Here is a 55,304-nt window from a genome sequence, read left to right as displayed (position 1 = left end):
GTGGGGGCGCCGAGTGGCTCCGGCGTGAATGACCCGCTGGCCCTGCCCCGGCTGGCGGCCGAGTTGGGAATCGCTGACCGGGTCCGTTTCGAGCCGCCGGCCTCCCGGTCGGCGCTGGCCGACTTCTACACCGCGGCGGACCTGACCGTGGTGCCCAGTCACAACGAGTCCTTCGGCCTGGTTGCCTTGGAGTCCCAGGCCTGCGGAGTGCCGGTGGTCGCCGCGGCGGTGGGTGGCCTGCGGACCGCGGTGCTCGATGACCGGACCGGCGCCCTGGTGGGCAGCCACCGCACCGAGGACTGGGCCGGCGCGCTGGGCTCGCTGCTGCTGGCGCCGCGGCGACGGGCCGCTTTCGGTGCGGCGGCGCGGCTTCATGCCGAGCAGTTCTCCTGGCGCCACACCGCAGACGGCCTGTTGGTCGCCTACCGGGACGCGGTGGCCGACTTCGGCGCGCTGGCGTTGACAGGCTCGGCCGCGCGGTGACCGCTGACCGGCCAGCCGGTCCGGACGAGCAGGCCGAAGCCGCCGCTGTGATCAGGCAGACGCTGACCGAGGCCGAGGTGGAGTTCCAAGAGCCCCAGCCCGGAGCCTTCGTCGCCAACCTCCCCGGCCAGAAGCGGCTCAAGACCGCCTGCTGGCTGGTCGTCGGCGGGCAGGGGCTGGCGGTCGAGGCGTTCGTGGTGCGCAAGCCGGAGGAGAACCACGAGCAGGTCCACGGCTGGCTGCTGTCGCACAACGCCCGGATGTTCGGGGTGTACTGGTCGATCGATGACTGCGGTGACATCTACCTGACCGGTCGCTGGCCGCTGACCGCGGTGAACCCGCAGTCGCTGGACCGGCTGCTCGGGGTGGTGCTCGACTACGCCGACTCGGCGTTCAACACGCTGCTGGAACTCGGCTTCGGCTCGTCGATCAAACGTGAGTGGGCTTGGCGCGAGAGCCGGGGCGAGTCGATGGCCAACCTCGCCGCCTTCGAGAGCTTCGTCAAGCGCGCTCGCTGAGCGGGTGCGTCGACCCGGCGCTCGCTGAGCGGCTCGCGGCGACCTGGCAGGATTGGCCGCATGACTGCCGCCACCACGACGCTAGTGCTGCTTCGCCACGGCGAGAGCGACTGGAACCGCAAGAACCTGTTCACCGGCTGGGTCGACGTTGACCTGACCGCGAAGGGCGAGGACGAGGCCCGGCGCGGGGGCCAGTTGCTGCGCGAGCACGGCCTGGCGCCGCAGGTGGTGCACACGTCCCTGCTGCGCCGGGCGATCCGCACCGCCCAGCTCTCGCTGGACGCCGCCGACCGGCACTGGATCCCGGTGCGGCGCAGCTGGCGGCTCAACGAGCGCCACTACGGCGCGCTGCAGGGCAAGGACAAGGCCGCCGTGCGCGCCGAGTTCGGCGACGAGCAGTTCATGCTGTGGCGCCGCTCCTATGACGTGCCGCCGCCACCGCTGGCCGAGGACGACCAGTTCAGCCAGGTGGGCGATGACCGCTATGCCGATTTGCTGACCACCGTGCCGCGCACCGAGTGCCTGGCCGATGTGGTGGACCGGATGCTGCCGTACTTCTACGACGCCATCGTGCCCGACCTGCGCAACGGCGCCGTGCTGATCGCCGCGCACGGCAACTCGCTACGCGCGATGATCAAGCACCTGGACGGCCTCAGCGACGAGGCCGTCGTGTCGCTGAACGTCCCCACCGGAATTCCGCTGCGCTACGAGCTCGACGCCACGACCATGCTGCCGGTGCGGCCGGCGGAGTACCTGGACCCCGAAGCCGCCGAGGCGGCCATCCAAGGGGTAGCTAACCAGGGCAAGTAGCCGCCTGCCGGGTTTTTCGGCGGGACTGCCCTGTCTCGGCGGGCCGGCCCCGGTCTCGGCGGGTGGCTCAGCGCTCGACGGCGGCTCAATCCCGGCGGGTCAGGCCGGAGTCCGTCGCGGGCTCGGAATGCCGGCTGCCCCCGCCGAACCGGCGCCACTGCGCATCGTCGGGAGGCGGGCTCTCGAACAGCGTCCCCTCTCCGCAGCCGAGCGCCGTCTCGATCGCGCGCGCGGTCGCGGGCGAGCATCGGGTTCGGCGTCCGGTGACCAGGTGGTTGACCGTGGCGTGCCCGAGGCCGGCTACCCGCGCGAGCTGCCGCTCGGACATGCCGGTCGCCTCCAGGCAGATGATCAACGCGTCGCGGCTTCGGAGCTGCATGAGGGAGTCACCTCCGGCAACGGTGAGGTCGCGTGTGCGCAGTGCCCGACGAGCGCGCCAGGCAGGCGGCGGTGGAGTGAGCCCGAAAGCCACTCCACCGCCTTCCCCCTGTCCCCCGACAGGACCCGCTGCGGTACCCAGCCGCAGCGGGGAGCACGGCGAGCCTTGCGGCCGGTGACCCTGGGACGGGCAGATCGAGGGCCGGGCCGGCCTTGTGGTAGACCCGACCCGAGTGCGCTCGGAAGGTCAGGAGCCGCCGGCGGCAGCGAGGCATGGCCAGACTGTCTATCAGTGATTGACTTGGAGGGCGCGAAAAGGACCCGGGTGGGAACGTCGAGCGCCTCCGCGATGCGGTCGGCCAGAGCACTGGTGCAGGTGTTGCGTCGGCCCGACAGCAGGTGCGAGACGAAGCTCTTGGAGCATTGGGCCGCAGCCGCCAACCCGCCGAGGGAGAGGTTTTGCTGGTGCATCAGAGCCCTCAGCGTCTCGGCACTTCTCAACCTCATCCAGCGTCTCCCTCAGGGGCTCAACTTCCACGTGTGCACGACAAATCGTCGCCTGACAGCTAGTGATCTGTCAAGTATTGATTGACAACGGCGTGGCGTTGGTAGACACTCATGATCACATTCACGGACGTGTAGTTCCGAGAACCGGGACATGGGATGGTTCGCCTACCTCTACCTTTGGTAGACGCCAAGCCGCCGTTCGGCCACCGCAGTCCTGCGGTAGCCGCTCACCACCGAGAGGGGTCGATAGCGCAGTGGTTGACCCAGCCTCCGGACATGTGACCATCGAAGAGCTCGTGCGGCAGAAGCTCGCCACCGGTTTGACGCTGCGCCAGCTCGAGCAGCGCTCTGGCGGTTCGGTGCCTTATCAGACGTTCGGCAAGATCAGTAAGGGCGAGGTGCGGGGTTGGCCGAAGTCGCGCGAGGTCATCGAGGGCACGGCGAGCGCTTTGGGTGTGGACGCTCGTGAGGTGGTGTTGAGCTATGCCACCCAGTTTCAGATCGACGTCTCAGAGGACCGGTCGTTGCTGGCCTCGATGCTGCCGGCCTCGACCGGGACGCTCACGATCGAGCAGGCGCAGGCCGTAGCAGAACTGATCAAGGCGTTCACGACGCCTGCTGCCACGACGCCTGCTGCCACGACGCCTGCTGCGGCGTCACCGGTGGATGTCTCGGTGTTGACCACCGTCGAGCGGCGGCACGCCACCGACCTCCTCCTTGAGATGGGGGACCGAAGGAGGGCAGCCAGCGGAGAGGGGCTTTCCGCTTTCGCGGCGGTTCTGTCGTCTCTTGAAAGAGCACTGGCCGGTGTCGTCCAAGGACCGGACAGTCAAGCATCGGAAGGCAGCTAGCCGCGGGAGGTTCCCGCCCGGGCCGGAAAAGACAGTCGGTCCGGCTACCAGTTTCGGGTGATGCCGGCCGCGTCGCGTCGGCCCATCAGGTCAGACATCGCCTCGATCAGCAGGCCTTCCAGTTCGGTGTCGCCGGTGGTCGCGCAGCCCAGCGCCGCGCGCACCCCGGCGGCGGCCAGGTCCTTGCGGAACCCGGTGGCCAGGAACGGCCCGCCTTCAGGCAGGCCGACCGGGATCAGCACCAGAATCTGCCGGCTGCCGTAACGGCCCAACAGATCTGAGGGTTGCAGGCCCGACTCGATGGTCTGCAGAATGCGCACCTCCTGACCGGCCTCATCCGGGTCGATCATGTACAGCGCGACGTGGCCGTGCACGTCATGCAGCTTCTGCTGCGCCTGCACCATCCACGCAGCCTCCGACCACAACCCAGTGACCGGGTCAAAGGCCTCCTCGACCGTGACCGTCTCCCGCAGCGACCAATGGTGAACGAGAAGCAGTGCCGGCACCACGAGTACGCCCAGAGCAACGTGCCAACTGAGAAGCCCGGCGAGCGCTATGCCCAGACATTGCGTTGCGGCCTCGGCCGCATGTGCTCGTGGGTTGGCGAACATCCGTAGCTCATGCTTCTGCCGAGCCAGCACCAGTGCCGTGGCGATTGCTGCGATGTCAACGATGGAGAGAGTCAGCATGGCGAGCGCTACTCCGGCAACTCCGCCGATTGCGTGCAGAACGATTGAAGCGGCGAGGCAGGAGCCGCCAGCAGCAGCGCCGGTATAAATGTACTTAAGTGGATTGGCACGTCTAACAATTTTGCGAGACGGCCACTCGGCTAGATAAGTGACTGTAACTACTGCGGCGATGTACATCGGTGGCAGGGTCAGTACGGCAGCGAACGTCCAGGTACTTATGAGGTCGGGCATTCTCTCTTCGGCAAGGGCGCGCCGAAGGCGCTCTAACCGCCGAACCGAGACGGAATAGGCGACACTGATCGTTGCCAAGATCAGGAAGGTGACGTCGTCGGGTCCGATCATTCCAGGAACCGCCGGCACTTAGGCACTTCCAGCGGTCTGTGCGCGCAATTCACGAAAGTGCTGGCACGGACCACGATGGTCGAAGGGGGTGTAGTCAATGTCGCGTCACTGGGGCTGGCCGTAAACACGCGCGTCTGATCATCAGGGCTAAGGCGCGGTCGGGCAGGCCGCGCCTTGCCACTGATCAGGCCGGCTGTCATCCGCAATCTCCCTGTATTGACCGTTACAGACCGTACACGCAAGGTTCGGATCTGGCACCACTGGTTGACGATTAGACCAGATGGTCGCTGCGGAACGTACACGCCGGTGTGAGGGCTCCCGCTATGTGAGTGGCTCACGTAAGGAGGGACAGTTATGCACCACTGGGAGTGGTGGACGACGATACGGGTCTCAGGCTGGCAAGGTAGACACTTTGTCTATGACAGTTTAGCCGTCTATTATGCAGCCATTAATAATGGCTAGGCAGTATCTAGCCTGTTGAGATTAATTAGACAAGTCATCTAGTTGTATAAGCAGGCACGAAACTGGATGCGCGGAATGTCTATCTTACTAAGCGGATGCCCACCCACTGCGCATCAGGCCATCCTGGGGAACCTGTAGTTCTAGCTTGCTAGAACGGTAGTTCCGTCACAGCTGGGTAGTCAGCTTGCACCGCGCGACCTGCAGAAGTGCCGGCGTGACTTCGTCCGCGTGGTCGGTGCAGCACTGTCATCAGCCTGGAAGGGGGTTCGTCATGAACAACTGGCACTGGCCGGTCGCTTAAGCGCACCGAAGAATCACTGCGTTTTCAGAATCACTGCGTTTTCCAGCCGCGGACTGGGCGGCCGGACCGTCACAGGGTCGATGAGCCCGCTGGTGGCTGCTTGACCGCGGCCGAGCCGGCCGGCATGGCGCCGGTCGCGATGAAGACGACCCGGCGCGCGACCCCGACGGCGTGGTCGGCGTAGCGCTCGTAGTAGCGCCCCAGCAAGGTCATGTCGATCGCGGCTTCGGTGCCATGGGACCACGTGTCGGCCAGCAGCTGGGTGAACAGCTTGCGGTGCAGGGCGTCCATCGAGTCGTCCTCGGCCTCGATCGCCTGCGCCAGCTCGACGTCGCGGCCCTTGATCACCTCGGCGACCTTGTCCACCAGCGACAGCGCCACCGTGCCCATCTGCGAGATCACGTCACGCAGCTCGACCGGCACCGCGAGGTCGGGGTGCCGCATCCGGGCGACCTTGGCCACGTGCAGCGCGAGGTCTCCCATCCGCTCCAGATCCGCGACCAGGTGCAGCGTGGTCACCAGCACCCGCAGGTCGGTCGCCACCGGCTGCTGCAGCGACAGCAGCAGGAACGTCCGCGCTTCCAGGTCGGCGCGCAGCGCGTCGATGGCGGTGTCATCGCTGACCACCCGCTCGGCGCCGTTGAGGTCACCGGTCAGCAGCGCCTCGGTCGCCCGTTGCATCGCGGTGCCGGCCAGATGCGTCATGGCCACCAGGCTGTTGCCGATCTGGTCCAGCTCGTCGTGATAGAGGTCGCGCATGCGGCCAGCCTCAGCGCCTGAGGTGTCTGCCGCGGGCGGTGGGAATGAATGCCGGGCAGCCGGTGAGTGAACAACAGATGACGCCCGGCTCCCCGGGGGCTTGAGCCGCGTCAGGGCCCGGCCCCCGACCGTAGGATGCGATTCGTGGGCTTTGAGGTGGCCGTCGTCGCGTTCCTTCTGGGAGCGGCGGTGTCGGCCTTCGCCGCGGCGTTGTTCGTGCGCCGCAGCACCGTCGAGCTCGCTCCCGGCCAAACCTCACCGCCGGCTCCGGCTGCGAGCCTGGCCTCGCGGGCCCTCGGCGCGCTGGACGTGGGGGTGGTGGTGCTCGACCGGGACGAGACGGCGATCTTCGCCAACCCGGTCGCGCGGCGGATGCGGGTGGTCGACGGTGATCGGCTGACCATGCCGGTGCTGTCAGAGCTGGTGCGGTCGGTGACCGACTCCGGCGTGGCCGACAGCGTCACTGTGGACCTGTCCACGCCCGGCCGGGGTCCGGAGCACGTGAGCTTTCTGGTGCGTGCCATGCCGCTGCGCGACGGCGGGCGGGTCGGCTCGGTCGTCCTGCGATTCTCCGACATCACCGACGCTCGGCGGCTGGAACTGGTGCGCCGGGACTTCGTCGCCAACGTCTCCCACGAGCTCAAGACGCCGGTCAGCGCCCTGACCCTGCTCGCCGAGGCGGTTCAAGAAGCGGCTGATGACCCTGAGGCGGTGCAGCGCTTCGCGGGACGGATGCAACGCGAGGGCTCGCGGCTGGGCCGGTTGGTGCAGGAGCTGATCGAGTTGTCCCGGGTGCAGGGGGCCGAGGCGCTGCCCGGGCAGGCGCTGATCAGCGTCGATCAGATCGTCGGCGAGGCGGTGGACCGCAGCCGGCTGCTCGCCGAGCAGACCGGCATCACGGTGGCCGAGCGCACCGAACCTGGCCTGCAGGTGCGCGGCAACGAGACCCAGCTGAGCACCGCGCTGGGCAACCTGGTGGACAACGCCATCGCCTACAGCCCGCAGGACACCAAGGTCAGCGTGACCAGCCGCCTGGTCATCGACGAGGAGGGCGGCGAGTGGGTCGACATCGCCGTCGCCGACCAGGGGATCGGAATCGCCGAAACCGACCTGGACCGGGTGTTCGAGCGGTTCTACCGGGTGGACCAGGCCCGATCCAGGGCCACCGGCGGCACCGGCCTGGGCCTGGCGATCGTCAAGCACATCGCCACCAACCACGGCGGCCGGGTGTCGGTGTGGAGCGCGCTGGGAGCCGGCTCGACCTTCACGATGCGGTTGCCGCTGGCCGGTCGCGCTCAGGTGGCCGGTCCAGCTCAGCTTCCCGCTGCCGCACTGCCAGCAGAGGCACTGCCAGCAGAGGCACTGCCACGAAAGGGGGCCCGGTGACCCGGGTACTGGTCGTCGAGGACGAGGAGTCGATCTCGGACCCGTTGTCCTACATGCTGCGCCGTGAGGGCTTCGAGGTGTCGGTCGCCGAGACCGGCCCGGACGCGCTGCGCCAGTTCGAACGCGATGGCGCTGACCTCGTGCTGCTGGACCTGATGCTGCCGGGGCTGTCCGGGACCGAGGTCTGCCGTTCGCTGCGGCAGAAGTCCAACGTCGCCATCATCATCCTGACCGCCCGGGACTCCGAGGTGGACAAGGTGGTCGGCCTGGAGCTGGGCGCCGACGACTACGTGACCAAGCCGTTCTCCCACCGGGAGCTGCTCGCCCGGATCAGGGCGGTGCTGCGCCGGGGCGCGGAGAACGAGGAGTTGCTGAGCTCCACGATCGAGGCAGGCCCGGTCCGGCTGGACGTCGAACGGCACACCGTGGCGGTGAACGGCGCGACGGTCGCGTTGCCGCTCAAGGAGTTCGACCTGCTCGAGCTGCTGCTGAGGAACTCCGGGCGGGTGCTGACCCGCGGGCAGCTCATCGACCGGATCTGGGGCTCGGACTACGTCGGTGACACCAAGACCCTCGACGTCCACGTCAAGCGGCTGCGGGCCAAGATCGAGCCGGACCCGGCCAACCCGAAGCACCTGCTGACGGTGCGGGGGCTGGGCTACAAGTTCGACGGCTGAGGCGTGCTGTTCGACAGCTGGGCTACAAGTTCGACGGCTGAGGCGTGACGTCCGACGGCTGAGGGTGCTGCCGGCCGTCGGCGCGTCGCGGCCGGTCACGACAGCCGCCGAGCGAAAATGTCAGAGGTCGGTGCGAGGGTTCGCTTCAGTCAACTTGTGGAGGTGAGCAAGCCGATGTCCGACATCGATAGCGCCGAGTACGGCGCCGACACCGCCTGCTGCGTCAATGCCGACTGCGGCGCCCGGTTCAACCCGGACCGCGAGGGTTTCAACGGCGAGTGCGACGGTTGCGCCGCAGTGGCCGCCGACCACTTCACCGGCGCGCATCGCGGGCTGCAGATCGAGTGCCTGTTCTGCTGGGCCGAAGAGCCGGCCCAAGCCGGCCGCTCGCTGGCTGTGGCTGCCTGAGCCGGCGCCGCTAACCGGCGACGGCCTTGTTGGGGCCGGTCACCGGCTGGCCGGCGGCGGCGGTCGCGGGGTGCACCGCCACCAGACCCTGCGCCAGCCGCAGCGCGCACAGCCTGGACAGCTCGGTGTAGGCGGCCTGGCCGATCAGGGCGGTGAGCTCAGGCGCGTAGCTGACGTACAGCGGCTCGGCGCCGACATGGGCCTCAGGAGAAGAGGTGCACCACCAGTGCAGGTCATGACCGCCCTCGCCCCACCCCCGCCGGTCGAACTCGGTCACCGTCGACACCAGGACCTGGGTGTCGTCGGCCCTGGTGACCCACTCCTGCTCACGGCGCACCGGCAGCTGCCAGCAGACCTCCGGCTTGGTGTCCAGCGGGTGCAGGCCGGTGCGCAAGGCCAGCGCGTGCAGGGCGCAGCCCTCGCCGCCGGCGAAACCGGGCCGGTTGAGGAACACGCAGGCGCCGTCCACCGTCCTGGTCCGGACCCGGTTCTCCTCATCACCGACCGAGTCCTTCTCGGTGATGCCCCTCGCGCGGCCCGCCTTGTGGTGCTGCCAGGTCTCGGCGTCCAACTGCTTGGCATAGCCGCGCACCCGCTTGAGGTCCTCATCGTCGGAGAAGAACGCCCCGTGGCTGCAACAGCCGTCCTCGGACCGGCCCTCAATGACGCCGTGGCAGCCCCGGCCGAAGATGCAGGTCCAGCGCGAGCACAGCCAGGTCAGGTCAGCCCTGATCCGGTGTTCGGGATTGGCGGGGTCGCTGAACTCCAGCCACTCCCTGGAGAACTCCAGGCCCACCTCGCGGTCGCGGGGGGCAGGTTGTATGACGGGTTGTATGACAGGAAGGTTGCGGGCGCTGGCAGGCACAACGGCGAGACTAACCCGCCGCACGCGAGGGTCGCCAGGACGGCTGCCCGAGTCCAGCTCTCTCGCGCTGCGGTCATCGGCTAGCGTGACCGGCATGCGACTAGGGGTGTTGGACGTCGGCTCCAACACCGTCCACCTGCTGGTGGTCGACGCCCACCTCGGCGCTCAGCCGACGCCGCAGCTGTCGCGCAAGAGCGTGCTGAGGCTGGCCGAGCACATCGACAAGCGCGGGGACCTCGCCGTCGAGGGCGCTGACGCGCTGGTCGGCGCGACGTTGGGCGCGCGGCGGCAGGCCACCGAGCTGCGGTGCGACGAGTTGCTGGCCTTCGCCACCTCGGCGGTCCGAGACGCCCGCAACTCCTCCGAGGTGCTGGCCCGGGTCAAAGAAGAGACCGGCGTGGAGCTGCGGGTGCTCACCGGCGAGGACGAGGCGGTGCTGACCTTTCTGGCGGTGCGGCGGTGGTTCGGCTGGAGCGCCGGCCGGTTGCTCTGCCTCGACATCGGAGGCGGCTCACTGGAGCTGGCGGTGGGCGCCGACGAGGTTCCCGAGATCGCGTTGTCGATCCCGCTAGGCGCCGGCCGGTTGACCCGGGACTGGCTCGACGGCGACCCGCCGTCCAAGCGCTCGGTCGAGGAGCTGCGCAAGCACGTCGCCGACCAGCTCGCCGGCCCCGCCCGCCAGCTGTTGTCCACCGGACTGCCCGACCGGGTGGTGGCCAGCAGCAAGACCTTCCGGACCCTGGCCCGGTTGGCCGGCGCCGCGCCTTCCAGCGCCGGCCCACGGGTTCGTCGCAGCCTGCAGATCAACGGCTTACGGCAGATCATCGGCTTCATCTCCCGGATCCCGGCCACCGACCTGGCCGAACTCGACGGGGTGTCGCCGGCTCGGGCACACCAGACGATGGCCGGCGCGGTGGTGGCAGAGCAGGCCATGCTGGCGCTGGGCGTCGAAGAGTTCGAGCTGTCTCCGTGGGCGCTGCGCGAGGGCGTGATCCTGCGCAGGCTGGACCAGATCGCGCTGACCTGACCTGGCTCCGCTAGGCAGCGCGGCACTCGCAGCCCTCCAGCAAGCCATCAGGGCGCGGCAGCTGGAAGGATGGCCTCATGACGAGCAACCCGGGCAAGCTGGCGATCATCGGCGGCGGCAAGATCGGTGAGGCGCTGCTGTCGGGCCTCTTGCGCGGGAGCGCGGTCCCCGAGGACATCCTGGTGGTCGAGCACTACCCCGAGCGGATCCGCTACCTCAGCGAGCGTTACGGCATCCGGGTGGTGGACGTCGACGAGGCCGCGAAGGCCTGCGCGACGATCCTGATCGCCGTGAAACCGCAGGACATCGACCTGCTGTTGCGGGAGCTGGCCGAGCTGGTCACCGAGGAGCACCTGATCGTGTCGGTGGCGGCCGGCATCACGACCGCGCGGATCGAGCGCGGCTTGCCTGTCGGACCCGCCGTGGTGCGCTGCATGCCGAACACCCCCGCGCTGGTCGACGAGGCGATGACGGCCATCTCGGCGGGCTCCCGGGCGACCCAGGCGCACCTGCAGCGAGCAGACGAGCTGCTGTCGGCGGTCGGGCGGGTGGTCCGGGTGCCCGAGTCGCAGCTGGACGCGGTGACCGCCCTGTCCGGCAGCGGGCCGGCCTACTTCTTCTTCCTGGTCGAGGCGATGATCGACGCGGGCATCCTGCTGGGCCTGCCACGGGCGCTGGCGGCCGAGCTCATCGTGCAGACGCTGGTCGGCTCGGCGGTGATGCTGCGCGACTCGGGCGAGCACCCGGTGCAGTTGCGCGAGGCGGTCACCAGCCCGGCGGGCACGACCATCTCAGCCATCCGCGAGCTGGAGAACCACGGCGTCCGGGCGGCCTTCCTCGCTGCCATCGAAGCCGCCCGCAACCGCTCGGCAGAGCTTGGCCGGGCCGCCGACGCCGAGTGAACGGCGCAACGCCGGCATTGGTGAGCACAGGCACGCGCGGGCGGGGGTCCGCCGCGCCGGTTCAAGAAAAAAAGAATCCACTTTGTGAAGAACACGTATCGCATGGGCACCATCGGTACCGCTACTCTCAGCCCAGCACGTGCGTGTCAGGTTGTCCGGCGGGAAGCCGGGCTCACTGTCACGTGCCGAGAGTCCGGTGACAGATGAATACGACCCCTGACGGGTTACGCGAGGTGCGCTTTCTGACAGTGGCCGAGGTGGCCGCGGTGATGCGCGTCTCGAAGATGACGGTGTACCGCATGGTGCACTCCGGCGAGCTGCCCGCTGTCCGGGTGGGCCGTTCTTTCCGGGTGCCCGAGAAGGCCGTGCAGGCTTATCTCAAGAGCGCCTTCTTCGAGGCCGGCTGAGCGGTGCCCGGACGAGCGGTGCCCGGCTGAGCGGTGCCCGGCTGCGCGGTGCCCGGACCGTCATGCTGAGCGGTGCCCGGACCGTCATGCTGAGAGGTCGCCAGGGCGACGCGACAGCATGACGGTCGGCGTGCGTCTGGTGGGGGCGCGGGTCAGGGAGTGGGCCAATGCCAGCTCTCGGGACACGGCCATTCCCAGTTCTCGAGGCACGGCCAGTTCCAGTTGGACGGCTTCGGCCAGTTGTAATTCGACATATGTCGCTCCTTGACGAATGGTGATTTCAGGGGTGCGATAGCTCCGGTCAGCTGACCTGGCGGTCTTCGTCCCGTGGCTTGCTGAACGGTTAGTCGAGGCCGTCACCTCAGCTACCGTCGCGAGCTACCGTCGCGGACCGTCGTGCTGAGCGGTCGTCAGGGCGACGCGGCAGCATGACGCGCGGCGTGCGTCGGGCGGGGCCGCGTCAGGGAGTGGGCCAATGCCAGGTCGCGAGGGGCGTCCGGTTCCAGTGGGATGGCTTCGACCAGTCCCAGTTGGATAGCTTCGGCCAGTTGTTGTTCGACACGTGTCGCTCCTTTCAGGGGATGAGCCAGAAGTATGCGGCATCTCGCCCACATCAGACAGGACAGCCGTCCTCTGGGCGAGGGGCTGCTGGTCGCAGACCCCCCAGCCAGCGGTGTCATCAGGCCCGACGCAGCACGGTAAGCTCCCAGCCAGTGACGCGTGCATGACCTGCAGGTGACTTCGAGGTCATTCGAGTTCAGCCAAGTCGCTCAGGTCCGGTAACGCGAGTCGATCATGTTGGTGAGGTAAGCAATGGGTTCTGTCATCAAGAAGCGGCGCAAGCGGATGGCCAAGAAGAAGCACCGCAAGCTGCTGAAGAAGACGCGCGTTCAGCGCCGCAACAAGAAGTAACTCCTTTCGCCGTGGTGAGCTGGCTCCGCGTCCCGACGCCGGAGCCAGCTTTTCGCGTCTCCGGCCGGTGACCCGAGCCGCTGACGCACCCACGCCGGTGACCCGAGCCGCTGACGCACCCACGACGCTGGCCCACGCCGCTGACTCAAGCCGCGCCGCTGACTCAAGCCGCGCCGCTGACTCAAGCCACTGACCACCACCGACCTGCAAGCGTCGGGCCGCCAGCAGGCGCGCTGCCAGCCGGCTGACTAGCATGGGTCGCTCCAGGCAAGAGCTCGACATCCCTGGGTAGGAGTCCTATGTCGCGGGTCGTCATGGTCACCGGCGTGAGCCGGCATCTGGCCTGCAGGCTGGCCGGTCGGCTGTCTGCTGACCCCGCCATCGACCGGATCATCGGAGTCGACACGGTGCCGCCGGCCCGGGCCGACCTGAACCTGCTGGGCCGCACCGAGTTCGTCCGGGCCGACATCCGCAACCCGCTGATCTCCCGCGTGATCAGCCAGGCGGAGGTGGACACCGTCGTGCACGCCTCCGTGACGGCGACCCCACACGGCGCCGGCGGCCGCACGCCGATGAAAGAGCTGAACGTCATCGGCACGATGCAGCTGCTGGCGGCCTGCCAGAACTCCGACACCGTCCGGCGGCTGGTGGTCAAGTCCACCACCGCCGTCTACGGCACGTCCCCACGGGACCCGGCGATCTTCACCGAGGACATGACGGCCAAGGCGCTGCCCCGCAGCGGCTACGCCAAGGACGCCGTCGAGGTCGAGGGCTACCTGCGCGGGTTCACCCGCCGCCGCCCCGACGTCAACGTCACCTTGCTGCGTTTCGCCAACTTCGTCGGCCCGTTCATCGACACCCCGCTGACCCGCTACTTCCAGCTGCCGATCGTGCCCACCGCCTTCGGCTTCGACCCCCGGCTGCAGTTGCTGCACGAGACCGACGCCATCGAGGTGCTGCGACTGGCCAGCACCTCCGACCGGCCCGGGACCTTCAACGTCGCCGCTGACGGCGTGCTGCTGCTCAGCCAGGCGATCCGGCGGGCCGGCAAGATCGCCGTCCCGGTGCCTGCCCCGGCCGTCTCGTTCGTCGGCCGGGCGGTCCGTCGCAGTGGCGTCGTCGACTTCTCACCCGAGCAGATGCAGTTCCTGAACTTCGGGCGGGTCGTCGCCAACGACCGGCTCAAAGACGTCTTCGGGTACACGCCGCAGTTCTCCACCGCGGCTGCCTTCGAGTCCTTCCTCACCGGCCGGCCGGTGCAGCCGGTGCTCACCGAGGCGGTCCTCGACGCGGGAGAGTCGGTGCTGGCCCGGGTGTTGCGCACCACTGCGCCGCACGCCGCGCCCACCACGGCGTCGGTGTCGTCGATCAGGTCTTCGAGGAGGCTTCGCCATGGCTGAGGCGCAGGTGATCAGGTTGCATCCGCAGGAGCGCGCGCCGCTGGCGCGGGGCGCTGAGCCGGGCCAGCCGCCCAAGCCGCCCGCCGACAGCCAGGCCGCGACGTGGGAGCGCCGAGCCGCGGCCGGTCTGAGGTTCCTGCGTCACCGCGTCACCGGGGACTACCCGATCGATGACTTCGGATTCGACCCGGAGCTCACCGAGGCGACGGTGCTGGCGGCGGCCCGCCAGCTCTACCGCAAGTGGTTCCGCACCGAGGTGACCGGCGCGCACCACCTGCCGGGCGACTCAGGAGCGTTGATCGTGGCCAACCACGCTGGCGCGCTGTGGGCTTTGGACGGGGTGATGACGGCGACCGCGGTGCATGAGGAGACGCCGAACCACCGCTTTCTGCGGCTGCTCGCCGCGGACCTGGTGTTCACCACCCCGGTGCTCGGGCCGCTCGCCCGCAAGACCGGCAGCACGTTGGCCTGCCACGCCGACGCTGAGCGGCTGCTGGGCGCCGGGGAGCTGGTCGGGGTCTGGCCGGAGGGTTTCAAGGGCATCGGAAAGCCGTTCTCCGAGCGGTACAAGCTGCAGCGCTTCGGCCGCGGCGGGTTCGTCTCGGCGGCGCTGCGGACCGGCGCGCCGATCATCCCCACCGCGATCGTGGGCTCTGAGGAGATCTACCCGATGCTCGGCAACGCCAAGACGCTGGCGCGGGTGCTGGGCCTGCCGCACTTTCCGTTGACGCCGACCTTTCCCTGGTTGGGCCCGCTCGGGTTGATACCGCTGCCCAGCAAGTGGCACATCGAATTCGGCGAGCCGATCGAGACCGCCGAGTACGGCCCCGAGGCGGCGGAGGACCCGATGCTGGTCTTCGAGATCACCGACCGGGTTCGCGAGCAGATTCAGGGCAGCCTGTACCGGGTGCTGATGCAGCGCCGTTCGGTCTGGCACTGAGGCCCTCAGCCTGGCACTGAGGCCGTTCGGTCTGGCACTGAGGCCGTTCGGTCTGGCACTGAGGCCCTCAGCCTGGCACTGTGAGGCCGCTCGGCCTGGCACTGAGGCCGCTCGGGCTCACGGCCTCAAGCGACCGGGCTCCTGCGGCGGCCGATCGCCATGGCGCCGACCACCGCGCCGCCGGCCGCGGCAGTGGCAAGAGCGGTCGGCACGCCGATCCGGGCCGCCTTGCGTCCGGTGCGGAAGTCGCGGATCTCCCAGCCTCGCCGGCGGGCCTCGTCGCGCAGCGCCGAGTCCGGGTTGACCGCGACCGGCCGGCCGACCAGGGACAGCATCGGGATGTCGTTGATGGAGTCGGAGTACGCCGCGCACTGAGCCAGGTCCAGCCCCTCGCGCAACGCCAGGTCACGGACTGCCGCCGCCTTGGCCTCGCCGTGCAGCAGCTCCCCGAGCAGCCGTCCGGTGAACAGGCCGTCCTGCTCCTCGGCCCGGGTGCCCAGCGCCCCGGTGAGCCCCAGCCGCCGGGCGATGAGCCTGGCCAGCTCTTCGGGCGTCGCGGTGACCAGCCAGACCCGCTCGCCGGCGTCCAGGTGCAGCTGGGCCAGCGCCCTGGTGCCGGAGTAGATCCTGGCGGCGATGGTCTCGTCGTAGATCTCCTCCGACATCGCCACGAGCTCGGCGACCGGCTTGCCCGCGATGAAGGCCAGCGCCGACTCCTGGGCCGAGGTGATGTGGTCCTGCGCCTCGCCGCCGGCCCGGAACTTCACCTGCTGCCAGAGGAACCGTCGCAGGTCGCTGGTGGAGAAGAACTTGCGCGCCGCCAGCCCCTTGGCGAAGTAGAAGATCGAGGCCCCTACGACGACGGTGTTGTCCACGTCGAAGAACGCCGCAGCCTCAGGATGGTCCGGGATGGCCAGTGCCTGCTCGACCTCGGGCACTGCCGACCCCGTGGAACGGCCAGGCATCGGTGCCCCCTTCGACGCGAGGAAGTTCGCTGAGCAGCACCGAGCGTAGTCAGTGGGTCAGGGGCGTGAGACACCCGGCAGTGACGGCTGGACGCCGAGGCCGGGCAAGCCGTCGACCGCCCCGGGCAGCGTCAGCGGCGGGCTGGCGGGTGCGGTCAGGATCGGGCCGAGCGAGGTGGGTAGGTGAGGCGGGTAGCTGAAGGGCGGCGAGGACGGCAGCGCTGTCGGCAGCCCCGGGCCCGCCGGTGAGGACACCGGCGGGGCGGCCGGGGGACCGGACGTGGCCGGCAGGCCAGGACCAGCCGGTCGCGATGCCGTCGGACCGGCCGGGGGACCGGCCGAGCTGCCTGAACCGCCGAGGGCCGGCAACGACAGGGTGGGCAACGACCCGGACGGCCCGGCGGCCGACCCCAGACCGGGACCCGGGACCGGCGCCGGGGCACTCACGCCCCCACCAGGAGCCGCGCCGCCGGGCGCCGGGTTGGGCGCCGCGCCGCAGGCCCGGCAGGGGACCGGGCCGAGCTCGTCGGCCACCGCCCGGGCCAGGCACGAGCAGCCCATCGCGCTGCTGAGCTGACCGGTGCGGGTGGCGATCCGTTGCAGCAACAGCAGCGACGCCTGGGCGCGGGTGCGCAGCGGGCCGGCCGGAATCCGGTCCCGGACCTGGCTCAGCAGGGTTCGGTGCGGGGGCAGCCACCCGCTCATCTTGGTCAGCGGCTCCCGCGACAGCTGAGCCACCGCGGCCCCGCCGAGCAGCCGCATGCCGTTGACGCTGTCGGAGTCGGCGCTGTCGAGGGTGTCGGTGACCAGCGACGCGGTGCGCGGGCTGAGCTGTCCAGCGGCGCTGAGCTTGCCGCCGGCGGACGCCGATTGGGAGAGCAGGTCAGCGGCCTCGCGCACCCGGTTACCGGCCAGCTGCAGATAGGCCTGACCCTTGGCGACGTCGCCGCTGGCCATCGACAGCTGGACGTTCTCGCTGGCCCTCTTCACGCCGTACAGGGACTGGCCGGGCAGCGACCCGCTCGACATCCAGACCGCCATGCCGAGCAGCAGCGTCAGCACCGTCGACGCGCCGGCCAGGGCCAGCGCCGGACGGCGCAGCGTGCGCAGGGCGCGGCCACCGGCCGCGCGGGACCGCCGGCCGGCGAGGGCGCTCGGACCGGTGGCGGGCTCAGCGGCTGGTGACTCGGACACGATTCGGGCGGTGATGGCGACCAGCTGGGCGCGCAGCTCGGCTCTGAACTGAGGCTCGGGGACGGGGCCGGGCAACGCCCGCAACCGGCGGACGAGTTCAGCCTCGGCAGTGCAGCCGGCAGCCGCGCGGTCACCGCGGGCCCACCGAGCGGCAGATCTGCCGGCACCCATCGCAGCCTCCAGGCTCGTCGCAGCTCAGCATCCGTGACGCCTGGCTGGCGATGCTGGCTGCTTCGTTGCGTTCAACGACAGCCGGCCCGTGGGGTTACTCCAGCGGGGCCTATTAGCTCCGGCTCACCGGAGCTCGTCGCCGAGCACGATGGCCAGCCTCTTGACGGCCCGATGCTGCAGCGCCTTGATCGCTCCGTCGTTCTTGCCCATCACCGACGCGGTCTCGGCCACCGACAGGCCGTTGAGGAAGCGCAGCACGATGCACTCCTTCTGCTCCTCGCCCAGGGAGTTGACCGCTTCGAGCAGCCGGGCGTTGGTCAGATTGGTCAGCACCGCGAGCTCGGGGCCGTCGTCGACGTCGTTGCCCTCGATGAGGTCACCGGTGGTCAACTCGAGTCGGTAGCGAGCCGACTTGGTGTGATCGAAGACGATGTTGCGGGCGATGGTGATGAACCAGGCGCCGATGTCGCGGCCCTGGTAGTTGATCGAGGAGATCCGTCGCAACGCGCGCAGAAAGGTCTCGGAGGTGAAGTCCTCGGCCAGCGCCCGGTCGTTGACGCGGTAGTAGATGAACCGGAACACCGCGTCGACGTACTGGTCGTACAACTTTCCGAACGCCTCGCCGTCGCCCTGCTGGGCCGCTCGCACCAGGGTCCACATCGCGGCGTGCTCAGCCTCGACCTCTGAGGCGTCCCTGTCGCGGGGCAGCGGTATCTTTTCCGGCGCCGGGTCGTTGGACGGACCGAACTCGTGGGAAGCACTGGGCGGCCCGGCGCGGGTGGCGCCGGGTGGGGAGGCCGACAGCGGAAGATCAACCGCCGACTCGACTGCGTCCATCGACGTGCGCGCCCAGTCCTGCACCGCCCACGCCACCAGCCGGGCGAGTTCAACCCAGCCCTGAGCAGCTACCGCGGGACTCACCGCAGCCACGCCGGGGACGCTCATCAGCCAGGCCCCGCTTCCGTGGTTAGGCGGTCAGGCGCACGCCGTCGGGGGCGGGCCATTTCGTGACTTGGACGGTACCTGCACAAACGTTCCAGTACGAGTACCAAGTGATTACTCTCTGTTGAATATCTGGGCCGGCGCAGTCAGACTGGCTTGCCTGGCGTCCTGGCGTACCCGTCAGTAGCTTGTAATCGAACCGGCCCACGCACGACCGGTGCCGAAGTTCAGGAGGTCTGGGTGACTGTCCAGTCGCGCGCGTGGCCATCGGGCGGGCCGAGCCAGGCCCACGGCCCGTCGACATTCGGCGACCTGCTGGAGCGGGCCGCGGCGGATCGGCCGGCCGAGGTCGCGCTGATCGACGCCGAGCACCGCTGGACGTGGCTCGAGCTGCGCCAGGCCGTGGCAGACCTGGCGGCCGGTCTGGTCGCCGCCGGCATGCGGCCCGATGACCGGCTGGCCATCCAGGCGCCCACCACCGCCGAGTTCGTCGCGGTGTACCTGGCCGCGTTGCAGGCGGGCCTGGTCATCGTGCCGGTCAACCCCGGCTACACGCTGGCCGAGCTGGACCACATCCTCACTGACTCAGGCGCCCGGATGCTGGTCACCTCGTCGGTGGCCGCGGTCGCCGCCGCCGACCAGCTGTACCAGGGACACCCGCAGCTGAGCCAGATCGTGATCGCCGCCCGGTCCGGAGCCGAGGACCTGCCCACCGTGACCGAGCTGCTGGCCAGCGGCCGGGCCGCCCCGGACGGCCCGCCGCGAGACCTGGACCGCACCGGCGAGCAACTGGCCGTGCTGCTCTACACCTCCGGGACCTCAGGCCTGCCCAAGGGCGCGATGCTGCCGACGCGCGCGTTGCTGGCCAACCTCGCCCAGGTGGCGGACCTGCAGCCGGCGCCGATCAGCGCGCAGGACCGGATCTACCTGCCGCTGCCGTTGTTCCACGTCTTCGGCCTCAACGCCGGCCTGGGGCTGGCCCTGTACTTCGGCGCGAGCGTGGTGCTGGCGCCGAAGTTCGACGCGGTCGCCAGCCTCGAGGAGCTGCGCGAGGAGCGGGCCACCGTGGTGATCGGCGCGCCGGTGGAGTTCGCGATGTGGGCCGAGCAGCCCAACCTGGCCGACGGCTTCGCCGGCGTCCGGTTCGCCCTGTCCGGCTCGGCGCCGCTGTCTGCGGCGCTGGTCGCCCGCTACGCGGCCGTGGGGGTGCCGCTCTTCGAGGGTTACGGTCTGACCGAGGCCGCTCCGGTGATCAGCCTCAACCTGACGCCGGCGGGCCCGGACAACTGGGCAGAGCCCAAGGCTGGCTCGGTCGGACGGCCGTTGCCCGGCGTCGAGGTGCGGCTGGTCGACAGCGACGGCGAGGCCGTCGAGGTGGGCGACCTGGGAATGCTCGAGGTGCGCGGGCCCAACCTGTTCCTCGGCTACTGGCCCGACGCGACTGAGGGCCCGGGCTCCGACGGCTGGTTCAGCACCGGCGACCTGGCGGTGGCCGACGACGACGGCGACTACTACCTGGTGGGCCGGCGCAGCGACCTGGTGCTGGTGAACGGCTTCAACGTCTACCCCGCCGAGGTCGAGGCGGTGTTCAGCAAGCTGCCCGGAGTCGCCGAGGTCGCGATCCTCGGGGTGAGCGAGGGCGAGATGAGTGAGGCGATCGTGGCTTACGTGGTGCCCGAGCCGGGCGCGGTGCTGGACCCGGACGAGCTGCTCGAGCAGGCGGCGCGGTCGCTGGCCCGGTTCAAGCTGCCCAAGCAGATCATCGAGGTGGCGGAGTTGCCGCACACCGCCACCGGCAAGGTGATGAAGTGGCGGTTGCGGGCGGTCACCGACCAGCCCGCCGGGCGGCTCTGACGTCATGGCCGCTCACCAGCGTCACGTCACCCTGATCACCCGGGACGGCTGCCACCTGTGCGCCGACGCCGAACGGCAACTGGCCGCGCTGTCCGAGGAGCTCGGGTTCCAGCTGCAGCTGCTGGACGTCGACGCTGACCGGGCCCGGGCCAACGAGTACTCCGAGCGGGTGCCGGTGATCCTCATAGACGGCGCTGAGCACGGCTATTGGCGGCTGGAAGAGGCACGGTTTCGGGCTGCCCTGCAACGGTGAACCGCGCGCGGTCGAGGCCGGGCGCGGACCAGCCGGGCAGGCCGGTTCCGGCCAAGCCGGCAGTGGATGAGTTGCCGCGCCGGACGACGCTCAGCATGCTCTTACCACACGGGTCAGCGATTTTGTGAATGCCTTCACAAAGGCGTACGGTTCATCGCTGTCTACCCCTTTACCACACCGGTCTGCCTTCCTCTCGGGGGGCTACGGCTACTGCCGTGACCGGTCCGTTTCGAGGAGCACATGATCGCCCAGCCACATCAGCTGAACGCGGTCGGCGACCACGCTGACCAGCGGTCGGTCACGGCTACCGATCAGCGGTCGATCCCAGAGGCCACCGTGGCCCGGCTGGCCGTCTACCTGCGTGCCCTGACCGGCCTGGGCGAGCACGGAGTGGCCACTGTCTCCTCGGAGTCGCTGGCCACCGCGGCCGGCGTCAACTCGGCCAAGCTGCGCAAGGACCTGTCCTACCTGGGGTCCTACGGGGTGCGCGGCGTCGGCTACGAGGTCTCGGTGCTCACCGAGCAGATCCGCAAGACCCTCGGCCTGCACCAGAACCGGGCCGTCGCCCTGATCGGGCTGGGGCACCTGGGGCAGGCGCTGGCCGGTTACGCGGGCTTCGCCTCCCGAGGCTTTCGGATCTCGGCGCTCATCGACGCCCATCCGGCCCTGGTCGGCACCCGGCTGCGTGGGCTGACCGTGCAACACGTGGACTCCCTCGACGAGGTCGTCAAGCGGGAGAACATCGCGATCGCCGTGGTGGCGGTGCCGGCTGCGGCGGCGCAGGACGTCTGCGACCGGCTGGTGGCGGCCGGCGTCACCTCGATCCTCAACTTCGCGCCGACGGTGCTGAACGTGCCGCCGCATGTCGACGTGCGCAAGGTCGACCTGGCTGCCGAGCTGCAGATCCTGTCCTTCCACGACAACCGCAAGGCCGGCCGGGCGGACTGCGCGCAGACCGCCGACTCGAGCCCCGGCGAGCCGACCGCCGGGTCGGCCGACCCCGCGACCGTGGCCGCCGACCCGATCAGCAAGGTGGCGGTGGCTCGGTGACCCTGCTTGTGGTCGGTCTCTCACATCACTCCGCTCCGGTCCGGGTGCTGGAGCGCGCCAGCATCCCGCCCGACGAGCTGACGAAGGTCCTGGACGAGCTGCACCGCAGCGAGTCCATCTCCGAGGTCATCGTGCTCTCGACCTGCAATCGGATCGAGATCTACGCCGACGTCGCCCGGTTCCACCCGGCCGTGGTCGACATCTCGACCACGCTCGCCCGGATCGCCGGCATGGGCGTGGCCGAGCTCGGCGATCACCTCTACGTCCACTTCGACGAGGCCGCTGCCGACCACCTGCTGCAGGTCGCGGCCGGCCTGGACTCGATGGTGGTCGGCGAGTCCCAGATCCTGGGCCAGCTGCGCCACGCCTACGCGACCGGCACCCAGGCCGGGACGGTCGGCAAGGTGCTGCACGAGGCGAGCCAGACCGCGTTGCGAGTCGGCAAGCGGGTGCACACCGAGACCGGCATCGACCGGGCCGGCGCGTCGGTGGTGTCCGTGGCGCTGCAGCATGCGGCCGAGGCCATGGGCGGGGCCGACCGGCTGGTCGGCAAGCGGTTCGTCATTCTGGGCGCAGGCTCGATGGGCGCCCTGGCAGGCGCGACGTTGCAGCGGCTTGCCGGCGGCGCCGGCCTCGACGTGGTGGTGATCAACCGTAGCGTCGAGCGCGCTCAGCGGCTGGCGCAGAGCTTGGGCGGCGAGGTCGGCTCCAGGGAGCGCCTCGCCGATGAGATCGCCCGTGCCGATGTGCTGATCTCGTGCACCGGGGCGACCGGCCTGGTGGTTGAGGGGCCCGACGTGCACCCGCGCGCCGGCCGGCCGCTGGTGGTGCTCGACCTGGCGCTGCCCCGCGACGTCGACCCGGCGGTCTCGCTGATGGCCGAGGTCCACTACGTCGACCTGGACGTGCTGCGCAGCTCCGGGGCGATGGTCAGCGACGCCGAGGTGGCGTCGGCGATGGCGATCGTGGCCACCGAGTTGCGCAGCTACCTGACCAGCCAGCAGGTGCGAGCGGTCGCGCCGACCGTCACCGCGCTGCGGGCCCGAGCGGCTCAGGTGGTGGACAGCGAGCTGCTGCGGCTGGACAGCCGGTTGCCCGGCCTGGAGCCCTCCGTTCGCGACGAGCTGGCCAGCGCGGTCCGCCGCGCCGTCGACAAGGTGCTGCACGCCCCGACTGTGCGGGTGAAGGAGCTGGCCGCCACGCCGGAGGGCAACTCCTACGCGGCCGCGCTGCGCGAGCTGTTCGACCTCGACCCGGCCCGGCCGGGCTCGGTCACCGCGGTTCGGCGCTCGGAGCCGTTGGACGCCGACCCCTTCGACGACGGCACGGCCGACGGTTCGGACGGTTCGGACGGCGCTGCCGGTTCGGAGGGCGCTGCCGGTTCGGACGGCGCTGCCGGTTCGGACGGCGCTGCCGGTTCGGACGGCGCTGACGCGCCGGGTGGTCCCGGGACGGTGACCGGCTGATGACGATGACTCGCACCCTTCGGATCGGCACCCGTGCCAGCCTGCTGGCCCGCACCCAGACCCAGCTGGTGATCGACGCCTTCGCAGGCAGCAACCCCGACGTGCCGGTGGAGGTCGTCCTGGTCTCCACCGAGGGCGACCGTTCGGCGCAGCCGCTGGAGCAGATCGGCGGCACCGGGGTGTTCGTCTCCGCGCTGCGCGAGGCGTTGCTGGCCGGCGAGATCGACGTCGCGGTGCACTCGTTCAAGGACCTGCCGACTGCTCCGGCGCCCGGTATCGCGCTGGCCGCGGTGCCGCCGCGTGAGGACCCGCGGGACGCGCTGTGCGCGCGGGACGGGCTGAGCCTGCTCGAGCTGCCGCCCGGCGCCCGGATCGGCACCGGCTCACCTCGCCGCACCGCTCAGCTGAACGCGCTGGACCGCGGGTGGCAGATCGTGCCGATCCGCGGCAACGTCGACACCCGGCTGTCCCGGGTGGGCAGCGGGGCAGATCAGCTCGACGCGGTGGTGCTGGCGGTGGCCGGCCTGCACCGGCTGGGTCGCGGCGAGGCCATCACCGAACTGCTCGATCCCATTCAAGTGCTGCCGGCAGCCGCGCAGGGCGCGCTCGCTGTCGAGTGCCGGGAGTCCGACGAGGACGCCCGGTCGCTGCTGGCGCCGCTCGATGACCACGCGACCAGGGCGGCAGTCGCTGCCGAACGGTCGTTGCTCACTGCCCTTGAGGCAGGCTGCACCGCCCCGGTGGGGGCACTGGCCGAGATCACCGAGGGTGATGACGGCTTGCTCGAAGTTTTCCTTCGTGGTTCGGTCACCGCGATCGACGGCAGTGACGCCGTCCGGTTGTCGGCTTCCGGCCCACTCAACACTGCCGAGAAGATCGGGCAGCGGCTAGCCGCTGAACTGATCGATCTCGGCGCGAACATCATGATGGGGAGCTCGAAATGACCCGAGCGCGTAAGTCCGTCGGCAAGGTGTCCTTCGTGGGCACCGGCACGGGCGACGCTGGACTGCTCACCGTGCGCGCCGTCGAGGTGCTGGCATCGGCCGAGGTGGCCTATGTCGATGACTCGGTCACCGGCGCGGTGCGGGCTCTGATAGCAGGCGAGATCCGCCCGGCCGACTCGGCGCCGGCCGACGTCGCCAAGGCGCTGCTGGCCGAGGCCCGCAACGGCGCGGTGGTGGTTCGGGTGGTGTCGGGTGATCCGTTCGCCTCCGACGCCGTCACCCGCGAGGCGCTGGCCGTCGGCAAGACCGCGGTGCCTTTCGAGGTGGTGCCGTCGCTGTCGGTGGCTGCCGCGACCGCCAGCTACGCCGGGGTGCCGGTGGGCGCCCTGCACACCGAGGCCGACCTGCGGCAGGGTCAGCCGGTCGACTTCGAGGCCCTGGCAGCGGCGCCCGGCACCCTGGTGCTGACCCTGGACGCCGCCGAGGTGGGCCAGGTGGCCGAGCAACTGGTGGCCTCGGGTCTCAAGCCCGACAGCGCGATGGCGGTGACCTGCGCCGGCACCACGACCGCTCAGGTCACCGTCGCCGGGACTCTGGCCGAGGCCGAGCTGTCGGCCGCGGGCATGCAGGGGCCGGTCGTGCTGAGCATCGGCAAGGCCGTCGCCTCGCGCGAGAAGCTGGCCTGGTGGGAGTCCCGCGCGCTGTTCGGCTGGAAGATCCTGGTGCCGCGCACCAAGGAGCAGGCCGGCGCGATGAGCGAGCGGCTGCGTGACTTCGGCGCGGTGCCGGTCGAGGTCCCGACCATCGCGGTCGAGCCGCCGCGCACGCCCACCCAGATGGAGCGCGCGATCAAGGGCCTGGTCACCGGCCGGTACGAGTGGATCGTGTTCACCTCGACCAATGCCGTCAAGGCGGTCCGGGAGAAGTTCGAGGAGTTCGGCCTGGACGCCCGCGCCTTCGCCGGCGTGAAGATCGCCTGCGTCGGGGAGCAGACCGCCGAGGCGGTGCGCGCCTTCGGAATCCTGCCGGAGCTGCTGCCGTCGGGCGAGCAGTCCTCCGAGGGCCTGCTGGCCGACTTCCCGCCGTATGACGACGTGCTGGACCCGATCGACCGGGTGCTGCTGCCGCGGGCCGACATCGCCACCGAGACGCTGGCCGAGGGCCTGCGCGAGCGCGGCTGGGAGATCGACGACGTGACGGCCTACCGGACGGTTCGGGCGGCGCCGCCGGCGGCCGAGATCCGCGACGCCATCAAGTCCGGCGGCTTCCAGGCGGTCTGCTTCACCTCGTCCTCGACGGTGCGCAACCTGGTCGGCATCGCCGGCAAGCCGCACAACAAGACGGTGGTGGCCTGCATCGGGCCGCAGACCGCGGCTACGGCGCGCGAGTTCGGCCTGCGGGTGGACGTGCAGCCCGAGACCGCGAACGTGGCGTCGCTGATCGACGCGCTGGCCGAGTTCGCGGTCAAGCGGGCCGAGGAAGAGCGTGAGAAGGCGGCCGCCGCGCCGGCCCGCCGGTCGCGTTCCACCGCGCGCAGCCGCACGGTTCGGTAGCTCGGTTCGCAGGAAGTTCGCTGGCAGCTCGCTGTTTCGAGCGGGCGCCGTTCGCAGGCCTTCGGGCGCTGTGGCCGGCGCCCGCTTCGCTTTCTGGACGTCGCTGTGATGAGAGGTCATCGGCGCAACCCCTCGCTACGGTGAGCGGTTGTGAGCAGCAACGAGCCGTACCACAGCGTCCAGGCCGCTGACCGGAGCGCCATCGCAGACCTCGTACGGAGATTCTTCGCCGCCTTCACCTCCGGAGCGGACAGCGCCGTCCGGCTCGACGCGCTCCGCGAGGCGTTCCTTCCTACAGCGGTGATCATCCGGACCTGCGGTGGCGAACCCACCGTCTACACCGTCGACAGCTTCATCGCGCCCCGGCAGGCATTGCTGGCCGGCGGCAGGCTGCTCGACTTCAGTGAGTGGGAGCTGATCGGGCGCACCGAGGTGTTCGGCGATGTCGCGCAGCACTTCTGCAGCTATGCCAAGCAAGGCATCTCAGACGGTGAATCCTTCACCGGACGAGGCATGAAGACGTTGCAATTCATACGGACGTCGGCCGGCTGGCGGATCAGCGCCGCGGCCTGGTACGACGAGCGTGCCGGCCTGACCATCGAGCCGGAATGGGTTTCGGGCGACGCGTCTGAGCGGGAGACCTGACGACCGGCCGGTGGACTCCTGGCCCACCCCCACCGCGCGCGAGACCCATTAGCGTGGGACGTGGTGCGTCCCAGACAGTCGAGGCGCCGCCTGCGGGCTAGTGGAAACGGGTGGGGCTATGCCAGTGCTGGACGCGTTCGCCGTCAAGGATCGGGTCGCGGTTGTCACGGGCGGCAACCGTGGCTTGGGCCGTGCGTTCGCGCACGCGCTCGGTGAGGCAGGGGCTTCGATAGCGATCCTCGCCCGGGACGAGGCGGCCAGTGCCGATGTCGTGTCGGAGCTCGACACGAAGGGGATACGCGCGCGTGCGTTCTCGGCCGATGTCTCCGACCGCGCTGCGGTGGCGAACGCCGCCCACCGGATCACCGCTGAGTTCGGGGGCGTGGACATCCTGGTCAACAACGCGGGAACGTGCGTCCACCGCCCTGCTCTGGAGGTGACCGAGCAGGAATGGCGTTCGGTCATCGACGTGAACCTGACGGGGGTGTGGAACGGTTGCCAGGTCTTCGGCGCGTTGATGGTGCAGGCCGGCGGCGGGGCCATCGTGAACGTGGGGTCGATGTCCGGCCAGATCGTCAACCGTCCGCAGTGGCAACCGGCCTACAACGCGTCCAAGGCCGGGGTGCATCACCTCACGAAGTCACTCGCGGCTGAATGGGCTGTCCACGGCGTTCGGGTCAACGCGGTCGCGCCGGGGTATGTCCGCACCGACATGACACCGCTCGATAATCCGGAGTTCGCAGAGCATTGGATCGGCGACACGCCCCAGCAGCGGGCGGCCGAGCCGGAGGAGATCGCGCCGGCGGTGGTCTTTCTCGCCAGCCGCGCGTCGTCGTTCATGACCGGCACGGTGCTGGTCATCGATGGGGGCTACACCGTTTTCTAGTCAGCGTTCCCTCTGAACGCACCAGGATGAATCTCTCCTCAGGCTGAGCTGCCCGTCAGCCGCAGTGCCGCCACGATCAGGGTGCGGGCCGTCTGGGTGGTCTCGGTCAGCGACACCCGCTCCTGCGCGCTGTGCGCGACCGCCGGATCGCCCGGCCCGTAGTGCAGGGTAGGAATCCCAGCGCCGGCGTATAGCCGCAGGTCGCTGCCGTACGGCGCGCCTCGCTCGGCCACCTGCCCGCCCACGGTGTCGGCATGCGCCCCGGCGACCACCTCGCGCAGCGGGTCGCCGGCCGGCAGCCGGCCACTGGCGAACTGGCCGCCGCTCCAGCGCACCGAGGCCGGGTGCGCGCGCAGCCACGGGTCGGCGGCGCACACCTCGGCCACCCGTTGCTCGAACGCGGCCCGGGCCTCGGCCGGGTCCTCGTCCAGCAGCACCCCGTACCGGCCGTGCGCGACCAGCAGGTCCGGCACCGTGCTCGGCCAGTCACCGGCCGACACCTGGCCGATCGACAGCGGCGCCGCGATCTGGTAGCCGGCCAGCAGCGGATCGGGCTCGGCGTTGCGTTCGGTCTCCAGCGCCCGCAGCCCCTGAAACAGCGGCAGGAACTTCTCGATGGCGCTGACCCCGGCCGTGCGGATGCTGCCGTGCGCCGCCGAACCGGGCACGGTCAGCTCGAAGGTCAGCGCCCCGCAGTTGGCGGTGATCATGCTGAGCGACGTGGGTTCGGGGATCAGGCAGGCGTCACCCCGATGCCCGCGGCGCAGGGTGGCGAACGCGCCGAGCCCGCCGTCCTCCTCGCTGGCCACCAGGTGCAGCGCGAGCCGGCCGGCCAGCCGCATGCCGCTGGCCCGGATCGCCGCCAGCGCGGCCAGGTTGGCCGCCACCCCGGCCTTCATGTCGCAGGCGCCGCGCGCGTGCAGCAGGTCGCCCTCGATCCGCGGGGTGAAGGGATCTCCCGGCCAGGCGGCCCGATCGCCGGGTGGCACCACGTCGACGTGGCCTTGCAGGATGACCGTGGGACCGTCCCGCCGCTCGGTGCTGGCCACCAACCCCCAGATCTCAGCCCGCTCGGCCTCGGTGCCGGGGAAGTCCGGGTCGGCCCGCAGCTCGGCCAGGTCCGGCTGCCACAGGTCGACCTCCAGATCCAGCCGTTCGGCCTGCCCGGCGAGAGCGTGCAGCAGCTCCGTCTCGGCCGCGCTGCCGGTGACGCTCGGAACCGCGAGCAGGTCGAGCAGGCCGCGGTGCAGCGCCGGCTCGTCGAGGGCGTCCAGCGCACGGCGTTCGGTGTCGGTGAGCATGCCGGCATCATGCCTTTGGGAGTGGCGAGGTGGAAACACCGGCGATCGCTCAGCGGTCAGCTGGCAAGCCCAGCTCGGCCACCGCGGCATCGCGGATCTTGAACTTCTGAATCTTGCCGGTCACGGTCATCGGGTACTCGGTGACGAACTGGACGTAGCGCGGCACCTTGTAGTGCGCAAGTCGGCCTTGGCAGTAAGCGCGCACCTCTTGCTCCGTGAGCGCGGCGCCAGGCCGAAGCCGCACCGCCGCCAGCAGCTCCTCGCCATACTTGCGATCCGGCACACCCACCACCTGGACGTCCTCGATGTCGGGATGGGAGTAGAGGAACTCCTCCACCTCGCGAGGATAGACGTTCTCGCCGCCGCGGATCACCATGTCCTTACTGCGCCCGACGATGGCGAGGTACCCCTCGTTGTCCATCACCGCCAGGTCGCCGGTGTGCATCCAACCGTCGCGTAACACCTCGGCAGTCTGATCGGGCTGGTTCCAGTACCCGCGCATCACCGAGTAGCCCCGGGTACACAGCTCCCCCGTCGTGCCCCGCGGCGCCAACCGTCCGCTGACCGGGTCGATCACCTTCACCTCGACGTGTGGGTGCACCCGGCCGACGGTGGCGGTCCGGCGGTCGAGCGAGTCGTCGGCTCGGGTCTGGGTGGAGACCGGCGAGGTCTCGGTCATCCCGTAGCAAATCGTCACCTCCACCATCTGCATCTCGCTGATCACCCGCTTCATCACCTCGACCGGGCAGGGTGAGCCGGCCATGATTCCGGTGCGTAGCGAGGACAGGTCGTAGTCGGCGAAATCGGTCAGTGCCAGTTCGGCGATGAACATGGTGGGCACGCCGTACAGCGACGTGCAGCGCTCGTCCTGCACCGCCCGCAGGGTGGCGGCAGGGTCGAAGCCGGCGGCCGGGATGACCACGCAGGCGCCGTGGCTGGTGGCCGCCAGATTGCCCATCACCATGCCGAAGCAGTGGTAGAACGGCACCGGCACACAGATCCGGTCCTGCTCGGTGTAGGAGCATCCCTCGCCGACCAGATAGCCATTGTTGAGGATGTTGTGGTGGCTGAGGGTGGCGCCTTTGGGAAAGCCGGTGGTGCCGGAGGTGTACTGGATATTGATCGGATCATCCGGGTCGAGGCCGTCGGCCACCGCCTGCACCTCGGCAAGCGGGACCGACCCGCCGTCGGTCACCAGCTCGGTCCAACCGGGCTCGCCGAGGTAGATGACCTCACGTAGCTCGGGGCAGTCGCCGGCGACCTCCGTCACCATCGCGCGGTAGTCGCTGCCCTTGTGCTCTAGGGCCGAGAACAGCATGGCGGTACCGGACTGCTTCAACACGTAGGCCAGCTCGTGGCTGCGATAGGCAGGGTTGATGTTGACCGCGATCACGCCGATCCGAGCGGTCGCGTACTGCACCAGCATCCAGTCGATGCAGTTCGGGGCCCAGATGCCTACCCGCTCACCGATCTGGATACGGTGCGCGAGCAGGCCACGGGCCAGTTCGGTGACCGCGGCGTCGAGTTGGGCATAGCTGAGTCGCCGGCCGCTGCCGCACTCGACAACCGCATCCCGATCGGGATATCGGGCGGCGGTCCGGGCCAGGTTGGCGCCGATGGTGTCGCCGAGCAGACCCACCGTGGAGGTGCCGCTGGCGTAGGAGAGCAGGACGGGCGGCGGCGCAGAGGTCATAGACCGGATTCAACTCGCCGGCGGAAACCGGCGCTAGCCGGCGGTCGTGCGCGCGTGCGCTGGTGAGGTGTGTCAGCGGGGCGGGGTGAGGGTGCCGCGGGATTCTTTGACTGTGAAGGTGGTTCGGGACGGCTGGTTGGCGGTGACCTCGCCGGGGATGTCGATCCAGGAGCCGGCGCCGATGCGGAACTGGGCGTGCCAGTACACCCGAGCGGTGACGGTGACCGGTCCGCGCCGGGTGTAGTTGTGCCCGAACCGGTCGGCGCAGGAGCCGCAGTCCTGGGCGGGGTCGTAGGCGGTGCCGGGAGTGGCGGTCAGGGTGCCGGCGACGCCGTCGCCGAAGTCGAACTCGGTGCGGTCATAGCTGACCCGCAGGTTGACCGGAAAGCCGATCAGGCTGGCCCGGCCGAGCTCGACCTCGGGCGCGGTGTCGACCCAGAACAGGGTGCGCAGGTTGATCAGGGCGGTGCCGGTGCTCGGCGAGACCCCCAGCGCGGGCGGGTGCAGCAGCCGGATCACCTCGTCGCGCAGCGCGGCGGTCGACGGCATCGGGGTGGTGGCGCCAGCGCACCAGGCGGCGATGGGTACGGCGGTGTCACTCAGCGACACCACGGTGATGAACTGATGCGGGTTAGGGGTGCCGGGAATCGGTGGGCAGGGAAAACCGGTCGGGCCGCAGGAGGGGTTCCAGTGGGTGTGGTCATCGGTCGCCGTGGCGTAGCCGCAGTCGATCACCAGCACCGGCGAGGCCCCGTTGCCACGGGGCAAGTCGGTGGGAGTCACCCCGCAACTTCCCGTCACGCCCACAGATCCAGGACCCGTCCCGCCATGCAAGGTGGCACCGCTGCCTCCGCCGCAGGGATCAGCGCCAACTGCGCTAGCTCGCGCGAAAGTTACTAACTGCAATACAAGGAGTAGGCAAGCCACCGCACCTAACGGTGGTTTGGCTCGCTTCATGAGATCCGTGCCATGTAGGTGAGCTGCCAGCCGTCAGCACTCTTCTTGCTGCATAACTTGAAGTTGTCGCCGAAGTAGGCTCCATCCCCATTGAAGACCTTGCCGGTCTTATCCACGACTGACGTTGCAGTGATGTCCACCTTCATCACGGCGCAGAAGTCCGCAGGTGCGGTTACCGGTGCGATAGCAGTTTTCTCTGCGCGGTGCACCGTGAGTCGACCACCCAAGTACCAGTGCTTTTCAGCTGCAGTTCGGCTTATGCCCCTCGCTAGGCCATCGCACTGTCCGCAAGTAGGGCCGTAGTAGTGCTTCATGTAGGACGGGTTGGTGGTGGCGTAGGCCCAGTCGAGGGTGCGCATGAAGAACTCGGCGAAGGCGTTGGCGCCCTCCTGCGTCCGCGCGCGGGCGGCCGCCGGGTAGAGCGGCGGCTTCTCGCCCGGCTTGACGTTGTGGCCGGTCAGCGGCACGTCCGCCGGATAGGGTCGGGGGGTCGGCGTAGGCCTCGCCGAGGTCGGAGCGGCGCTGGCGCTGGGCGCTGAGCTCGCCGCCGGCACCGTAGAGGTGTTCGGGCCGGCGTCGCCGCTGCAGCCGCTGACCAGCAGTGTCAGAACGCCGACCAGCGCCAAGCCGGCCAACCGCATGTGCTTACCCATAACGGCGATGATGCCCGATTCGTTCTCGGGCCGGCCGACCGGCTACTTACTTGTGGATAACCCGGGCAGGGCAACCAGTCCGAGCTAGGCTGGACCGGTGAATGATCTTCCCGCCCTCCCCGCCTTTCCGGTGTCGCGGCCTCGCCGGCTCCGGCGGACAGCTGCCTTGCGCCGGCTTGCCGGTGAGGTCTCGGTGCGGCCGGGCGACCTGATCCTGCCGATGTTCGTCGCTGAGAGCGCCTCCGAGCCGCGCCTGATCGGCTCGATGCCGGGGGTGGTCCAGCACTCCCTCGACTCGCTGGCCAAGGCCGCCATTGGCGCGGTCGAGGCCGGCGTCGGCGGGCTGATGCTGTTCGGAATCCCGATGCATAAGGACCCGGTGGGCTCGGGCGCCGACGACCCGCACGGCATCCTCAACCTCGCTCTGGCTCGGCTGAAGTTCGAGCTCGGCGACGCGACCGTGCTGATGGGCGACCTGTGCCTGGACGAGTTCACCGACCACGGTCACTGCGGGGTGCTGTCCACCGACGGCTCCGTCGACAACGACGCCACCCTGCAGCGTTACGCCTCGATGGCATTGGCGCAGGCCGAGGCCGGCGCTGACCTGCTCGGCACGAGCGGCATGATGGACGGCCAGGTCGGCGTGGTTCGGCAGGCCCTGGACGGGGCCAATCGCTCTGACGTCGGCGTGCTCGCCTACGCGCCCAAGTACGCCTCGGCGTTCTACGGGCCGTTCCGCGAGGCGGTGGACTCCTCGCTCACCGGTGACCGGCTGACCTACCAGCAAGACCCGGCCCGCGGCGCCCGTGAGGCATTGGCGGAGGTGGCTCTGGACGTGGCCGAGGGCGCTGACATGGTGATGGTCAAGCCGGCGCTGCCCTACCTCGACATCCTCGCCGCGGTCTCAGCGGCCTCGCCGGTTCCGGTCGCGGCCTATCAGGTCTCGGGTGAGTACGCGATGATCGAGGCCGCCGCCGAGCGCGGCTGGATCGACCGCGAACGGGTCGTGCTCGAGACGTTGCTGTCGATCCGCCGGGCGGGTGCGGCCATGATCTTGACGTACTGGGCGCACGAGGCAGCCATCCTGCTGCGATGAGCCCGGCCCGCCACCCGAGGCGCTGATGACCGGGCGTCGCTCCCGGTATCGCAGCGCCGGCCTGCTCACCGGCCTGATCATCCTCGGCTGGATCTGGGACTTCGTGCTCGGTGGCGGTCGCACGCACTCGCCCGCCTGGCTGGGGGCGCTGATCGTGGTGGGAGGCATCAGCCTGCTGGCCGCCCGAGGCGCGCCCGACTCGGCCTTCGCAGATCCGGCACCCGCAGACCGGACGCCCGCAGCGGGCCCAGCTGCCGTTAGGCCGATCGTCATCGCCCCGGCGGACTCCGCGGACCTGCCGCAGTTGGTTGAGATCGAAGTAGCCGCCGACAAGCTCTTCGAAGTCGCCGGCTACGGCAGCACTCCCGGTCCGGCCACCACCGACGAGCTAGCCGGGGCGAAGCTGCTGCTGGTAGCCCGCCGGCAGCCAAGCGCCCCCGCAGCGCGCGACCCCCGACCAAGCGACCCCCGACCAAGCGACCCTGGACCAAGCGACCCCCGACCAAGCGACCCTGAACCGAGCGAGCCTGCGGCGACCGGTCAGCCACCCATCGGTTACATCAGGGTCGAGGTGGTCGACGGGCAGGCGCACATCGAGGGGCTGTCGGTGCGCCCGAAAGAGATGCGACGGGGCGTCGGCGCCGCCCTGGTGAACGCCGCGTGCGAGTGGGCCGCCGAGCAGGGGTTCAACCAGGTCACCCTGTGCACCTTCGCCGACGTGCCGTGGAACGGCCCGTTCTACGCCGGCCTGGGTTTCACCGAGATCCCCGCCGCCACCCCTGAGCTGCAGGCGCTGCGCCGACGTGAGACGCGGCTGGGCCTGGACGCGATGGGCCGGCGGTGTGTGATGCGGCGCCCGCTCGACCGGCCACCCAGCCGGCCGAGCTGGCCGGCTGGCTGACGAGGCGGCCCCACGAGACGGCCCGACGAGACGGCCGAGCGCCGGCTGGCTGACTTGCAGACCCGCTCAGTGAAAAGTGCCCCGCCGTATGCTGGACGCTTCCCATATCAAGGAGCCTGACATGCTCGTCCGTTCCGTCTCCGCTGCCGCGATGTCAGTCGTGGCCCTGCTCGGCGTCACCGCCTGCTCGCCGACCGACGACAACCCAGCCGCGAACACCAGCGCGCCGGCGGTCAGCGCCGCGGCCGATGAGTGCGACAAGTCGAAGCTGAGCCTGATCACGCCGGGCGTCTTCACCGTGGCCACCGACAACCCGGCCTACGAGCCGTGGTTCTCGGACAACAAGCCCAGTAACGGCAAGGGTTACGAGTCGGCAGTGGCCTATGCGGTGGCCGAGCGGCTGGGTTTCAAGCCGTCCGAAGTCAAGTGGGTCACCGCCTCCTTCAACAGCGTGGTGACCCCAGGCCGCAAGAACTTCGACGTCGACGTCAACCAGGTCTCGATCAGCGAGGAGCGCAGGAAGGCGGTGGACTTCTCCACCGGCTACTACGACGTCGCGCAGTCGGTCGTCAGCTACACCGGCAGCAAGATCGCCAGCGCCACCTCGCTGGCCCAGCTGAAGGACGCCAAGCTGGGCGCCCAGGTCGGCACCACCAGCTACAAGACCATCACCGACACCATCAAGCCCTCCAAGAAGCCATCGGTGTACGACACCAACGACCTCGCCGTCCAGGCCCTGAAGAACAAGCAGATCGACGGCATCGTGGTAGACCTGCCCACCGGTTTCTACATGAGCGCCGCCCAACTGGACAACGGCAAGATCGTCGGCCAGATCTCCTCCGGCAGCTCGCCCGAGCAGTTCGGGTTCGTGCTCAGCAAGGGCTCCAAGCTGACCTCGTGCGTCTCCAAGGCGGTTGACGCGCTGCGCGGCGAGGGAGCGCTCACCCGGCTTCAGGAGCAGTGGCTGGCCACCGCCGGCGGAGCGCCTGAGCTGAAGTGATGGCGCGGGCGCCGCAGTCGATCGCACCTGCCGACCAGTCGAGCTGGCAGCCCTCAGAATTGCAGCGCCAGCGCCTGGCCTACCGGCGCGGCAGGGCGATCCGCTCGGGGGTCACCGCGGCGCTGAGCACCCTGGTGCTGGTCGCGGTGGCGATCGGCGCGGTCACCTCGTCACCGGGCTGGCCGCGAGTCCATGAGACTTTCTTCAACTGGGAAAAGGCGAAAGAGTCCTTCCCCCTCGTCGCCGAAGGCCTGTGGCTCAACCTTCGGGTGATGCTGGCCTGCGCGGTGCTGGTGGTGGTGCTCGGCTTGGCGCTGGCCGTCCTGCGAACGCTGCGCGGGCCGGTGTTCTTTCCGCTGCGGATGTTCGCCGCCGCCTACACCGACCTTTTCCGCGGCCTTCCGCTGATCCTGGTGTTGCTGCTGCTCGGGTTCGGAGTGCCGGCGCTGAGCCTGGGCGGCGTCTCCTTCCAGCCGGTGGTGGTCTACGGCGGCGCCGCGCTGGTGTTGACCTATTCGGCCTACGTCGCCGAGGTGTTCCGCGCCGGGATCGAGTCGGTTCATCCCTCCCAGCGCGCGGCGGCCCGCTCGCTCGGGCTGAGCAACTCCCAGTCCTTACGTCACGTGGTGTTGCCGCAGGCGGTTCGCCGGGTGCTGCCGCCGCTGCTCAACGACTTCGTGTCGCTGCAGAAGGACTCGGGGCTGATCTCCATCCTCGGTGTCGTCGACGCGATCCGCGCGGCCCAGATCTCGACGGCCACCGACTTCAACTACACGCCCTACATCGTGGCCGGCTTCCTGTTCGTCTGCCTGACTATCCCGCTCACCAGGCTGACCGACTGGGTCGCCAGACGGCAGGGCTGGTACGGCGTCTCCGGTGGCGCGGTATGAGAAGGCGAGCCGCTGCCAGGTGGGACCCGGCGCCGGACGGCGCCGGCCTGCTGTCGATCCGCAACCTGCGCAAGTCCTTCGGCTCGAACCTGGTGCTCGACGACGTCAGCCTGGACATCGCGCAGGGCGAGTGCGTCGTGCTGATCGGCGCCTCCGGCTCGGGCAAGTCCACCCTGCTGCGGTGCGTGAACCTGCTTGAGGTGGTCGACGACGGCGTCATCGAGCTGGCCGGCGCCGACGTCACCGACCCGAGGATGAACGCCGACGAGGTGCGCTCCCGGGTCGGCATCGTGTTCCAGGCGTTCAACCTGTTCCCGCACCTGTCGGTGCTGCAGAACGTCACCCTGTCGCCGATCAGGGTGCACGGCCTGCCGCGCGCCGAGGCCGAGGCCCGGGCGTTGGCGATGCTGGAGCGGGTCGGGCTCTCGGACAAGGCGTCGGCCAGGCCCGACGAGCTGTCCGGCGGCCAGCAGCAGCGGGTTGCGATCGCCCGGGCCCTGGTGAACTCGCCGGTGCTGATGCTGCTGGACGAGGTCACCTCGGCCCTTGACCCGGAGCTGGTGGGTGAGGTGCTGAGCCTGCTGCGCGAGCTCAAGGACGAGGGCATGACGATGGTGATCGCCACCCATGAGATGGGATTCGCCCGGCAGGTCGCTGACACCGTGTGCTTCCTCGATGGCGGCCGGCTGCTGGAGGTCGGCCCACCCGAGCAGGTGCTGGCAGACCCGCTTGAGGCCCGCACCCGGCAATTCCTGGCCCGGATCATCGAAGCCGGCCGGTTGTGAGCGGCTGCCCGGTAAAGGACCACCGGTAAAGGACCACCGGTGACCGGCGCCCGGTGACAGACCGCCGGTCACCGGGCGCGGGCAAAGCTGGAACACTGGGCAGGTGAGCGACGCACCCATCTCAGCAGAGCTGTTCGCCCGAGCCCAGAAGGTCATCCCCGGCGGGGTCAACTCACCGGTCCGGGCCTTCCGCGCGGTCGGCGGCACGCCTCGGTTCATGGTGAGCGGCCAGGGCCCGTACCTGACCGACGCCGACGGGCGGACCTACGTCGACCTGGTGGCCTCGTGGGGTCCGATGATCCTCGGCCACGCCCATCCGGCGGTGGTCGAGGCGGTCCGCTACGCCGCGACCCAGGGGCTGTCCTTCGGCACCCCGACCATCGGCGAGGTCGAGTTGGCCGAGGAGCTCATCGCCCGGGTGGAGCCAGTGCAGGAGGTGCGGCTGGTCAACTCCGGCACCGAGGCCACCATGTCGGCCATCCGGCTGGCCCGCGGCTTCACCGGCCGCCCGAAGGTGGTCAAATTCGCCGGCTGCTACCACGGCCACGTCGACTCGCTGCTGGCCAGCGCCGGCTCCGGGGTGCTCACCCTGGGCCTGCCCGACACCCCCGGCGTCACCGGCGCCCAAGCCAGCGAGACCATCGTGCTGCCCTACAACGACGTCGCTGCGGTCGAAGCGGCCTTCGAGCTCAACGGCCCCGACATTGCCTGCGTCATCACCGAGGCCGCGGCGGGCAACATGGGCGCGGTGCCTCCGCAGCCGGGGTTCAACCAGGCGCTGCGCGAGATCACCGCCAGGCACGGGTCGCTGCTGATCATGGACGAGGTGATGACCGGTTTTCGGGTCAGCAGGTCGGGTTGGCACGGCCTCGACCCGGTCGAGGCCGACCTGTTCACCTTCGGCAAGGTGATGTCCGGAGGGCTGCCGGCAGCCGCCTTCGGCGGCCGCGGCGACGTGATGTCGTTCCTGGCGCCGGCCGGCCCGGTCTACCAGGCCGGCACGCTGTCGGGTAACCCGGTCGCGGTCGCTGCGGGGCTTGCCACCCTGCGCAACGCCGACTCCGAGGTCTACGCCCGGCTCGACGCCACCGCCTTCACGGTCGGCCGGCTGGTCTCCGAGGCCCTGGCCGCCGAAGGCGTGGCCCACCAGTTGCAGTACGCCGGCAACATGTTCTCGGTGTTCTTCGGCCAGACCCCGGTCACCGACTTCGCCCAGGCCAAGGCCACCGAGAGCTTCCGGTACGGCCCGTTCTTCCACTCCATGCTCGACGCGGGGGTGTACCTGCCGCCGAGCGCTTTCGAAGCCTGGTTCGTCACCGCCGCGCACGACGACGCCGCTGTGGCCAGGATCGCCGAGGCGCTGCCGGCCGCCGCCCGGGCAGCCGCGACCGCCACCCGGCCGGCGCCGTGAGCCGCGCAATGAGCCGCACCACCGTCCACCTGCTGCGCCACGGCGAGGTCTTCAACCCGACCAAGGTGCTCTACGGCCGGTTGGCCGGGTTCCGGCTGTCCGAAGCCGGCGAGGCGATGGCTGAGCGGGCCGCCAGCCACCTGGCTGGCCGGGACGTGACCTACCTGGCTTCCTCGCCGCTGGAGCGGGCGCAGCAGACCGCCGCGCCGATCGCCGCCCAGTTCGGCCTGGACGTCGTGATAGACGACGACCTGATCGAGGCCGCGAACGCCTTCGAGGGCAGGCGGGTCGCCGGGCCGGGCGGGGTGCTGAAGTACCCGACCAGCTGGCCGCTGTTCCGCAATCCGGCTCGGCCGTCCTGGGGCGAGCCCTACGAGCAGATCGTGCGGCGGATGCTGGCCGCCGCCGAGCGGGCCCGTGAGCGGGCCGAAGGGCACGAGGCGGTCTGCGTCTCACATCAACTGCCGATCGTCTGCCTGCGCCGCTACTCCGAGGGCAAGCGGCTCTGGCACGACCCGCGGCGCCGGCAGTGCTCGCTGGCCTCGCTCACCTCGCTCACCTTCGACGACGACCGGGTGGTCGGGGTGAGCTACGCCGAACCGGCCGGCACGACGCCGAACCGGATGCAGGAGCAACCACCCGGCGCCTGAGCGCCGCGCGCGTCGACGCACCGCTTGGGCACAGCGGGCGCTCAGTAATCGGGCCAGTGCGGCTGTGCTGTGGCACACGCATCACACTGTGGGGGTGAACCCGTTGCACACTGGGATGGCTATGACATCTCGTACCGTCGTGCTCGTCACGACGCTGCTGGCGGCCGTCCTCGGCCTGTCGGCCTGCAGCGGAGGAAAGAACGCCGTAGACCAGAGTTCGGGCAACCAGTTCCGCTACGTCCAGGCCAACAAGAAGGGCTCGGTGATCGAAGCCTCCGAGCGCAAGCTGGCCGGCCCGGTCGCGGGCACTCTGCTGACCGGCGGGAACTACCGGCTCAGCGATGACCGGGGCAAGGTCGTGGTGCTGAACTTCTTCGCGTCCTGGTGCCCGCCGTGCCAGCTGGAGACGCCGCAGTTCGACTCGATCTACCGCGAGCGCAAGTCCTCCGGCGTGCAGTTCATCGGCATGGACGTCAAGGACCCGTCCAAGAGCGCGGCGATGTCCTGGATCAAGGACAAGGACGTCACCTTTCCGGTGGTCTATGACGAGGCCGCCCGCAGCGCCATCCAGCTGGGCGACGTGCCGATGGCCGCGTTGCCCTCGACCATCGTGATCGACCGGCAGGGCCGGGTAGCGGCGGTCTACGTCGGCGCGGTGCTGCCCAAGGACCTCACCGCGGCGCTCGACGAGCTGACCAAAGAGGTCTGAACGGTGCACCCGGTCGTGCTCGCCAGCGGGTTCAGCAGCACCGTCACCGACGGCGGGCTGATCCCGGCCGCGGGTGTGGCGCTGCTGGTCGGGGTGCTCGGCTTCCTGTCGCCGTGCGTGCTGCCGCTGGTGCCGGGCTACCTGTCCTATGTCGCCGGGCTGGCCGGAACCGAGCACGGCGGGCACCGGCAGCGCCGGATGGTCGGCGGCGCGTTGCTGTTCGTGCTGGGTTTCACCGCGGTCTTCGTCGCCACCGGGGCGTTGTTCGGCACTCTCGGCTCCACCATCAGCGTGCACCGGGTGCTGCTGATGCGGATCTTCGGCGTCGTCACGATCGGCATGGGCCTGGTGTTCCTCGGCAGGTTCCGGCTGCTGCAGCGGGAGGCGAAGGTGCACCGGCTGCCGCGGGCCGGCCTGGCAGGCGCGCCGTTGCTGGGGTTGACCTTCGGGCTGGCCTGGACCCCGTGCCTGACGCCGACCTTCGGCGCGGTCTACGCGCTGGCGGTGACCGAGGGGACCGCCGGCCGCGGCGCGTTGCTGTCGGCGGTGTACTGCCTGGGCCTGGGCGTGCCGTTCCTGCTCGTCGCGATGGGCTTGAGCTGGGTGAGCGGCGCGCTGGCGGTGGTCCGACGGCACACCCGGCTGGTCAGCCAGGTCGGCGGCGCGGTGCTGATCGTGATGGGCGTGCTGCTGCTCAGCGGGGTCTGGGATCACTGGATGAACTACCTTCGGCTCGAGTTCGCCGGCGTCGGCGTCGGATCGGAGCTGTAGATGACGTCGCCGCCGACCGGATCGGCGCGCCGTCCGGTCGGGTTGCCCCGTCCGGTCCGCCAGCTGTGGCGGCGGTTGGTGTCGATGCGCACCGCGCTGGTGCTGCTGTTCCTGCTGGCGCTGGCCTCGGTGCCGGGCTCGCTGCTGCCGCAGCGGCCGCTCAACCCGCCGAAGGTGCGGGAGTACCTGGCGACCCACGGCGCCTGGGGCAGGTTCCTGGACCGGATCGGCGCCTTCGACGTCTTCGGCTCGATCTGGTTCTCGGCGGTCTACCTGCTGCTGTTCGCCTCGCTGATCGGCTGCCTGATCCCGCGGATCACCGTCTACGCCAGGGCCTTGCGAGCCCGGCCGCTGAAGGCGCCGCGTCACCTCGGCCGGCTCGCCGAGAACGCCGCGCTCAGCACCGACCTCAGCCCGGACCAGGCCGCCGCCCGGATCGAGCGGGAGCTGCGACCGCGCTGGCGCACCGCGGTCCGCACCGAGGACGGCGGCGCGGTGGCCGTCTCGGCCGAGAAGGGGTACAGCCGGGAGGCGGGCAACCTGCTGTTCCACCTCTCGCTGCTTGCCGCCCTGGCGCTGATCGCCGGCGGCCGGATGCTGAGCTATGAGGGTTCGGTGGTGACCACCGAGGGCTCGGGCTTCTGCAACCGGCCGATCTCCTACGACTCCTTCTCCTCCGGCCCCTGGGTCAACCCCGGCGCGCTGTCGGACTTCTGCATCGACCGGTTGGACTCGTTCACCGCCACCTGGCGCGAGGACGGATCGCCGGAGCAGTTCAAGGCCGACATCCGCTACTCCGAAGACCTGGCAGCCGAGTCCGAGCGCGGCGTGATCACCGTCAACCATCCGCTGCGGCTCAAGGGCGACCGGGTCTACCTGCTCGATCACGGCTACTCGCCGACCGTGACCATCACCCGCCCCGGACGCACTCCGGTCACCGACACCCAGGCGTTCCTGCCCGCGGACGCGGTGCTGACCAGCGAGGGCGCTTTCCGGCTGCCGGGCAGGGACGGCACGAAGGACGACGACCTGGGGCTGAGCGCCATCTTCGCGCCGACCCCGGTGATCACCGGCGGCGTCGTCACCTCGATAGCGCCGCAGGCCACCAACCCGGTGCTGGCGGTGCTGGCCTACACCGGCGAGCTGAATCCGCGCGGTGTGCCGCAATCGGTCTACAGCCTGGACCAGAAGCAGATCGACAAAGGCGAGCTGAGAAAGGTCGGCGCCAAGAACCTGGCGCTGGGTGAGTCGATGACGCTGCCGGACGGCACCGTGATCCGCTTCGACGGCTACAAGGAGTGGGCCAACCTGCAGGTCTCGCACGACCCTAGCCAGACCGCGCTGCTGGTCGCGTCGATCCTGATGACAGCGGGGCTGCTCGGCTCGTTGGCGATCCGGCGGCGCCGGCTGTGGGTGCGCGTTGCCCCAGCCGGCCCCGCGGCTCGTAGTGTGGTGTCGGTGGGCGGGCTGGCTCGCACCGACGGAGGCGACTTCAGCGCGGAGTTCCAGGCGGTCCTCGCCCGGCTGACGGCCGTTCTGGACGCAGGAGCGCCGCCTGCCACGGTGGCGGCGCCGGCCACCGCCGAGAAGATCGGCGCGGGAAAGGACTGAGATGGCGATCGATGGCGGCTTGGCCTCGTTGTCCGAGTCATTGTGGACGGCTGCCACCGGCACCTACATGCTCGCCGTGGTGGCCTACACCGGTGAGTACGCCTTCGGCAAGAACGGCCGGATCGCCCAGACCAGCGCCGCCCAGGCCGGCGTCCGGCAGCCCACGCTGGTCGGCGGCGGCGAGCCCGGCGCAGTGGGCGCCCTGCCCGACCAGCCCCGCTACGGGGCCGGCTCGGTCGACTCCGGCGGGGCGGCCGGGCGGCGCTGGGGCCGGGCCGCGGTCTGGCTGACGGTGCTGGCGGCGGTGTTCCACCTGGGCTCGGTCACCCTGCGCGGCATCGCGGTGGACCGGGTGCCGTGGGGCAACATGTACGAGTTCACCCTGGTGGTGGGCCTGATGGCGACGGTGGCCTGGCTGGCGACCCTGGTGAAGATGCCCCAGCTTCGCTACCTCGGCCTGTTCGTGATGATGCCGGTGCTGCTGGTGATGTTCCTGGCCGGCACGCTATACACCAAGGCCACCAAACTGGTGCCGGCGCTGCAGTCCTGGTGGCTGGCGATCCACGTCTCAGCGGTCGCGGTCGCCGAGGGCATCCTGCTCACCTCCGCCGCGATCACCGTGCTCTACCTGGTGCGAGTCCGCTTCGAGCGGCAGGGCGCGACCGGCGCGACGCCGGCCCGGTTCGCCAGGCTCGGCGCCCGCCTGCCGGCTGCGGCGTCCCTTGACAAGGCCGCCTATCTCAGCGTCGCGTTCGCGTTTCCGATCTACACCGCTGGGGTGATCTTCGGCGCCATCTGGGCCGAGGCGGCCTGGGGCCGGTACTGGGGCTGGGACCCCAAGGAGACCTGGGCGTTCATCGCCTGGGTCATCTACGCCACCTACCTGCATGCCCGCGCGACCGCCGGCTGGAAGGGCAACCGGGCGGCCTACATCAACCTGCTGGGCTTCGGCGCCATGACGTTCAACTTCTTCGTGGTGAACATCGTCATCTCAGGGCTGCACTCCTACGCCGGGTTGACCTAGCGACTGCCGCGCTGACCTAGCGACTGCCGGGTTGACCTAGCGACTACGGCTTCTCAGGCCCGCGGAGGTTGCGCAGGAAGTCCGGGTCGTCGTCGGGGCCCACCGGCCGGCCGCCTCGGGTCGGCCGTCCCTGGCCGCCCTCCAGGCCGCCCCCTTGGCTGCGGCGAGCGGCCAACTGGCCGGTTCGCGGGCGCCCGCCCAGCACCCAGGCCAGCGCGCCGAATTCCAGGAACACCAGGATGATCACCGCCCATGCCCACCGCGGCAGGTTGCGGACCCGCTTGGTGTCGCTGGTCATGCAATCGAAGATCGCCCACAGCCAGAACACCAGGCTGATGAGGAAGAAGAGGCCGCCGAGCTTGAGGAGCATGGCCCCAGCTTAGGTCGTCCACGGCCTGAGGGCGCCTTGTTCGCCAGGCTGGGATACTGGCACGGTGGCGTACAACGATCTGGCTGACTTCGTCCGTGCCCTTGAGCGTTCCGGCGAGCTGATCCGGGTCAAGGCGCCGGTCGACCCGCATCTGGAGGTCGCAGGCATCGTTCAGAGGGTCGTGCGCGAGCAAGGCCCGGCCCTGCTGTTCGAGAATCCGACCAGCGGGCAGATGCCGCTGCTGATGAACCTGTTCGGCACCACCTCGCGGATGTGCCAGGCGCTCGGGGTGGCCAGCCTCGACGAGATCGGCGACCGGATCGGCGACCTGCTCAAGCCCGACCTCCCTCAGGGCTTCAGCGGCCTGCGCGACGCCCTCGGCAAGGCCGCCCAGCTGCGCAGCGTCCCGCCCCGGCAGGGCAAGCGCGCCCACTGCCAGGAGGTCGTGCGCAAGGGTGACGAGGTCGACCTGAACCTGCTCCCCGGCATCACGTCCTGGCCGGGCGACGGCGGCGTCTTCCTCAACCTGGGCCTGACCCACACCAAGCACCCCGAGACCGGCGCCCGCAATCTGGGCATGTACCGGCTGCAGCAGCAGGACCGCCAGACGGTGAGCCTGCACTGGCAGATCCACAAGGACTCGACCTCGCACGCGGCGATCGCCGAGCGCCGCGGCGAGCGGCTGCCGGTGGCGATCGCCTTCGGCTGCCCTCCGGCGGTCACCTACGCCGCGTCCGCGCCGCTGCCCGGCGACATCGACGAGTACCTGTTCGCCGGCTTCCTGCAGCGCGAGCGGGTGGAGCTGGTGGACTGCCTGAGCGTGCCGCTGCAGGTGCCGGCGCACGCGCAGGTGGTGCTCGAGGGCTGGGTGGAGCCCGGCGCCAGGCTGCCCGAGGGCCCGTTCGGCGACCACACCGGCTTCTACACCCCGGTCGAGCCGTTTCCTTACATGCACGTGGACGTGATGACCACCCGCGAGAAGCCGATCTACCAGTCCATCGTGGTCGGCCGGCCGCCCCAGGAGGACGGTCCGCTGGGCAAGGCGACCGAGCGGATCTTCCGGCCGCTGATCAGGCTCACCATCCCCGAGATAGTGGACTACGACCTGCCCGAGGCCGGGGTGTTCCACAACTGCGCCATCGTCTCCATCGACAAGCGCTTTCCCAAGCACGCGCACAAGGTGATGAACGCGATCTGGGGCGCGGGGCTGCTGTCACTGTCGAAGCTGATCGTGGTGGTCGACGCCGATTGCGACGTCCACGATTACAACGACGTCGCCTGGCGGGCCTTCGGCAACGTCGACTACGCCCACGACGTGGTGCACATGACCGGGCCGGTGGACCATCTGGACCACTCGTCCTACGAGCAGTTCTACGGCGGCAAGCTGGGCATCGACGCGACCGCCAAGCTGCCGAGCGAGGGTTACCGGCGCGAGGGTGGCTGGCCCGAGCCCTGCGTGCTCGATGAGTCGACGGCTGAGCTGGTGCGGCGCCGCTGGCGCGAGTACGGCATCAGCTAAGGCAGACTCGCAGAGGTGTCAGCTTCCGCTCCGGTCACCGAGCCGGGACCCGGCAAGATCCGGGCGTTCTTCCGGCTGGTGATGATCGAGCACTCGGTGTTCGCCCTGCCGTTCGCCCTGATCGCGGCCTGCACCGCGATGTGGGCCCAGACCCGTTCGACGCATTGGGTCCAGCTCACGCTGATCGTGGTGGCGATGGTGTCGGCCCGGACGGTGGCGATGGCCGGCAACCGGATCCTGGACCGCCGCTTCGACGCGCTGAACCCGCGCACCGCCCAGCGGGAGCTGGTGACCGGCGCGCTGTCGGTGTCGGTCGCCTGGCGCGGGTTCGCCGTGGCGCTGGTGATCTTCTTGGCCTGCGCCGCTGCGCTCGGGCCGCTGCCGTTGCTGCTGTCGCCGGTGGCGGTCGGGCTGCTGATCCTCTACTCCTACGGCAAGCGGTTCACCGACTTTCCGCAGGTGTTGCTGGCGCTGGCCCAGGCGGTGGCGCCGATCGGCGCCTGGATGGGGGTGACCGGCGGCTTCGCGTGGCCGGCCACCGCGCTCGGGCTCGCGGTCGGCAGCTGGATCGGCGGCTTCGACCTGATCTACTCCTGCCAGGACGCCGAGATCGACCGGGTGATCGGCTCGCGGTCGTTCCCGGCCCGGTTCGGCGTCGCGGCCGCGCTGCGCTGGTCCAGCCTCACCCACCTGGTCACCCTCGGCTGCTTCACCTGGTTCGGGCTGGCCGCCGGTTTGGGTTGGCTGTGGTGGCTGGGCCTGGCGATCACCGCCGCGGTGCTGACCTATGAGCACCTGATCGTCCGGGCGGATGACCTGTCGCGGGTCAACCGGGCGTTCTTCACCGCCAACGGCTTCGTGGGCATCCAGCTGTTCGTCTTCGCCCTGGCCGATCTCATCACGCAGGGCCTGCGGGCATGAGGCAGCCCCGCAGCGGGGAACGCGCCAGGAGCGCGGTGACTGACAGCTCCGAGCGGACGCCCTGGATCGTCGGGGTGTCCGGAGCCTCGGGCACCCCGTATGCCAAGGCGGTCATCACCGCGCTGCTGCAGGCCGGGGACCCGGTGGACCTGATCGTCTCGCGGGCTGCCCGGCTGACCATCCTGGACGAGACCGGCATCGCCTTTCGCGACAACCACTGGGCGCAGGATGCGGCGTCCTGGCTCGGCCCGGACGCTGACGGCGGGTTCGCCGGCGATCTGCGGTACTGGACGGCGACCGACCTCAGCGCCGGGCCGGCCAGCGGCTCGTACCCGGCCCGGGGCATGGTGGTGGCGCCGGCGTCGACCGCGGCGGTGGCCGGAATCGCCCTGGGACTGTCCAAGGACCTGCTGCAGCGGGCCGCCGACGTCACCTTGAAGGAGCGCCGGCCGCTGGTGATGGTGCCCCGCGAGACGCCCTACACCCGGGCCACCCTGACCCACCTGATCGAGCTCTACGACGCCGGCGCGGTGGTGCTGCCGGCCAGCCCTGCCTTCTACGCCGGCGCGCACTCGGTGCAGCAGCTGGTCGACTTCGTGGCGGCCAAGGTGCTCGACGTGCTCGGCGTCCAGCATTCACTGATCACCCGGTGGACCGGTCAGCTCGGCGCCGGTCGAGCGGCCGAATCGGGCCCCGCGAGCACGACGGCCTGACAGACTTCAGCCATGGACGCCGTCGACCGCGCGATTCTGGACGCCCTGCGGGCCAACGCCCGCGCGACCTACGCCGAGCTTGCCCGGGAGGTGGGGCTGTCCGCGCCGGCCGTGCACGAACGGGTCAGCAAGCTCGAAGCCCAGAACGTGATCACCGGCTATCACGCGGCGGTGGCGCCGGAGTCGATCGGTTACTCGATGAGCGCGCTGGTCGGGATCTTCCTGTCCGACACCGCCGATGAGGATCTGGTGGCCGATCAGCTGGCCGACCTGGCCGCGGTCGAGGACTGCTGGTTCGTCGCGGGCGAGGAGTCTTTCGTGGTGAAGGTCCGGGTGCCCGACGTCGGAGGCCTGGAGATCGCCATCCGGGCGCTGTCCAAGATCCGCGGGGTCGCCCGAACCCGATCGACGGTGGTGCTCTCGACCAGGTTCGAGGGACGGGTCCAGTCAGCCGGACGCCCGCACGCCTGACCGGAGGGGCGCAGGCGAGGACCACCCGCCCGACCCTGCCAGGCCCGGTCCCGGTCTCGGTCTCGGTCTCGGTCAAGCGCTACATTCGTGTCGATCTCAGCTGCTAGCAGGACAAGGAGGGCGCGCCCTGTCCGGTGTCGGCGACCTCATCGAGCCCGGCGGCCCCGGCGCTGCGGCCAGTGACATCTCTCTGGAGGTCTGGGTGCTGTCGGTGTCGGGCGTGCGCGCCGACCGGGCCGATGTCTCGGTGCTCGACGAGCGGGAGCGGCGGCGGGCCGTCAAGTTCGTCCGTGAGGCCGACCGGCACAGCTACCTGGCAGCCCACATCGGGCTGCGCCACGTGCTGAGCCGGCAGCTTGGCCTCGCCCCCGGGCAGGTGGAGTTCATCCGTGAGGCCTGCCCGAACTGCGGCGCGCTGCACGGACGCCCGGCGGTGGCCGGTCACCCGTTGCACTTCTCGCTGTCCCACGGTGGCGATCTGGTGCTGGTGGCAGTCGCCGGAACGCCGGTCGGAGTGGACGTCGAGGCGGTGCCCGACGAGCAGGTCGCGGTTGACTTGAGCACCCGGCTGCATCCGGGCGAGCAGCGCGAGATCGCCGCCGCGCCGGACCTGCGGACTGCCTTCGCCAGGATGTGGACGCGCAAGGAGGCCTACCTGAAGGGCATCGGCACCGGCCTGTCGCGCAGCCTGCGCGCCGACTACCTCGGCAGCGCCGGGCTGGCCGCGCTGCCGCCCGGCTGGAACGTGCTGGACGTGCCGGTGCCGGCCGGGCACGCGGGCGCCGTCGCGGTGCGTGGCACGGCGGCCGCGGCCCGGGTGCTGGACCTGCCGGCGGCGGCCATCGAAGGAGAGGACATTCGATGGCCGCAGTGAGGCGGCGTGTCGGCTACCGCGGTGACTCCACCGGTAACCCGTAGCCGATCGCCGCGTCGGCCATCCGGCGGTCATAGGTGAGGACTGCCTGCAGTTCGAGCAGCTCGGCGGCTGAGGCGATGTGCACCGCGTCCAGAGTGCGCACCTCAGGCGGCGGCAGCTGGCCGGCCAGGGCCAAGGCTGCCGGGGTGAGAGCAATTCGGTCGATGCGCCCGAGCAGCAGCGTGGCCGTGTCCAGTGCCTGCCGGCTTATCCGGGCCGTCAGCCGCCGCAGCTCCACCACGCCGATCACGTTGGTCACCAGCCGCGCGTCCTGCCGTGAGATCCACTCGCGCAGGGCCGGCGTCTCGGCCTCGGCGATCACCAACTTGGCCAGCGCCGAGGTGTCGGCGTAGATCAACGGTCCTCGCGCAGGCCAGCGAGCAACTCCTCGGTCGCGGGCGACCCGGCGGGGGCGTGGATCGGCTCGACGCCCAGCACGTCACCGCGGCCGGGCTGCAGCTCGCCGCCGGCGATCAGGTCGGCCCGGCTCCGTCGCCGCTGGCCGACCGGCACGAGCTGGGCCACCGGATGGCCGTGGTTGGTGATCTCGATCGTCACTCCGGCCGCGACCCGGTCCAGCAGCGCGCTGGCGTTCTGGCGTAGCTCGCGCACCCCCACCTGCTCCATGTAGCACAAGGTAGCACCTTCGCGTGTGACCAGCGTGGCAGCCGGTTTCGCGCAGCGGGTGCAGCGCCGGAACGTAGGCTGAGCCCATGGCATGGAACGAGGCGCGCAAGGCCGAGCTGACCGAGAAGATCGCCCAGGGTGAGCGGTTGACCCGCCAGGACGGCGAAGACCTCTACGACTGCGACGACCTGGCCTGGCTGGGCGCTCAGGCGCACAGCGTGCGCACCAGGAAGAACGGCGACGTGGTGTTCTTCAACGTCAACCGCCACCTCAACCTGACCAACGTCTGCCGGGCCTCCTGCGCCTACTGCTCCTTCGAGCGCAAGCCCGGCGCCAAGGACGCCTACACCATGCGGGTCGAAGAGGCCGTCTCGCTGGCGCTGGCCATGAAGGACGACGGCCTGACCGAGCTGCACATCGTCAACGGCCTGCACCCGACGCTGCCGTGGAAGTACTACCCGCGGGTGCTCCGGGAGCTCAAGGCCGCGCTGCCCGGCGTCGCGCTCAAGGCGTTCACCGCCACCGAGGTGCACTACTTCGAGGAGCTCTCGGGCCTGTCGGCCGGCGACGTCCTCGACGAGCTGATCGACGCCGGCCTGGAGTCGCTGACCGGCGGCGGCGCGGAGATCTTCGACTGGGAGGTCCGCAAGCAGGTCGTGGACCACAACACCCACTGGGAGGACTGGTCGCGCATCCACCGGCTGGCCCACCAGAAGGGGCTCAAGACGCCGGCCACCATGCTGTACGGCCACATCGAGGAGCCTCGGCACCGGGTCGACCACGTGCTGCGGCTGCGCGAGCTGCAGGACGAGACCGGCGGCTTTCAGGTGTTCATCCCGCTGCGGTTCCACAACGACAACAACCGGCTCTCGCACCTGAAGATGGCCGCCCCGACCGACGTCCTCAAGACCTTCGCGGTGTCACGGCTGATGCTGGACAACTTCGGTCACGTCAAGGTGTTCTGGGTGATGCACGGCCTGTCCACCTCGCAGCTGGCCCTGAACTACGGCGCCGACGACATGGACGGCTCGGTGGTCGAGTACAAGATCACCCATGACGCCGACGGCTTCGGCACGCCCGACAAGCTGACCAGGGAGAACCTGCTGGAGCTGATTCGCGACGCCGGTTTCCAGCCGAAGGAGCGCAACACCCGCTACGAGGTGATCCGCGAGTACGACCCGCCGACGGCGCTGGCCCAGCGCCGGGCCGAACCGCAGACCGTCTGGGCATGAGTGAGGATCGCAGCGAGCGTCAGCGAGCCAGGACCGGAGCGAGTCCGGCGATGAGCGCGTGCGCGAAGATCCGGCCCCGGGCATGAGCGACCAGCCGCGCCCGCCGTCGCCGGGCCAGACGCTGGGCGCGATGTGGCTCTACACCGTGCTGCGGTTCGGCCTGTTCCTGGCGCTGTGGGGGCTGCTCTACCTAGCCCGGGTGCCCACCCTGCTCGCCGCGACCATCGCGCTGGTGCTGTCCATCCCGCTGTCCTACATCCTGTTGCGCAAGCAGCGCGACCGGCTGGCCGCCAACCTCGAGGCCAGGGTGACGGCCCGCCAGGCGCAGCGGCACGACCTCGACGCCCAGCTCACCGGCGACACCGAGGGCGAGGCTGACTCCCAGGCTGGCGCAGACGCCGCCGACAGCCAAGCGCCCGGGGCCAAGCGGGACCCAGGCGCAGGCCGGTCAGCCCAGCAGTAGCGCACGCGCCTCGTCGACGGCCTGCCGGTTGCCCGCCAGGTGCCAACGGTGCCCGCGATGGCTCAGCACCTCGGTCGCGCCCCCGGCGGCGCTCACCAGCGCGGCACCCGGCAGCCAGTCCCAGTCCAGGGTGTCCAGCTGCGCCCACAGGCCCAGCCGGCCGCCGGCCACCGCGGCCAGCTCCAGCGATCCCGAGCCGAGCATCCGGACCGTCGCGGCGCCGCGCAGCACCGCGAGCAACGGCTCACGGGCGCCTTCGTCGGGCATCGTCTGCGGATGCAGGTACGTGGCCAGCGACAGCTGTGACAGCGGGGTGTCGGCCAGTCGACGCACCGGCGTGCCGTTGCAGCTGGTCGGCTCGTCCACCCCGCCCAGCCACAGCTCGTCAGCGGATGGGTGGTAGACCGCGCCCAGCACCGGCGGGCCCGCGCCGTTCCCGGCGCCCGCCAGGGCGAGCGCCGAACACCAGTAGGGCAACCCGGACAGGAAGTTGTAGGTGCCGTCCACCGGGTCGATGTACCAGGTTCGGCCTTCGGTCGCCGGATGGTTGGCGCCCTCTTCACCGACCAGGCCGTCATCGGGCCGGGCCGCCCGCAACCTGGCCACCACCAGCTCCTCGGCGGCGTGGTCGGCGTCGGACACGACGTCTGACACCGAGCTCTTGTGGTGGGTGTCCAGACCCTGACGCAGCATCCGGGCCGCCAGCCGGCCGGCGTCGCGAACCAGTTCGGCGGCCAGCTCAAGGTCATCGGTCACCTTCGCGAGCCTAGTGTCGAGCACCGACGCGGCCCTCAGGCGCCGCGTAGCCTCGACAGGGTGACGGAGCTGTCCAACGCCAGGCCACGGGTCGGCCACATCCAATTTTTGAACTGCCTGCCGATCTATTGGGGCCTGGTGCGCTCGGGCGCCCTGCTGGACCTGGAGTTGACCAAGGACACTCCCGACAACCTCAATCAGCTGCTGGTGCAGGGCGGGCTAGACATCGGCCCGATCTCGCTGGTCGAGTACCTGCGCCATGCCGACCAGCTGCTGTTGCTGCCTGACATCGCGGTCGGCTCGGACGGCCCGGTGCTCTCGGTCGACCTGGTCTCCCAGCGTCCGCTGGCCGAACTGGACTCCCGCCCGGTCGCGCTGGGATCGACCTCGCGCACCTCGGTGCTGCTGGCCCAGCTGTGGCTGCGTGAGGTTCACCATGTCGAACCCGAGTACTTCAGCTGCCCACCGAACCTGACCGCGATGATGCTCGAAGCCGACGCCGCGGTGGTGATCGGCGATGTCGCCCTGCGGGCGACCTATGAGGGCGCCAGCCTGGGGCTGGACGTGCACGACCTGGGGCAGGCCTGGCGGTCGTGGACCGGGCTGCCGATGGTCTTCGCGGTGTGGGCGGTCCGGCGCGAGTTCGCGGCCGAGAACCCCGGACTGGTCAAGGATGTGCACGCCGCCTTCGTCAGCAGCCGGGACGAGGCGCTGGCCCATGTCGACGAGGTGGCCGCCCAGGCCGCTCGCTGGGAGGTCTTCGACGCTTCGACGCTGGCCCACTACTTCCGGACCCTGGACTTCTCCCTCGGCGAGCGGCAGCTGGCCGGCCTGCTGGAGTTCTCTCGCCGGGCGGCCGCGGTGGGCGCTGTCGCCGGCCCGGTGACACCGGAGTTCGCGCAGGTCTGACCTCGGCGGGCGTGGCCTCAGCTCGCGATCACCGGGCAGCCTGCGATGCCGGGTACGCACCCGCAGGCTGCTTCAATGAGAACGGCGCACCGTGGCGGGACTCGACGCGGGCGCTGGCCGGGCCGGCGCAGGATCGATGACGAAAGGCCTCTCGTGACAGAACCCACCATGGACCCCGAACTCGCGAACTGGCTTGCCGCGACGCCGGTGGAGGCCGACGACGAGGCCAGCATCGAAGAGACCCGGGCGGTCGCGGGTCGAGCCCACACGCTGGCTCAGCAACACCTGAACCCGGCGCTGATCCCGGCCTCGGAGACCGATCAGGTGATCGACAGCCCGCACGGCCCGCTGCCGATCCGGGTGCTGCGTCCGGCCGGGACCGAGGCCAAGCCGACGGTCGTCTACTTCCACGGCGGCGGGTGGATCACCGGCAGCATCGACACCCACCTCGGTCATGCCCGCCGGATCTGCACCCAGGCCGACATGGTGGTGGTGTCGGTCGGCTACCGGCTGGCGCCGGAGAACCCGTTTCCGGCCGCTTTCGACGACGCCGTGCTGGCCACCGAGTGGGCCGCCCAGCGCACCGAGCAGCTCGGCGGCGAGGCCGGCACGCTGATCCTGGCCGGTGACAGCGCCGGCGCCCAGCTGGCGGCCTCGGTGGCGATCGCGCGCCGCGACGCCGGCCAGCCGGTGTCGGCCCAGCTGCTGCTGTACCCGGTCACCGACGTCGCCGGCCGGTACACCGACCCCGAGGTCAACGCCCATTACATGTCGCGGCGCACCACCGGCAGCAACTTCGGGCTGACCCTGCAGGGCATGGTCAACTTCGCCACCAAGTACGTCGACGAGCAGTCCTCCACCGACTGGCGGGTCTCGCCGATGCGCGCGCCCGATCTCACCGGTGTGGCGCCGGCCGTGATCCACACCGCCACGCTGGACGTCCTGCGCACCGAGGGGAACTTCTACGGCGACGCGCTGCGCAAGGCCGGCGTGCGGGTGATCAGCCGGGAGTGGCCGACCTTGAACCACTCCTATTTCGGCTTCGGCGGGGTCTCGGCGGTGGCCGACAGCGCGGCGGCCCAGGCGGCTGAGGACCTGCGGCAACTGCTGGCCGGGGGGTCGGACTAGCCGGGCGTCCCAGTCCGGCGCCGGAGGTCGTGCCGCACACTAGGCGACGTGATGACCGCAGCCGAGCTTCGCGCCGCCTACCACCAGCAGGTCCGGGGCGTGCTGCCCGCCAGGCGGCCCGAGAGCATGCGGGTGGATCGGGACGGGCCGCTGCTGCGGGTCACCGGCGGCAAGCATTACGGGTGGGTGGACTACCGCGACCTGGCAGGCCTGACCGGGCCGGCACTCGACGAGCTGATCGAGCGGACCTGCCAGTTCTACGCCAGCCACGGTGAGGCCTTCGAGTGGAAGACCCATTCCTACGACGAGCCGGCCGACCTGCCCGACCGGCTGCGGTCGGCCGGTTTCGTGGCCGGCGAGGCTGAGACGGTGGTGATCGGGCCGGCCGAGCAGTTGACCGAGGAGCCTGAGCTGCCCACGGACGTGCGGATCCGCCGGGTCAGCGACCAGGGGGACTTCGACCGCATCGGGGCGCTGCAGACCGAGATCTGGAACTCCGACTGGCGCTGGCTGGCCGACGATCTCGCCGAGCGGCAGGCGGCTGACCCTGACGACCTCGCCATCTTCGTGGCCGAGGCCGGTCCGCGGCTGGTCAGCGCGGCCTGGCTCATCCGCAGCCCCGGGACCGACTTCGCCACCCTGTGGGGCGGCGCGACGCTGGCGGACTGGCGGGGCAAGGGCATCTACCGGGCGCTGGTCGCGCGCCGGGCCCAGTACGCCACCCAGGTGGGCAACCGCTACCTGCAGGTGGACGCCTCCGCCGACAGCGCGCCGATCCTGCAGCGCCTCGGCTTTGTGGCAGTGGCCACCACCACGCCTTACCTGTGGACGCCAGCCAAGGGCCAGGGCTCGGCCCGTCTACCCTGAGCAGGTGACCCTGCGCGCTGACCCTGCCGAGATCGCGAACCTGCTGCAGCATGCCGCCGACGGCGGCCGGCTGACTCCTGAGCAGGCGCTGCTGCTCTACACCGACGCCCCGCTGCACGCGCTCGGCCAAGCCGCGGACGCCGTCCGTCGCAGGCGCTACCCCGACAACGTGGCGACCTACATCATCGACCGCAACATCAACTACACCAACGTCTGCCTGACCGCCTGCAAGTTCTGCGCCTTCTACCGCGCCCCCGGGCACGGCGAGGGCTGGACGCACACCGACTCCGAGATCCTGCGCCGCTGCGCCGAGGCCGTCGATCTCGGCGCGACCCAGATCATGCTGCAGGGCGGCCATTCCCCAGAGCTCGGCATCGAGTTCTACGAGCGGATCTTCGCCGCCATCAAGCGGGACCACCCGTCGCTGACCCTGCACTCGCTCGGCGCCTCCGAAGTGGTGCACATCGGCAAGGTCTCCGGGCTCGAGCACGCCGAGGTGATCGCCCGGCTGCACGCCGCCGGCCTGGACTCCTTCGCCGGCGCGGGCGCTGAGATCCTGGTCAAGCGGCCGCGCACCGTGATCGCGCCGCTCAAGGAGTCCGGCGAGACGTGGCTCTCGGTCATGGAGACCGCGCACAACCTCGGGGTGCAGTCCACCGCCACCTTCATGATGGGCACCGGTGAGACCAACGCCGAGCGGATCGAGCACCTGCGGATGGTGCGCGACGTGCAGGATCGCACCGGTGGCTTCCGCTCGTTCATCCCGTGGACCTACCAGCCTGAGAACAACCACCTCAAGGGCCGCACCCAGGCCACGTCGCTTGAGTACCTGCGGATGATCGCGCTGGCCCGGCTGTTCTTCGACAACATCGCCCACCTGCAGGGCTCGTGGCTGACCACCGGCAAGGACATCGGCCAGCTGACCCTGCACTTCGGCGCCGATGACCTCGGCTCGGTGATGCTGGAGGAGAACGTGGTGTCCTCGGCCGGGGCCAGGCACCGGTCCAACCGCACCGAGCTGATCGAGCTGATCCGCTCGGCCGGCCGGATCCCGGCCCAGCGCGACACGCTCTACAACCACCTGCTGGTGCACACCGACCCGGCCGATGACCCGGTGGATGACCGGGTGCACTCGCATTTCGCCTCCACCGCGCTGAAGCTGCTGCCGGTCACCGCGGCCGGCTGAGCGCCGGGCCGGCTCACCTCGCCGGTCACCGCGGCCGACGGATCGACGACAATGGAAGTCTCATGACGCGCGCAACTCTGGCAAAAGAACCCCACGACGTCGCCAGGATGTTCGACGGCGTGGCCAAACGCTATGACCTGACCAACACGGTGCTCTCCTTCGCCCAGGACCGGCGCTGGCGTCGCCGCACCCGTGACGCCCTGGGGCTGCGGCCGGGGGAGCGGGTGCTCGACGTCGCGGCCGGCACCGGGGTGTCTACGGCCGAGCTGGCCCGCTCGGGCGCCCAGGCGGTGGCCAGTGACTTCTCGCTGGGAATGCTGCGGGCCGGCGTCAACCGGCCGGGCAGGCGGGGACTGCCGTTCGTGGCCGCCGACGCGTTGCGCCTGCCATTCGCCGACGGGGTCTTCGACGCGGTCACCATCTCGTTCGGCCTGCGCAACATCGCCGACGTCTCCGGCGCGCTGAGCGAGTTCGCCCGGGTCACCAGACCGGGTGGCCGACTGGTCGTGGCCGAGTTCTCCACTCCGGTGATCCCGGGGTTCCGCCAGCTGTATCTGAACTACCTGATGCGGGCGCTGCCCTGGGTGGCCCGCAAGGTGTCCAGCAATCCCGAGGCCTACGTCTACCTCGCCGAGTCGATCCGCAGCTGGCCCGACCAGCGCCGGCTGGCAGCGGTGTTGACCGAGGCCGGGTGGGACAGCGTGCGCTACCGCAACCTGACCGGCGGCATCGTGGCGCTGCACTGGGCCGAGCGTCCAGCCGGCTAGCACACCGTCATGAGTCAGTAGACCGTCACGGTGGGGAACTGGGCGTAGCCCTGAGCGTCG

At 70.1% G+C, this 55,304-nt stretch carries 60 protein-coding genes (2 of these 60 only partly in view); 44 read left to right on the top strand and 16 right to left on the bottom strand.

Annotated elements, in window-relative coordinates; translation table 11 throughout:
• The 3 genes in view from mshA to VGB75_15520 are tightly spaced (at most 60 nt apart) and all read left to right on the top strand, a layout consistent with a single transcriptional unit that may run on beyond the window.
• Positions 1–483, top strand: partial view of a D-inositol-3-phosphate glycosyltransferase gene (gene mshA / locus VGB75_15530; protein HEY0168453.1) — the 3' end only. The gene continues 777 nt to the left of window position 1, outside the view; the window shows 483 of its 1,260 coding nt (coding positions 778–1,260); its start codon lies beyond the left edge, outside the window; the stop codon is at positions 481–483.
• A complete protein-coding gene (locus VGB75_15525; GenBank protein HEY0168452.1) occupies positions 480–1,001 on the top strand; it encodes a YbjN domain-containing protein in 522 nt (173 codons plus the stop codon). Before mshA ends, VGB75_15525 begins: the two co-directional genes overlap by 4 nt.
• A 60-nt stretch (positions 1,002–1,061) precedes the next feature.
• A complete protein-coding gene (locus VGB75_15520; protein HEY0168451.1) occupies positions 1,062–1,811 on the top strand; it encodes a phosphoglyceromutase in 750 nt (249 codons plus the stop codon).
• Positions 1,812–1,896: 85 nt separating this feature from the next.
• Here VGB75_15520 and VGB75_15515 read toward each other — a convergent pair whose 3' ends face one another.
• On the bottom strand, positions 1,897–2,190 hold the full coding sequence (locus tag VGB75_15515; GenBank protein ID HEY0168450.1) for a helix-turn-helix transcriptional regulator: 294 nt from the start codon (positions 2,188–2,190) through the stop codon (positions 1,897–1,899).
• A gap of 784 nt (positions 2,191–2,974) precedes the next feature.
• Here VGB75_15515 and VGB75_15510 point away from each other — a divergent pair.
• Positions 2,975–3,547 carry a hypothetical protein gene (locus VGB75_15510; protein ID HEY0168449.1) on the top strand — a complete coding sequence of 191 codons (573 nt, stop codon included), beginning with the start codon at positions 2,975–2,977 and terminating at the stop codon, positions 3,545–3,547.
• Between the two features lie 44 nt (positions 3,548–3,591).
• On the opposite strand, the gene VGB75_15505 is transcribed toward VGB75_15510, so the two are convergent.
• Complete coding sequence (locus tag VGB75_15505) at positions 3,592–4,578, bottom strand: hypothetical protein (GenBank protein ID HEY0168448.1); 987 nt, start codon at positions 4,576–4,578, stop codon at positions 3,592–3,594.
• A gap of 832 nt (positions 4,579–5,410) precedes the next feature.
• Positions 5,411–6,100 (bottom strand): phosphate signaling complex protein PhoU, encoded by a 690-nt coding sequence (gene phoU / locus VGB75_15500; GenBank protein HEY0168447.1) that lies wholly within the window; start codon positions 6,098–6,100, stop codon positions 5,411–5,413.
• Between the two features lie 144 nt (positions 6,101–6,244).
• On the opposite strand from phoU, the gene VGB75_15495 reads away from it, so the two are divergent.
• From VGB75_15495 to VGB75_15485, 3 genes are all read left to right on the top strand, one after another.
• On the top strand, positions 6,245–7,486 hold the full coding sequence (locus tag VGB75_15495) for an ATP-binding protein (protein HEY0168446.1): 1,242 nt from the start codon (positions 6,245–6,247) through the stop codon (positions 7,484–7,486).
• Complete coding sequence (locus tag VGB75_15490) at positions 7,483–8,163, top strand: response regulator transcription factor (GenBank protein HEY0168445.1); 681 nt, start codon at positions 7,483–7,485, stop codon at positions 8,161–8,163. Before VGB75_15495 ends, VGB75_15490 begins: the two co-directional genes overlap by 4 nt.
• A 174-nt stretch (positions 8,164–8,337) precedes the next feature.
• Complete coding sequence (locus VGB75_15485) at positions 8,338–8,571, top strand: hypothetical protein (protein HEY0168444.1); 234 nt, start codon at positions 8,338–8,340, stop codon at positions 8,569–8,571.
• Positions 8,572–8,581: 10 nt separating this feature from the next.
• On the opposite strand, the gene VGB75_15480 is transcribed toward VGB75_15485, so the two are convergent.
• Positions 8,582–9,436, bottom strand: coding sequence for a hypothetical protein (locus VGB75_15480; GenBank protein ID HEY0168443.1), 855 nt, complete (start codon positions 9,434–9,436; stop codon positions 8,582–8,584).
• A 94-nt stretch (positions 9,437–9,530) separates the two neighbouring features.
• Here VGB75_15480 and VGB75_15475 point away from each other — a divergent pair, with 94 nt between their 5' ends.
• The 6 genes from VGB75_15475 to VGB75_15450 all read left to right on the top strand — a co-directional run bounded on the left by VGB75_15475 (position 9,531) and on the right by VGB75_15450 (position 15,024).
• Positions 9,531–10,463: a Ppx/GppA phosphatase family protein gene (locus tag VGB75_15475; protein ID HEY0168442.1), complete on the top strand. Its 933-nt coding sequence runs from the start codon at positions 9,531–9,533 to the stop codon at positions 10,461–10,463.
• A gap of 77 nt (positions 10,464–10,540) precedes the next feature.
• Entirely contained in the window at positions 10,541–11,365 is an 825-nt protein-coding gene (gene proC, locus VGB75_15470) for a pyrroline-5-carboxylate reductase (protein ID HEY0168441.1), read from the top strand.
• Positions 11,366–11,568: 203 nt separating this feature from the next.
• The gene (locus VGB75_15465; GenBank protein ID HEY0168440.1) at positions 11,569–11,772 is read left to right on the top strand and encodes a helix-turn-helix domain-containing protein; all 204 of its coding nucleotides are present in this window, start codon (positions 11,569–11,571) and stop codon (positions 11,770–11,772) included.
• Between the two features lie 813 nt (positions 11,773–12,585).
• On the top strand, positions 12,586–12,684 hold the full coding sequence (locus VGB75_15460) for an AURKAIP1/COX24 domain-containing protein (protein ID HEY0168439.1): 99 nt from the start codon (positions 12,586–12,588) through the stop codon (positions 12,682–12,684).
• Positions 12,685–12,983: 299 nt separating this feature from the next.
• Positions 12,984–14,084, top strand: coding sequence for an NAD-dependent epimerase/dehydratase family protein (locus VGB75_15455; protein HEY0168438.1), 1,101 nt, complete (start codon positions 12,984–12,986; stop codon positions 14,082–14,084).
• On the top strand, positions 14,077–15,024 hold the full coding sequence (locus tag VGB75_15450; protein HEY0168437.1) for a lysophospholipid acyltransferase family protein: 948 nt from the start codon (positions 14,077–14,079) through the stop codon (positions 15,022–15,024). The genes VGB75_15455 and VGB75_15450 overlap by 8 nt, the downstream gene beginning before the upstream one ends.
• 125 nt (positions 15,025–15,149) lie before the next feature.
• Here VGB75_15450 and VGB75_15445 read toward each other — a convergent pair whose 3' ends face one another.
• The 3 genes from VGB75_15445 to VGB75_15435 all read right to left on the bottom strand — a co-directional run bounded on the left by VGB75_15445 (position 15,150) and on the right by VGB75_15435 (position 18,275).
• Positions 15,150–15,989, bottom strand: a complete 840-nt coding sequence (locus tag VGB75_15445; protein ID HEY0168436.1) for an HAD-IB family hydrolase — start codon at positions 15,987–15,989, stop codon at positions 15,150–15,152.
• A 57-nt stretch (positions 15,990–16,046) separates the two neighbouring features.
• Positions 16,047–17,354, bottom strand: a complete 1,308-nt coding sequence (locus VGB75_15440) for a DUF5667 domain-containing protein (GenBank protein HEY0168435.1) — start codon at positions 17,352–17,354, stop codon at positions 16,047–16,049.
• Positions 17,355–17,477: 123 nt separating this feature from the next.
• On the bottom strand, positions 17,478–18,275 hold the full coding sequence (locus VGB75_15435; GenBank protein HEY0168434.1) for a sigma-70 family RNA polymerase sigma factor: 798 nt from the start codon (positions 18,273–18,275) through the stop codon (positions 17,478–17,480).
• A gap of 261 nt (positions 18,276–18,536) precedes the next feature.
• Here VGB75_15435 and VGB75_15430 point away from each other — a divergent pair, with 261 nt between their 5' ends.
• The 8 genes from VGB75_15430 to VGB75_15395 all read left to right on the top strand — a co-directional run bounded on the left by VGB75_15430 (position 18,537) and on the right by VGB75_15395 (position 26,947).
• Positions 18,537–20,150, top strand: coding sequence for an AMP-binding protein (locus tag VGB75_15430; protein ID HEY0168433.1), 1,614 nt, complete (start codon positions 18,537–18,539; stop codon positions 20,148–20,150).
• A gap of 4 nt (positions 20,151–20,154) precedes the next feature.
• Positions 20,155–20,403 (top strand): glutaredoxin family protein, encoded by a 249-nt coding sequence (locus VGB75_15425; protein ID HEY0168432.1) that lies wholly within the window; start codon positions 20,155–20,157, stop codon positions 20,401–20,403.
• A 240-nt stretch (positions 20,404–20,643) separates the two neighbouring features.
• The gene (locus VGB75_15420) at positions 20,644–21,453 is read left to right on the top strand and encodes a redox-sensing transcriptional repressor Rex (GenBank protein HEY0168431.1); all 810 of its coding nucleotides are present in this window, start codon (positions 20,644–20,646) and stop codon (positions 21,451–21,453) included.
• Entirely contained in the window at positions 21,450–22,919 is a 1,470-nt protein-coding gene (locus VGB75_15415) for a glutamyl-tRNA reductase (GenBank protein ID HEY0168430.1), read from the top strand. Before VGB75_15420 ends, VGB75_15415 begins: the two co-directional genes overlap by 4 nt.
• Positions 22,919–23,863 (top strand): hydroxymethylbilane synthase, encoded by a 945-nt coding sequence (gene hemC, locus VGB75_15410; GenBank protein ID HEY0168429.1) that lies wholly within the window; start codon positions 22,919–22,921, stop codon positions 23,861–23,863. The genes VGB75_15415 and hemC overlap by 1 nt, the downstream gene beginning before the upstream one ends.
• Positions 23,860–25,416, top strand: coding sequence for a uroporphyrinogen-III synthase (locus tag VGB75_15405; protein HEY0168428.1), 1,557 nt, complete (start codon positions 23,860–23,862; stop codon positions 25,414–25,416). The genes hemC and VGB75_15405 overlap by 4 nt, the downstream gene beginning before the upstream one ends.
• A 150-nt stretch (positions 25,417–25,566) precedes the next feature.
• The gene (locus VGB75_15400; protein HEY0168427.1) at positions 25,567–26,061 is read left to right on the top strand and encodes a hypothetical protein; all 495 of its coding nucleotides are present in this window, start codon (positions 25,567–25,569) and stop codon (positions 26,059–26,061) included.
• Between the two features lie 118 nt (positions 26,062–26,179).
• Complete coding sequence (locus tag VGB75_15395; protein ID HEY0168426.1) at positions 26,180–26,947, top strand: glucose 1-dehydrogenase; 768 nt, start codon at positions 26,180–26,182, stop codon at positions 26,945–26,947.
• Positions 26,948–26,985: 38 nt separating this feature from the next.
• Here the strand turns inward: VGB75_15395 and VGB75_15390 are convergent, their stop codons facing one another.
• The 4 genes from VGB75_15390 to VGB75_15375 form a co-directional block, all read right to left on the bottom strand.
• A complete protein-coding gene (locus VGB75_15390; GenBank protein ID HEY0168425.1) occupies positions 26,986–28,248 on the bottom strand; it encodes an ArgE/DapE family deacylase in 1,263 nt (420 codons plus the stop codon).
• Positions 28,249–28,297: 49 nt separating this feature from the next.
• Positions 28,298–29,941 (bottom strand): AMP-binding protein, encoded by a 1,644-nt coding sequence (locus tag VGB75_15385; protein ID HEY0168424.1) that lies wholly within the window; start codon positions 29,939–29,941, stop codon positions 28,298–28,300.
• Between the two features lie 72 nt (positions 29,942–30,013).
• A complete protein-coding gene (locus VGB75_15380; protein HEY0168423.1) occupies positions 30,014–30,724 on the bottom strand; it encodes a hypothetical protein in 711 nt (236 codons plus the stop codon).
• A 170-nt stretch (positions 30,725–30,894) separates the two neighbouring features.
• Positions 30,895–31,551 carry a DUF6318 family protein gene (locus VGB75_15375; protein ID HEY0168422.1) on the bottom strand — a complete coding sequence of 219 codons (657 nt, stop codon included), beginning with the start codon at positions 31,549–31,551 and terminating at the stop codon, positions 30,895–30,897.
• Between the two features lie 97 nt (positions 31,552–31,648).
• Between VGB75_15375 and hemB the strand changes: the two genes are divergently transcribed.
• The 11 genes from hemB to ccsB all read left to right on the top strand — a co-directional run bounded on the left by hemB (position 31,649) and on the right by ccsB (position 42,399).
• Complete coding sequence (gene hemB, locus VGB75_15370) at positions 31,649–32,647, top strand: porphobilinogen synthase (GenBank protein ID HEY0168421.1); 999 nt, start codon at positions 31,649–31,651, stop codon at positions 32,645–32,647.
• A gap of 25 nt (positions 32,648–32,672) precedes the next feature.
• A complete protein-coding gene (locus VGB75_15365; GenBank protein ID HEY0168420.1) occupies positions 32,673–33,548 on the top strand; it encodes a GNAT family N-acetyltransferase in 876 nt (291 codons plus the stop codon).
• Positions 33,549–33,669: 121 nt separating this feature from the next.
• Positions 33,670–34,548 carry an ABC transporter substrate-binding protein gene (locus tag VGB75_15360; GenBank protein HEY0168419.1) on the top strand — a complete coding sequence of 293 codons (879 nt, stop codon included), beginning with the start codon at positions 33,670–33,672 and terminating at the stop codon, positions 34,546–34,548.
• Complete coding sequence (locus VGB75_15355; protein HEY0168418.1) at positions 34,548–35,438, top strand: amino acid ABC transporter permease; 891 nt, start codon at positions 34,548–34,550, stop codon at positions 35,436–35,438. The genes VGB75_15360 and VGB75_15355 overlap by 1 nt, the downstream gene beginning before the upstream one ends.
• The gene (locus tag VGB75_15350) at positions 35,435–36,223 is read left to right on the top strand and encodes an amino acid ABC transporter ATP-binding protein (GenBank protein ID HEY0168417.1); all 789 of its coding nucleotides are present in this window, start codon (positions 35,435–35,437) and stop codon (positions 36,221–36,223) included. Before VGB75_15355 ends, VGB75_15350 begins: the two co-directional genes overlap by 4 nt.
• Before the next feature lie 103 nt (positions 36,224–36,326).
• Positions 36,327–37,634, top strand: coding sequence for a glutamate-1-semialdehyde 2,1-aminomutase (gene hemL / locus VGB75_15345; GenBank protein ID HEY0168416.1), 1,308 nt, complete (start codon positions 36,327–36,329; stop codon positions 37,632–37,634).
• A gap of 8 nt (positions 37,635–37,642) precedes the next feature.
• Positions 37,643–38,284 carry a histidine phosphatase family protein gene (locus VGB75_15340; GenBank protein HEY0168415.1) on the top strand — a complete coding sequence of 214 codons (642 nt, stop codon included), beginning with the start codon at positions 37,643–37,645 and terminating at the stop codon, positions 38,282–38,284.
• A gap of 121 nt (positions 38,285–38,405) precedes the next feature.
• Positions 38,406–38,993 (top strand): TlpA disulfide reductase family protein, encoded by a 588-nt coding sequence (locus tag VGB75_15335; GenBank protein ID HEY0168414.1) that lies wholly within the window; start codon positions 38,406–38,408, stop codon positions 38,991–38,993.
• A 3-nt stretch (positions 38,994–38,996) separates the two neighbouring features.
• Positions 38,997–39,764, top strand: coding sequence for a cytochrome c biogenesis CcdA family protein (locus tag VGB75_15330; protein ID HEY0168413.1), 768 nt, complete (start codon positions 38,997–38,999; stop codon positions 39,762–39,764).
• On the top strand, positions 39,765–41,375 hold the full coding sequence (locus VGB75_15325) for a cytochrome c biogenesis protein ResB (GenBank protein ID HEY0168412.1): 1,611 nt from the start codon (positions 39,765–39,767) through the stop codon (positions 41,373–41,375). It begins immediately after the preceding gene.
• Position 41,376: 1 nt separating this feature from the next.
• Positions 41,377–42,399 carry a c-type cytochrome biogenesis protein CcsB gene (gene ccsB / locus VGB75_15320; protein ID HEY0168411.1) on the top strand — a complete coding sequence of 341 codons (1,023 nt, stop codon included), beginning with the start codon at positions 41,377–41,379 and terminating at the stop codon, positions 42,397–42,399.
• A 43-nt stretch (positions 42,400–42,442) separates the two neighbouring features.
• Here ccsB and VGB75_15315 read toward each other — a convergent pair whose 3' ends face one another.
• A complete protein-coding gene (locus tag VGB75_15315; GenBank protein ID HEY0168410.1) occupies positions 42,443–42,769 on the bottom strand; it encodes a PLDc N-terminal domain-containing protein in 327 nt (108 codons plus the stop codon).
• Between the two features lie 64 nt (positions 42,770–42,833).
• Here VGB75_15315 and VGB75_15310 point away from each other — a divergent pair, with 64 nt between their 5' ends.
• The 5 genes from VGB75_15310 to VGB75_15290 all read left to right on the top strand — a co-directional run bounded on the left by VGB75_15310 (position 42,834) and on the right by VGB75_15290 (position 47,267).
• Positions 42,834–44,288, top strand: a complete 1,455-nt coding sequence (locus tag VGB75_15310; GenBank protein HEY0168409.1) for a menaquinone biosynthesis decarboxylase — start codon at positions 42,834–42,836, stop codon at positions 44,286–44,288.
• Positions 44,289–44,303: 15 nt separating this feature from the next.
• Positions 44,304–45,209, top strand: coding sequence for a menaquinone biosynthesis prenyltransferase MqnP (gene mqnP / locus VGB75_15305; protein HEY0168408.1), 906 nt, complete (start codon positions 44,304–44,306; stop codon positions 45,207–45,209).
• 35 nt (positions 45,210–45,244) lie between these two features.
• On the top strand, positions 45,245–45,922 hold the full coding sequence (locus tag VGB75_15300) for a UbiX family flavin prenyltransferase (GenBank protein HEY0168407.1): 678 nt from the start codon (positions 45,245–45,247) through the stop codon (positions 45,920–45,922).
• 12 nt (positions 45,923–45,934) lie between these two features.
• Positions 45,935–46,393 (top strand): Lrp/AsnC family transcriptional regulator, encoded by a 459-nt coding sequence (locus tag VGB75_15295; GenBank protein HEY0168406.1) that lies wholly within the window; start codon positions 45,935–45,937, stop codon positions 46,391–46,393.
• Between the two features lie 202 nt (positions 46,394–46,595).
• Complete coding sequence (locus VGB75_15290; GenBank protein ID HEY0168405.1) at positions 46,596–47,267, top strand: 4'-phosphopantetheinyl transferase superfamily protein; 672 nt, start codon at positions 46,596–46,598, stop codon at positions 47,265–47,267.
• A gap of 13 nt (positions 47,268–47,280) precedes the next feature.
• Here VGB75_15290 and VGB75_15285 read toward each other — a convergent pair whose 3' ends face one another.
• Together VGB75_15285 and VGB75_15280 are read right to left on the bottom strand one after the other, a co-directional pair.
• Positions 47,281–47,667, bottom strand: coding sequence for a type II toxin-antitoxin system VapC family toxin (locus tag VGB75_15285; protein HEY0168404.1), 387 nt, complete (start codon positions 47,665–47,667; stop codon positions 47,281–47,283).
• On the bottom strand, positions 47,664–47,936 hold the full coding sequence (locus VGB75_15280) for a type II toxin-antitoxin system prevent-host-death family antitoxin (protein ID HEY0168403.1): 273 nt from the start codon (positions 47,934–47,936) through the stop codon (positions 47,664–47,666). Before VGB75_15280 ends, VGB75_15285 begins: the two co-directional genes overlap by 4 nt.
• A gap of 86 nt (positions 47,937–48,022) precedes the next feature.
• On the opposite strand from VGB75_15280, the gene mqnE reads away from it, so the two are divergent.
• Together mqnE and VGB75_15270 are read left to right on the top strand one after the other, a co-directional pair.
• Positions 48,023–49,168 (top strand): aminofutalosine synthase MqnE, encoded by a 1,146-nt coding sequence (mqnE, locus tag VGB75_15275; protein ID HEY0168402.1) that lies wholly within the window; start codon positions 48,023–48,025, stop codon positions 49,166–49,168.
• An 82-nt stretch (positions 49,169–49,250) separates the two neighbouring features.
• Positions 49,251–49,631, top strand: a complete 381-nt coding sequence (locus tag VGB75_15270) for a DUF4229 domain-containing protein (GenBank protein ID HEY0168401.1) — start codon at positions 49,251–49,253, stop codon at positions 49,629–49,631.
• Here the strand turns inward: VGB75_15270 and VGB75_15265 are convergent.
• A complete protein-coding gene (locus VGB75_15265; GenBank protein HEY0168400.1) occupies positions 49,617–50,387 on the bottom strand; it encodes an inositol monophosphatase family protein in 771 nt (256 codons plus the stop codon). The two genes, VGB75_15270 and VGB75_15265, sit on opposite strands and share 15 nt — an antisense overlap.
• A gap of 60 nt (positions 50,388–50,447) precedes the next feature.
• Between VGB75_15265 and VGB75_15260 the strand changes: the two genes are divergently transcribed.
• The 5 genes from VGB75_15260 (at position 50,448) to VGB75_15240 (ending at position 55,244) form a co-directional block, all read left to right on the top strand.
• Positions 50,448–51,296: a menaquinone biosynthesis protein gene (locus tag VGB75_15260; GenBank protein HEY0168399.1), complete on the top strand. Its 849-nt coding sequence runs from the start codon at positions 50,448–50,450 to the stop codon at positions 51,294–51,296.
• A gap of 153 nt (positions 51,297–51,449) precedes the next feature.
• On the top strand, positions 51,450–52,424 hold the full coding sequence (locus tag VGB75_15255; protein ID HEY0168398.1) for an alpha/beta hydrolase: 975 nt from the start codon (positions 51,450–51,452) through the stop codon (positions 52,422–52,424).
• 51 nt (positions 52,425–52,475) lie between these two features.
• On the top strand, positions 52,476–53,291 hold the full coding sequence (locus VGB75_15250; protein ID HEY0168397.1) for a GNAT family N-acetyltransferase: 816 nt from the start codon (positions 52,476–52,478) through the stop codon (positions 53,289–53,291).
• Positions 53,292–53,295: 4 nt separating this feature from the next.
• The gene (mqnC, locus tag VGB75_15245; GenBank protein ID HEY0168396.1) at positions 53,296–54,477 is read left to right on the top strand and encodes a cyclic dehypoxanthinyl futalosine synthase; all 1,182 of its coding nucleotides are present in this window, start codon (positions 53,296–53,298) and stop codon (positions 54,475–54,477) included.
• A 62-nt stretch (positions 54,478–54,539) separates the two neighbouring features.
• On the top strand, positions 54,540–55,244 hold the full coding sequence (locus VGB75_15240) for a demethylmenaquinone methyltransferase (protein HEY0168395.1): 705 nt from the start codon (positions 54,540–54,542) through the stop codon (positions 55,242–55,244).
• A 14-nt stretch (positions 55,245–55,258) separates the two neighbouring features.
• Here the strand turns inward: VGB75_15240 and VGB75_15235 are convergent, their stop codons facing one another.
• Positions 55,259–55,304, bottom strand: partial view of a hypothetical protein gene (locus VGB75_15235; protein ID HEY0168394.1) — the 3' portion only. The gene runs 1,121 nt beyond the window's last position; 46 of the gene's 1,167 nt are visible here — the last part of the coding sequence; its start codon lies off the right edge, out of view; its stop codon occupies positions 55,259–55,261.

The organism is Jatrophihabitans sp., from assembly GCA_036399055.1.
GTDB lineage: Bacteria > Actinomycetota > Actinomycetes > Mycobacteriales > Jatrophihabitantaceae > Jatrophihabitans_A.
This window is presented reverse-complemented; position numbering and strand designations above follow the sequence as displayed.

What these genes read in the sequence shown, in the direction of transcription:
- VGB75_15315 (HEY0168410.1), bottom strand. Translation starts at nt 42,769, where the DNA reads ATGCTCCTCAAGCTCGGCGGCCTCTTCTTCCTCATCAGCCTGGTGTTC.
- hemC (HEY0168429.1), top strand. Translation starts at nt 22,919, where the DNA reads ATGACGATGACTCGCACCCTTCGGATCGGCACCCGTGCCAGCCTGCTG.
- VGB75_15395 (HEY0168426.1), top strand. Translation starts at nt 26,180, where the DNA reads ATGCCAGTGCTGGACGCGTTCGCCGTCAAGGATCGGGTCGCGGTTGTC.
- VGB75_15335 (HEY0168414.1), top strand. Translation starts at nt 38,406, where the DNA reads ATGACATCTCGTACCGTCGTGCTCGTCACGACGCTGCTGGCGGCCGTC.
- phoU (HEY0168447.1), bottom strand. Translation starts at nt 6,100, where the DNA reads ATGCGCGACCTCTATCACGACGAGCTGGACCAGATCGGCAACAGCCTG.
- VGB75_15325 (HEY0168412.1), top strand. Translation starts at nt 39,765, where the DNA reads ATGACGTCGCCGCCGACCGGATCGGCGCGCCGTCCGGTCGGGTTGCCC.
- VGB75_15460 (HEY0168439.1), top strand. Translation starts at nt 12,586, where the DNA reads ATGGGTTCTGTCATCAAGAAGCGGCGCAAGCGGATGGCCAAGAAGAAG.
- VGB75_15440 (HEY0168435.1), bottom strand. Translation starts at nt 17,354, where the DNA reads ATGGGTGCCGGCAGATCTGCCGCTCGGTGGGCCCGCGGTGACCGCGCG.
- VGB75_15515 (HEY0168450.1), bottom strand. Translation starts at nt 2,190, where the DNA reads ATGCAGCTCCGAAGCCGCGACGCGTTGATCATCTGCCTGGAGGCGACC.
- VGB75_15360 (HEY0168419.1), top strand. Translation starts at nt 33,670, where the DNA reads ATGCTCGTCCGTTCCGTCTCCGCTGCCGCGATGTCAGTCGTGGCCCTG.
- VGB75_15405 (HEY0168428.1), top strand. Translation starts at nt 23,860, where the DNA reads ATGACCCGAGCGCGTAAGTCCGTCGGCAAGGTGTCCTTCGTGGGCACC.
- VGB75_15425 (HEY0168432.1), top strand. Translation starts at nt 20,155, where the DNA reads ATGGCCGCTCACCAGCGTCACGTCACCCTGATCACCCGGGACGGCTGC.
- VGB75_15340 (HEY0168415.1), top strand. Translation starts at nt 37,643, where the DNA reads ATGAGCCGCACCACCGTCCACCTGCTGCGCCACGGCGAGGTCTTCAAC.
- VGB75_15445 (HEY0168436.1), bottom strand. Translation starts at nt 15,989, where the DNA reads ATGCCTGGCCGTTCCACGGGGTCGGCAGTGCCCGAGGTCGAGCAGGCA.
- VGB75_15295 (HEY0168406.1), top strand. Translation starts at nt 45,935, where the DNA reads ATGGACGCCGTCGACCGCGCGATTCTGGACGCCCTGCGGGCCAACGCC.
- VGB75_15420 (HEY0168431.1), top strand. Translation starts at nt 20,644, where the DNA reads ATGATCGCCCAGCCACATCAGCTGAACGCGGTCGGCGACCACGCTGAC.
- ccsB (HEY0168411.1), top strand. Translation starts at nt 41,377, where the DNA reads ATGGCGATCGATGGCGGCTTGGCCTCGTTGTCCGAGTCATTGTGGACG.
- VGB75_15520 (HEY0168451.1), top strand. Translation starts at nt 1,062, where the DNA reads ATGACTGCCGCCACCACGACGCTAGTGCTGCTTCGCCACGGCGAGAGC.
- VGB75_15485 (HEY0168444.1), top strand. Translation starts at nt 8,338, where the DNA reads ATGTCCGACATCGATAGCGCCGAGTACGGCGCCGACACCGCCTGCTGC.
- VGB75_15355 (HEY0168418.1), top strand. Translation starts at nt 34,548, where the DNA reads ATGGCGCGGGCGCCGCAGTCGATCGCACCTGCCGACCAGTCGAGCTGG.
- VGB75_15250 (HEY0168397.1), top strand. Translation starts at nt 52,476, where the DNA reads ATGACCGCAGCCGAGCTTCGCGCCGCCTACCACCAGCAGGTCCGGGGC.
- VGB75_15365 (HEY0168420.1), top strand. Translation starts at nt 32,673, where the DNA reads ATGACCGGGCGTCGCTCCCGGTATCGCAGCGCCGGCCTGCTCACCGGC.
- VGB75_15240 (HEY0168395.1), top strand. Translation starts at nt 54,540, where the DNA reads ATGACGCGCGCAACTCTGGCAAAAGAACCCCACGACGTCGCCAGGATG.
- VGB75_15455 (HEY0168438.1), top strand. Translation starts at nt 12,984, where the DNA reads ATGTCGCGGGTCGTCATGGTCACCGGCGTGAGCCGGCATCTGGCCTGC.
- VGB75_15270 (HEY0168401.1), top strand. Translation starts at nt 49,251, where the DNA reads ATGAGCGACCAGCCGCGCCCGCCGTCGCCGGGCCAGACGCTGGGCGCG.
- VGB75_15475 (HEY0168442.1), top strand. Translation starts at nt 9,531, where the DNA reads ATGCGACTAGGGGTGTTGGACGTCGGCTCCAACACCGTCCACCTGCTG.
- proC (HEY0168441.1), top strand. Translation starts at nt 10,541, where the DNA reads ATGACGAGCAACCCGGGCAAGCTGGCGATCATCGGCGGCGGCAAGATC.
- VGB75_15280 (HEY0168403.1), bottom strand. Translation starts at nt 47,936, where the DNA reads ATGGAGCAGGTGGGGGTGCGCGAGCTACGCCAGAACGCCAGCGCGCTG.
- VGB75_15450 (HEY0168437.1), top strand. Translation starts at nt 14,077, where the DNA reads ATGGCTGAGGCGCAGGTGATCAGGTTGCATCCGCAGGAGCGCGCGCCG.
- VGB75_15390 (HEY0168425.1), bottom strand. Translation starts at nt 28,248, where the DNA reads ATGCTCACCGACACCGAACGCCGTGCGCTGGACGCCCTCGACGAGCCG.
- mqnE (HEY0168402.1), top strand. Translation starts at nt 48,023, where the DNA reads ATGGCATGGAACGAGGCGCGCAAGGCCGAGCTGACCGAGAAGATCGCC.
- VGB75_15505 (HEY0168448.1), bottom strand. Translation starts at nt 4,578, where the DNA reads ATGATCGGACCCGACGACGTCACCTTCCTGATCTTGGCAACGATCAGT.
- VGB75_15350 (HEY0168417.1), top strand. Translation starts at nt 35,435, where the DNA reads ATGAGAAGGCGAGCCGCTGCCAGGTGGGACCCGGCGCCGGACGGCGCC.
- VGB75_15375 (HEY0168422.1), bottom strand. Translation starts at nt 31,551, where the DNA reads ATGGGTAAGCACATGCGGTTGGCCGGCTTGGCGCTGGTCGGCGTTCTG.
- VGB75_15385 (HEY0168424.1), bottom strand. Translation starts at nt 29,941, where the DNA reads ATGACCTCTGCGCCGCCGCCCGTCCTGCTCTCCTACGCCAGCGGCACC.
- VGB75_15465 (HEY0168440.1), top strand. Translation starts at nt 11,569, where the DNA reads ATGAATACGACCCCTGACGGGTTACGCGAGGTGCGCTTTCTGACAGTG.